The following is a 57,671-nucleotide window of genomic DNA, read 5'->3' on the forward strand; positions in this document are numbered from 1 at the left end:
TTGATACCAGCCGTTGCCGGTCACTCCGGCATACTGACGCATATTATAGCCCGCTTTCTTGATGAAGCCGTCCCCCAGCGAAGAATTATCACCGAACGAAGCACGGGTCGAGGTGACGGGGCTGTAGCAGTATAGCGGAAAATCTCCCGTACGCTGAAAAAATGGCCGCCGGAATACGTCCAGCCCAGCAAAGTTTCTCAGCAAATCGAGCGCTTCGGTCAAATAAGCCATACCTGTGGTCCAATAATGCGGCCCTTCGGCCCAACCGCCGTCTTCCCCTCCCCAAGGGGAGAACAGCGTGTAGTAATACTCCACCGTATAATCGAGCCACTCTCTCACATCCGCCTCATCGTCTAATAAGGCGATGCAGCAAGGAACCAGCACAGACGAAAGAGAGCGAACGGCATGGCTGTCATAAGGCACATGATGGATTTTGGAGCGTTCCATCACATGAACAGCAACCTGGCGGGTGCGGCGCAGGAGCTGGCTCCTCACAAGTCCGCGCTCATCCTCCGACAGCTCTTCATAGAGCCAGTCGTACCCCCAGGCGAGCGCACCGGCGATGCGGAAGGCGGCCTCGTCGTTATAATCACGGCTAGTTGGGCCATTGGGATCCCAAGATGTGGCATGCAGCAGCCAGCGTTTGGCCTGATCAGCCAGGCGTTCGTCCTTCAGAACGACAGCGGCGATACTCAGATGCCGGATTGCATACAGCACCTCCTGGCAATCCAGATAGCTCTGTCGCCACAGCGCAGCCGTCCGCTGATTGCCCGGGTATGGCTTCGGCTCCGCGATCAAATCCCGGCTGACCCAGGGTAGAACTGACCGTTCGTAAAATTCCGACCAGCCAGCTCCCACTGCGTCATGCTCTATTCTTTCACGGAAAGCTTCCAACTGATCGGCCTGAAGCCATAACCTGGGATGTGCAGTCTGAGCCTGTACATATCGGTCGACCCGTGAAGCCAGGGGGGTCTCCGGTAGCCCGGCAGGAATCTCGAACCTCCTTACCTGGCTCCAGTCCGACAGTTCGCCCGTGCTCTCTATCAGTGCATAACGCCAATAATAGTCCCCTGGCGACAGCACCGCATCAGGGGTAAAAAAATTATAAGAAACCGGTCCATACGATTGAGTGTGCTCCCGGCTGAAATCCGGTGTAGTGGAGATCTCCAGCATATATTTATCCTCTTCCAGCTTGGCTGGAATCCATGTGAACCGCGGCGGATTCTCATAGAGCTTCGTCTCTTCGTCGGGCTGGTATTGAACCGTCAAATCTCCACTTAAAGGCTGGTACAACGCATTCGTGGTGCTCATAAGAAAGCATGCCTCCATCCTCTTATTTTGATAGATTTTGAAAATTAATCTTGTACGGATGAAAGGCAGCCGGGTGAAGTGTTCTTACGATCGCTGTTGTTCACAGATTTCTTGATTTAATAGAATCCAACAAGGTAGACATCCATTCACAAAGGCGAACGATACGCTTCTTCAGAATCATTTCACCCTTTTGCCTGTACCCGCTCTGTCATTAGTTCACATCTAGCGCATGAATAATCCACCATTAACCTCGATCGTCTCTCCTGTCAGGTAATCGGATAGGGATGAAGCCAGATACAAGGCTGTATCTGCCACATCCTGGGGCGTTCCTTCCCGGCCAAGCGGGATTTTCGCCACGGTTGCCTCTCTTCCCTGATCGGAAGTATGTGTAGCATGAAAAGCAGTCCGTCCAATAAATCCTGGCGAGATGCAATTTACATGAATGCCGTGCGGAGCAAGCTCTTTAGCCAGGCCTTTGGCATAAGCAATAACCGCAGCTTTACTCGCCGCATAGATCGATGCTCCGGGGCCACCCCCGTCATGCGCTGCTACCGAGGCTAAATGAATGATTTTGCCAGCACCCTTGGCTTGCATCCCCGGAATCACAAGTTTGCTCATGAACACACAGGATTTGAAATTCACATCCATGACGCGAGTATAGTGCTCCTCAGTCATCTCGCAATTAGATAATCGATTGATTAAATCTCCGGCATTGTTCACCAAAATATCTACCGTTCCGCCGAGACGCTCCTGCACCTCCTTAATCATCGAAGTCATATCCTCGAGCTTCGTCACATCGGCATAACATGCTACTGCGCGGCCGCCGGCTTGAATGATCTCTGCGGCTACCGCCTCCGCTTCTTCTCTGCCTTTGCGATAATGCACGGCGACGGCCGCTCCAGACGCAGCCAACGTCTCAGCAATCTGCCGCCCGATCCCAGCGCTGGCGCCAGTGACCAAGGCTATTTTCCCTTGCAACTGAATCGTCATCCCGTTCCCTCCTCATATCTGCAAACGATGCTGCCATCAGATGGCAGCGACATTATAATCTTCGTTCCCTGACCAACAATACTATCGATTGATAAGCCATATGTCTCGCCATACACCATTTGAATCCGACGATGTACATTCATCAGCCCCAGTCCGCCTTGATGATACGTCGTCTGCGGATCAGCTTCGGCCAACTGATTTAAGCGCAGCTTCTCCCTGACCGCATGCAGCTTATCCTCAGACATACCTGCCCCGTTATCGGCTACGGCCAGAATAAAGCGGCCTTCTTCCATATATCCATGAATCCCGATGTGGTGATCATTTTGAATTCCGTTCGGAAAAGCGTGCTGGAACATATTTTCGATCAGCGGCTGCAAGGTGAGACGCACCATTCTATGAAGCAGCAGATCCGGCGGTATATCCACCTCCAGCTCAAATTGTCTCTGCGTACGATACTGCAAAATCTTCATATAATTCAGCACATGCTTAAGTTCATCAACAACCGTAATCTCCGTCAGACTCGTCTGAATAGCATAACGCAGCATCGACGCCATCGCCTCGACCATATCCATAATCTCCTCGGAGTCCTGTACAATCGCATAGCATTTAATCGTCTCCAGCGTGTTGTAGAGAAAATGGGGGTTAATCTGCAGCTGCAGCGCCTGGAATTCTGCCTTATGCTGTTCCAAGGCGATCCTTTGCACATTCAGTTCAGCTTTCTGGGATTTCAGCTCGGCTTCATAGACCTGCTCAATCATCTCCGACAGCCGGGTTAGCATTTTGTTATAGTTCTGGATCAAATAACCGAATTCATCCTCGCGGTCGCCCGGATCGATCATTTGCCATTCGCCCTTTTCCATCAAACGCATATTCCGTACCAGCTTCTTCAGCGGCTGCACCAGTGACTTGCCAAAACGACCGGCAATCCACAGCGCAACGAGCAGGGTAACTGCCCCAGCAATAACGGTCGTGTAGCGAATATTCATAATCGGCTGGCGAAGCTCGCTGACTGGAACAGATATGACCATACGCCAATCGGCGGCCTGCAACTGCTTCGAGACGTACATCCGTTTCTTTCCGCCAATCCGCTCGGTAAAGGTGTCATCTCCGGCCAGCAGTTTATCTTTAATCGCTTCGTCCATATATTCGCTGGCCTCTGCCTGATGCGGTTTGTCGACGAAGTTCCCCTTCGCATCAATAATGAAGGAATAGCCCTGCTCCCCCAGATCCATCTGTCCCCATAGCTTGGAGATCTCCCGTGTATTCAGCTTCATGCCGAGAATTCCTCTTGGCTTATGCGATACGATGCCGCGCACCCGCCGAACAAATGTAATGTACTGCTCATCCTCCGGGGCAACAGAAGCCGAATTGATGAGCGCCCCCATACCGTTTTCCGGGAGATTTTGTTCTATCAACTCATAATAGGATTTATAATCCTTCACTTCACTCTGGATCATATCTTTCGTCGTGATCGCTTTGCCATCCTGATTAATGATATAGATCAGATCGATTTGCGGATAAACTATAAAGGCCGAATCGAAAACCTCGCTCTGGATTTTCTGCGACAGCTCGTAATACTGATAGCCATCGTCCGGGTCCATCTCCATGAACTTCAGGACATCGCTACTCGACAGAATCGTCTTGCTGGCATTATCGAAGGTTTGCAAATATAGATCCGTATGATAGGCCGCATGAGTAATCATTTGTGACAAATACCGTTCGAGCTGACGGTCCAGAAGCTTGGAGGATTGGAAATAGGTAATGGTGCCGACCACCGACAAAGAGATGACGATCAGAATCATGAAATATCCGAAAATACGGTTGGAAATGCTTCTGCGAAAAAAACGTGGCATCAGATTCCCAGCTTCTGACGGTATTCCGAAGGCGAGATGCCTTCGTATTTTTTGAAGGTCTTGGTGAAGTTGGAGTGATCGGCATACCCAACCGCATAGGAAATATCCGTAATTCGATACCGTTCTTCGCCCAGCATCCGCTTGGCATGCTCCATACGACGTTTCGTCCGGTACTGCACAAAGGTCTCGCCGGTCATCTGTTTGAACATGACGCTAAAATAATTCGGATGAAGCCCGAGTAGCTCAGCAGCCTCCTCCAGCGAAATTTCACTGCCCAGATTTTGTTCGATATATTTCTTCACTTCTTCTATGGGGTCCTTCAGCTTTCCCTTCCGCCGTTTCTGCAGAAAGCACAAGGTTTCTCGGATTCCATCGGCAAAATAGCGGTAAACGGTGGAGAACAACATGCCTTGCTCAGGTTTGAACGGAGGCAACAGAATATTCACATCCCGGGCCTTCAGCTTCTTCTCCAGCAGGACGTGGAGCTCTGCCAGCATCTTCGTTCGCTCCGTATCCGGCCATTGATAAGAGCCCATTTCCTGTTCCCGGATCCGCAGAAGCTCCTCCACCCGTTCCTGGTTCAAATAATAGACCGCTTGCTCCATCTCCTGGATCCATTCATCGGCTTTGGCGACAGACAGATAGGAGGAAGCGGTCTTGACAGCTTCCGCTCGCTGTACAAGCTTGCGCAGCGTATCCTGTAAATCTCGCTTACTGATTGGTTTAAGTAAATATTCCTTCACCCCGTAACTGATGCAGGTCTGCGCGTACGTGAAATCGCCGTAGCCCGAGACGACCACCGTCTGAATCGGTACATTCATCTCCTCAATCCGTGCGCACAATGCCAGACCATCCATCACCGGCATCCGGATATCGGTAAACACAAAATCGGGGAGCCCCTCCTGAATCGCGGCAAGTGCTTCCTCGCCATTCGCGGCCTGGCGGATCGAGGCGATGTCTATGCCGGACTGCTGCAAAAATACCGTCAATCCTTTTAGAATCATAGGTTCGTCGTCCACAATGAGAATTCGGTACATGCTTGAGAGTAGCTCCTTTCGATTTCGTATTTTGATTAGCAACTAGCCAATAACCGTCCACGAGGCAATCCAGATTATTTTCTCGGCAGGAATGCCCCCTCTTTGGACTGGTAACGATCATTCGCTTCCTTGAGGACTTCATTTCCCCCTTTGGACTTCCATTCCTCAATGACTTTAGGCCAATTCTCGATCGGCTCCTGGCCGTACACCATCTTCACCATATGGGTAATGAACAATGGCGGAGGCGTATCAGACAACGGCGTAATATCCGGGTTCTTCTTCAACGCCTCTAGCCGCGGATCGAATTCGATCCCGTCCCGGCCCTCATTAGCCAGCGTATTGTCGAACACGCTCATCAGATTTCTGCCTTCCTCTGTTAAGCTTAATGAACCTTTATTGTAGGTGGTATCCTGAACCATCCACAGAAATGCCTGGCGATAACGCTCTTCGTCAACTGCCTGAACATCGGTTGGCTGTTTGTAATCTATTTTGTCTCCATCCTTCGTGTAATCCTCTCCTTCAACTCCGAAGGTGAAGAACTGCTCGGCTTCATCCGATACCATCCAATCGAAGAACTGAATGATCTTCTCCGGATGCTCATATTTCGCATTAATAAAGTAGGAACGGGCCACATCGCCATAGAGATAATATCCGCCCTTGCCGTCAGGTCCAACCGGAGAAGGAATGATGGCAAGCTCAGCCTCCGGTACACTCTCCTTCAGCTGCGTCTGCCACTGGATCAGCTCATTGGCATTCATTGACCAGATGCCCGCTTTGCCGGACAAGATCGTATTCTTGAATGTCGTCGGGTTGATCGTGGCGAACTCCTTATTGATCAGCCCTTCATCAAACATCGTTTTATAAGTAGACAGCGCTTTCATCATATTGTCTGCGTCAAGGAATTTCGGCTGTACCTGGCCATCTACCTCCTCGAACTGACTCAGATACGGAAACACATCATAAGCTCCGAAAAACGTATCGGCATATTTAAAATCCTGCCGTCCCATATACGGGTTCTCAACCCCTAATTCCTTGAAGGCGCGAAGCACATTCAAATAATCGTCCACCGTCTTCGGTACAGGCAGTCCCGTCTTATCGAGCAGATCCTTACGGATCCACGTAGCGCGGCGGGAAGGATTTCCCAGCCACTCCGGGATACCATAGATTTTACCTTGATAGCTCATCCGATTCCATGCTTCTTGTGGAATTTTCTTGAGCAGATTCGGACCATATTGCTTCAGAAGATCGTCCAACGGCATGAATACCCCCGCCTCCACAGAGCCGGCCATTTCTTTGCCGGTCGTGCCGCCCTGGCCCTGCACTACGTCCGGAATATCATTGGTGGCGAACATTTGTGCCATCTTTTGCTCATACTCCTTATGCGGCACGAGGCGGATGTCCATATCGGTATTAGTTAGCTCCTCCAGCCGTCTAACCCATTTATCCGCATTGATGTCCGGAGATTGCTCTACATATCCGAAATTAAGCGTCCGCAGCGATATCGAGAATTTCGTTACCGCGTCCCCCGATTCTGCCTGTTGCTCGGCAGCTCCTGGAGCCTTCTCCTTCACTTCGTCTTTTCCCCCGCATCCTGCCAATAAGCTGATGGCGAACATACAGGTTAACATCAAGCTTGCCCACTTCTTCAAACCGATCCCCTCTTTCCCGATAATTGAATTTACATTTGCGGGTAGCTTCATTTTTGTAAGAAGATTGTATCCTTAAAAATTAGAAAGCGTGAGGTTGCTACTTCATGTTCACCTGTCATTTTTTAAGATTATAGAAAATGAGAGTTTATAAAGTCCAGGACAAATCAAGCTTTTACCGCCCCTATTGTAAGCCCTTTCACAAAATGCCTTTGTAAAAATGGGTAGATCATAATGATCGGCAGCGTCGCGATAATGATCGTTGCCATCTTAATTCCTTCAGGCGAGGTATGGGCCAGATCGCTGAATTGCGAAGCTCCCGGATCAATGCTGATGTCATCCGTCTCGAACATCCGCTTCAGCTTGACCTGGAGCGGCCACCATTTTGGCTGATCAATATAATAGAGCGCCCCCATATAGGCATTCCAATGGCTGACGGCATAGAAGATGCCAAGTGAAGCCATTACCGGCTTAGATAACGGCGTCACCATGCGGATCATGATACCCAACTCACCACAGCCGTCGATTCTTGCGGAATCGATAATTTCCGGCGGTAGCTGCTTGAAGAACGAATGCATGACGAAAAAATTAAATGCGCTGATCGCGCCGGGAATAATTAATGCCCACGGCGTATTCATTAAATGTAGATTTTTGATCAGCAGAAAATTCGGAATCAGCGGTGCGCTAAATATCATCGTCAGCAGAACCATGAGCACGATAACCCTTCGGCCCACATATTCCTGCCGCGATACCGGATATGCCAGCGTCGCTGTGGCGATCAGATTAATCATCGTTCCAACTAAGGTCACGAACACGGATACTCCAAATGCCCGCCAGATTGAGACATCGTTGAACACATATTCGTAATTGATCAGGGTGAACTCTACTGGCCAGAAGCTGACCTTCCCCTCAGTAATGGCACTAGATGAGCTGAACGACTGTGCGATGACATTCAGGAACGGCAGAAACATCATCAGCCCGATCAGGGTCAAGAACAGGATATTCAATATATTGAATACTTTATAGCTTGTCGACGATTTCGGATACACTCTGTTCTCCCTCCCCATCAGTACAGGCTCTCGCCCGTCGTTTTCCGGCTGAAGAAATTCCCGGTCATTACCAGAGCCAGACCAACAAGCGACTTGAATATTCCAACCGCTGTCGTATAGCTATACTGCTGCGATAGAAGCCCCGCTCTGTAAATATAAGTATCTAGAATTTCACCATTTTCGGTATTCAGCGCATTCAGGAACACCCACACCCGTTCAAAACCGAAATCGAGGAATTTCCCGATATGAAGCAGAAATAGAATCATGATCGTCGGCAGCAGTGCCGGCAGGGTAATTCTTAGCGTCTGCTTCCAGCGGTTAGCCCCATCGATTTGCGCTGCTTCATACAGTTCGGGATTGATGCCCGCCAAGGCTGCTAAATATAGAATGGTGCCATAACCGGTGTCGCGCCAAACTCCGGATCCGATAAGTACACCACGGATATAAGCATTATCCCCGAGAAAATATAGAGGATCGAGGCCAAACCAGCCTAACAGCTGATTTAAAATCCCCGTTGTCGGCGATAAAATCGCTACCGACATACCGGCAATGACCACCCAGGAGAGAAAATGCGGCATATATACCACGGTTTGTACAACCCGTTTGAACATCACCAGCCGCAGTTCATTAAGCAGGAGCGCCAAAATAATCGGTGCGGGAAAAGCAAAAACTAGATCGTACAGCCCGATCAGCACCGTATTTTTCAAAATCCGCAAAAAATCATAATGCCTGAACATTTCAGCAAAATGAGCGAACCCCACCCACTCGCTGCCGCCGAAGCCTTTGAAAATGTTATATTCCTGGAATGCAATGATCGAGCCGCCCAGCGGAATATATTTAAAGATCAGAAAATAAAAGATGCTGGGGATGGAAATCAGATATAGCGCCCTATACTTCCATATCAGGCGCCATATGCTGCCTTCCTTGCCTGGCCTAGGCGCCATGCCAACGGGTAGCCGTGCTGCCGTGTCCACTTTGTTATGCATCACTAGTCTTCTTTGCCTCCTTCCTAGCTTTTCTTAATAGTACTGCCGAGAAGGCCGACGCTGCATGGTGTCATATACTGTAGTCTGGTGATTTTTTAAGGTGTTTCTACTCCCATGCAGATCATCAATTCAAAGAAAAAAGCCGCAGAGGCCGATTGGCCCTGCAGCGCAGAGGTTGATCATTGGTGAACCAGACGAACACTACTCTAACGAAACACCATATCGCTATTTCCCCTAAATTGAGCCGATGAAAATTTTAACGAAACTGGGTATCGTTATTTAGGTGAATTTGGGGATTCGAGACTGGATTCCTCTTAAATAACGATCTGTAGTTTCGTTAGATCTAAATTGCTGCTGTTTTGGGGGAATTAGCGTTCTGTAGTTTCGTTAGATTCAATTGCCGCTGGTTTTGACGGGTCAACCGGATACCTCGCCTATATCCTGCCGATGTACGGACTGAAGCTCTACAGGCCACAAAATCCGCTGCATAGCCAGACTAATAATACCGATGATGAGGACGACCAACCCTAACCAGAAAAACACACTGCTGACTCCTATGCTACGAATCAATATCCCCCCGATTAAGGGCGCACCGATCATCAATGTGCTGGTGGACATATTTTGAATACCAAAGATCCGGCCTGTCATGCCCTCAGGTGTTTCTTTCTGCAGCAGATAATTATAAGTTACAATACTAAGCCCGTTACCGATACCTATCATAAGGCCCAGGATGATACTCCATATCTCATGCGAGCCTGCCGTCAGCAGTCCCATACTTCCAAAGGCACCCCCAATAAGTACGGCCCCTCCTCCGATGCCAATCCCGTAAGTCACTTTACCGAGCCGGTTCAGCAGCAGAATGGTAATAAATGCTCCGACTCCGGTAGCCGCCAGCATCCAACCCATCAAGGATTCGTTATGGGGAGCAATCTCCCGATACAATGTCGGAAATTGAAAATCAACCATCAGAATGATCAGCAAGACGAGCATATTAACGATAAAACTACTATATAAAGCACGGCTCTTGATGAGCGCTGCCCAGCCCTGCTTCCATAGCGGAATGAATCCGAGCTTATCCCCCTCTGTTTCCTCAGCTTCCTCGTGCTTCCAAGCCTGCTCATTCTGATCGATATGCCGCAGTGTGAACAGCAGGAGGCAAGAGATTAAGCGCGTTACAGCATTCACCAGAATACATAATTGCGGTGAGATCATCGTCAAGGCTACCGCACCAAGAAGAGGGCCGACAATTTTAGAGAACTGATTAACAAGCCCATTGTATGAAGTCGCCTTGAGCAATTGATCCTCTCTGACAACCTGGCGTGTTAACGCCTGATGCGCAGGAACACGGAATACACCCATGGTAGCCCGAAGCGCAAGCAAAGGTAACAACCAGTACATACCGGGGGCAAATAGTAACGCTATGGTAAGTAGTGTCTCGGCTGCATCGGCAAGCATCATTAGATTGACTTTCTTCCACCGGTCAGCTATAACACCGGCAAATGAACCGAATAGAATCCCGGGAAGAGCGATCATGACCGGGATCAAAGCGATCATGAGTGGATCAGCACGCCAGCGAAATGCTACCAAAATCTCAATGGCAAAAGCATCGAACCAATCGCCAAAGGATGAAATGGCATAAGCCGAATACATTTTCGTAAAAATCCGATTGCGCCAGACAGAGGTCTGGGGCCCTGTTGAGGTAGAGACAGATGTAGACATGTATATTCCTCCGCTATTAAGAATTAAATCCACTCTAATGGAGAAATATCAGAGGAATATCAGACAGGACCCAAAATTCGTTCGATCATCTGTTCGATAGGTCGCTTATATACTGCGAGTTTATAGGTCCTTTCCAATTCATCATACCGGGCTTGGAACATCTTGAGCAGTTTTGGATCCGTATATGTCGTCTGTAAAAAATGAAGCATGCCTACGACCAATCCGATGAGTAACGGTATATTATGCGCTGTCTCAGCCGCCTTCAGACCATACTCCAAGGATGATAAGGCCTCTTGGCGCTGATCCTGAAGAAGTAACAATCTGCCCTTTATATTGTAGTAAGCGCCGATTTCCCGCAAATAGGGTGTCTGGCCCAACATCTCTTCAATATGTATAGAACAACATTCTGCCTCGGCAATATGTCCTGCGAGCAGATGAATCTGCATCTCCGTTGTTGCAATATGAATTTTGAAAATATCCAAGTCGCCATTTTCTTTTTCCACAGCGCGATACGCTTCCTGCACACGCAGCAGATCCTCTTCAACCCGTCCGTTTTTGGCATATAGACCAAGAATATTTAATATTTTCAGTTCCCGATGCATCTCAAACGGCAATAGCTCCAGTTCAATGGTCCGTTCATAGTAATCCAGGGATTTTTCCGGTTCGATGTAAAAAGCGCAATAAAAAATCAGCAGCCAATATAGTTTGCCACGGTCTTCAATGTCACTCTCCAGGAACCAGTCCAGATCGGCCCGTACAAACTTCAGGAACATTTGATGCTTGGATTCGATACTCACGCCAAGCATCTCTTGCTGATTGACAAGGGCCTGCATCGATTGGCTCTGTCCCAGCCTAAGGTAGGTATCGAGCAGTTCTCCGACCTGTTGCTTAACCCCGCTATCCGTCATTGAAGGTATCGCAAGTCCTGACGATTCTTCAAGGGTAAGGCTGTATCCAAGCCCTCGGACTGTGCGGAGGTGCACTTTCCCGCTCCATGCCTTCAGTTTTTTACGGAGCCGATATACATGATCATCCACGGTACGTTCCCCCGGATATTCCATCGGCCACACTTGATCGAGCAACTGCTCCCGATTGAAGACCTGGCCGCGATTCTGGTACAGAAACTGCAGCAGCGCGTACTCTTTTGCAAGCAGATGGATGTTCTCCCCTTGAAAGCTGACGGAATAATCCCGAGGTTCAAATTCAAGCGCGGTCATATATCTCCTCCTCCCTAACTCTGATATAGAGGTTCGTCTCATATTCTTCTTAATCCTATTAAAGCACGTTTAAGAAACGCCCCTCAACCTGTGGAGAGGAATTATTACATCCGACAATGGCAAAAAAACCGCTCGCACTTCAAGTGCAAGCGGCATTCCATATTACGACATGCATTCTGAGATCCATTCACAATTATATTACGTTATTCCGGTATGTTATCTACATTCGGATCAGGCGTGTATCCACTCTGATAACCGTTATATTTCACATCGGTGACCATCCCCGCCGAAGCATGATGCAGATCATGGCAGTGGAACATCCACTCCCCTGGGTTATCCGCCTCGAAGGCAACTACATATTTCTCGCCCGGCTTCACATTAAGGGTATCCTTGATCACGGGCGCTCCTTCAAGCGGTTGTCCATTTTTGCTCAGTACTTGGAAGAAGTGGCCATGTAAATGCATCGGATGATCGTCTTTCGAGGAATGGTTGATAAAAGTGACTTTGACCTTCTCTCCTCTATCGACCCGGATCGGATCGGTATCGGGAAATACTTTGCCATTAATGGTATAGACCATCTCGCCGCCCTTCATCGCCGTGTTCAAGTTCAGTAGAACTTCCTGATCGAAGGATTGATCAAGAGAGAAGCGAGTCTCTGCCTGTTTGCCGTACTTAAGCAGATCGAATTGAGGCAATTCCTCTGGAGCATTAGATGCGTCTGTCTGCTTATTCTCTGAACCCTCATAAGCGATGACTGCTCTCATATTCTCTACCCGAGCTTCATTTCCATGCTCCTCCAGCAGCCAGTTCCCCGGATTCTTCGCTATAAATTCAAGATCATATCTCTCACCCGGAGCAACAGCAATCCCTTGATCGGTAATCACAGCTGGGCTGTTCACAGGTTGTCCATCAGAGGAGACGATCTTGAACTCATGGCCATGCAGGTGCATCGTATGTGTCAGATAACCGGCATTGATCAAGCGAATTCGAACCTTCTCACCCTGTTTGACTGTCAGTTTATCAATCGCGTCACCGGTCTTGCCGTTGATGGTATAGAGGTCATACATGCTCATGTCATGTCCCATTCCACTCATATCCCCCATATCCATATGACTGTGATCCATTCCTTCCATATCACCCATATCCATGCTTCCATGATTCATGCCTTCCATCCCGCCGTTCTGCGCGTTGTTTGTATGGCTCCCCATATCCATGCTGTCAGCGCTCATCCACTCATCCAGTACAAGTGTATAGTCACGGTCGTAATCCTCATCCGCCCCCTCTACAATGAACGATCCATAGAGTCCCTTATCCAATTGATTAACGCTATCTTGATGGGAATGGTACCAATACGTACCTGGAATTGTAGCCTTGAATTCATAGGTGAAGGTTTTACCGGGTACAACTGCATCCTGTGTAACCCCAGGGATTCCGTCCATTCCATTCGGAACCGGATAACCATGCCAGTGAATAGAGACGGGTTCCTCGAGTTCATTCTGCAATTTAATCTTGACGGTGTCGCCAACCTTAACACGAATTTGTGGACCTGGCACGGAATTGTTGAATGTCCATACCGGAAGGGTCTTGTCTGCGGATACCCGCAGGTTGCTCGCTTTTGCCGCAATTGTATATTCCTTGCCATCAGCAACTGGCGTTTCTCTAGTTAGAGTTAACGGGATTGACGGGCTGGCCACAGGCTTGCTGGCGGTCTCCGTACCCTCGGACTTGGCACAGCCCACCACCACGGTGCTAATCGCTCCAATCGCCAACCAGATTTTCAATTTATTTTTCATCCTTCCAACCCTCCACTTTAGATATCCTGATAAATGTTACTTTACCCAGAAAATGTGTGGAAATGATGGAGGATGCTTATTTTTTAATTACTTTTATTTAAATTATTTCAATTTGCAGTTCATCACTCTTGCACCGTCATAATAAGCCCGCCCTCATTGTCGCCGGAAAGCTCATACTCCTTACTCCCCGGAAGTTCAACCGTCTTGTTATGAGACTCCGGATAATAGGTTATCGTATACTTCTTCCCATCGACCTCGGCAGATATCCTTCCTTCCTCCTGCAAGAAGCTGATATACTCCTCCAATACAAAGTCCTTCTCATGCATAATAGCGCTATGAGGTAGTCCAACATACCGAATATGCCACGGCTCGTATGCGATACCGGTAATATCGATCTTGTCCTTCGGGTAGCGTAAAATGAATCCGTATTTCCAAGCGTTCTTCTCGATCCATCGTCCCTCAGGGGCCTCGGACATCTTCGATTGAGTCGATCCTACATCCAGTGATAATCCTAAATTATGCTCACTATTCCCCGCGGGCAGAGCAAACTCCGAACCCATCTCTTCATATAATACGTCCTGCTGCTCGAAATCGCGATAGCCGCTGCTGATCAGAAAATGGTTAACTCCATCCTTAGACGCAGCCGAGACCATATCCATAAACCTCTTTGCCACTTCTTCGGACAGACGAATGTTGCGATCATACACCCCGTATCCCTGCATCAGGTCAGGGTAATCGAATAAATTAACAATATCTGTTCTGACACTCTCCTGTCTTACTGCGAATTGTCTGTTAACCAGAAGCAGATTTCCTTGGTATATTTGGCTTCTTTCAACTTTCATTTTACTCGTGGTCTGATGCTGGGACGAATCAGACTTATAAGTTTGTCTAAGACTTTGGATCTTCACATTATCTTTCAAGACTGGCTCTATTTTAATGAGTAGATAGCATAACCCTAGCATGAACAGTACGACAAATACCCTTTTCTTCATTCTCTAGCTTCCTCCTTGAAATCTGCTTGCCCATTAAGAATAGAGGAAACTTATAAAATAAAGATTAGGGTATTCTTTAAATATTTCTTAAATTATCCGCATTATCCGTAGTTATTCAGTAGCTTTACTCTCTTGTGGCAAGCGTACCTCAAACACGGTTCTAGTCAAGCTGCTCTCCGCAGTAATCGTACCCTGATGCTGTTCCACGATATTTTTGGCGATAAACAGGCCAAGTCCTTTGCTATCCTCTTGGTGTGAGCGCGCTTTATCTCCATTAAAAAACATGTCAAAGAGATGCGGCATATCATCGGCGGGGATAATATCACCATAATTTACGATTTGCACGACGATCGTATCTCCGCCCTCCATGTAACCGTTAATATCTACGAATTGACCATCCGTTCCGTATCGGCTCGCATTGGTCAGGAGATTCTCAAATACGCGAGCCAATAAATCTCCATCACCGATCATAGCAAGCTGAGTAGTCATATCTAGGCGAACCGTTAAATCATTCTTCTCAAAGACGGGATACAATTCCTCACTCAGCTGAATCAGCAGTTCATTAATATTGATCGGCGTCTTCTTGAGCTTCAGCACCCCATAGTTCATCCGCGTGATTTCAAACAGCTCGTCAATCAACTTCTCCAGACGTTGGGATTTGGTAAAAGCAATCGATAAGTAATGCCTGACCTGCTCTTTTGTTAACTGCTCTTCCTTCAAGATTAAATCGAGATAACCCAGAACCGATGTGAGCGGCGTGCGCAAATCATGCGCCAAATTGACGACCAGTTGATCCTTACTGCTCTCTGTGAAATCTCCTCTCTCAACGGCTTGTCTTAGCTGCTCACTGGCCAAATTAATGTCCTCCGCAATAGCTCCGAATTCATCATGGGACGGAATCTGGACCCTCCGTTTGAAATCTCCACGGGCAAGATGATTGATCCCCTCGGAAATTTGTCTGAAGTAGATCGAATATGGCCTTGAGAGCAGATAAAAAAACAGGATGGAAAGCGGTATAAACAGGATCAGGAAAAAGTTCACATCACCGATGCTCCGGATCAATTTACGATAATAGGCCATGGAATCCTCAAGCCGTACGTTATTGCGGTAATAAATTTGCAGAATCTTATAAACGGTATAAGTGATAGCTCCAGACATCCCCATACTGGCTGCAAACAACATCAGCATCTTTGAACGGAAACTGCGTTTGATTCTAGCCATTGAACGAATACCCTACCCCCCATACCGTTTTGATCCACTTATCTTTTTGTTTATCCTCCCCCAGCTTCTTACGGAGGGTACGGATATGAACCATAACTGTGTTGCTGCCCTCATAATAAGCCTCGCCCCACACCTGTTCAAAAATATTTTCCACGCTGAATACCTTCTTCGGGTGGCTGGCCAGTAAATACAAAATATCAAATTCCTTCGGCGTGACGACGATATCCTCGCCATATAGGGTTATAGTTCGGCGGTCGACAGAGATCACTAACCCACCGAATTCAAGCACCGCAGATTGCTCTACCCTGGGCTGGTTCAGCTTCGTGTATCTGCGCAGCTGTGCGTTAACACGGGCCACCAACTCGATCGGTGTGAACGGCTTCGTCATATAATCATCGGCTCCGATTACCAGACCATGCACCTTATCGAAATCGGATGTTTTCGCACTTAAAAAGATGATCGGCATGTTGTATTGTTCGCGTACCTGGCGCGTTACCTCATAGCCGTCCAGCTTCGGCATCATAATATCCAATATGAGAAGATCGACCGGCTGCGACTGAATGACCTGCATCGCTTCCAGTCCGTTATAGGCTGTGATGACATGGTAACCTTCCTTCTCCAGATGGATCGAGATCAGATCAGCGATCTCCACTTCGTCATCGGCAACCAGAATCGATATACGTTCCACTATTCCACTCCCTCATTAAGTTACATCTACATCTCTCACTATTCTCTATGATTTCTCAGGCTTATTCAAGATAAGTGGCTGGTGAGGTGCATTTACGCGGAGCATTTTACGCGGATACCTTCGTCTATATCTGAAATAATCACTTCTGGAAGCGAACATCTGAAGTACGTTGAATATGATGTAACAATAGCGCCTATTTACAACACCGCAAAGGTGGAGAAGAAATGAATTGGATCATTGCAGTCCTATGTATCGCTCTGGGGGCCATGTCCGCTCTCTTTCCGGGATCGGCCTGGTACCTGTCTTACGGATGGAGGTATAGGGATCATGCTCCCAGCCAAGCTGCGCTTGTGACTCAGCGCATTGGCGGCATTTTGCTGTCTCTGATCGGCCTCGCCATGATCACAGTCAGCTGCTCCTCCTAACCTGTCCGCCTCCTATATAATTTGGCATTCCATGCTGTATTGGTTAAACTGACAATAAGATGAAAATATAGGAGGCGCGATCATGAGCATATACGATTATGAGGTACGAACCATTTCCGGCGAAATCACAACCCTGGAGCCTTATCGGGGAAAGGTGCTGTTGATCGTCAATACGGCAAGCGGCTGCGGCCTGACACCCCATTACCGGGGGCTGCAGGAGCTATACACGGAATACGCTGAAAGCGGCTTTGCCGTTCTGGGATTTCCCTGCAATCAATTTGCTGGACAAGAACCCGGTACAGAGGAGGAAATTAAATCCTTCTGCGAGACCAATTATCAGGTGACCTTCCCGTTATTCAGCAAGATTGATGTAAAAGGCGAGCATGTACATCCCCTCTATCAATACCTTGTGGAGCATACGCCCGAGCCTTACCGTACTGGAGACATCGAATGGAATTTCGTAAAATTCTTGATCGACCGTAGCGGCAATATAATGAAGCAGTACAGTGCCCGCACCGAGCCTGAGGCGATCCGACCTGATATAGAGCAACTGCTGGAGCAATAAGCTGAGCTTCCCCCTTGATCTTCCCGCTGCATAGGATTATAATAAATAATGCTTAATGCGGGTGTAGTTCAATGGTAGAATGCCAGCTTCCCAAGCTTGAGGCGAGGGTTCGATTCCCTTCACCCGCTCCATATTTATACAAGATTCGACCTCTGGAATTGTCCAGAGGTCTTTTGGTTATTTTTACAATTATTCCCTAATATAAAGGTTGAAGTAAATAACGGACCGATGTACAATAGATAGCATGCTTTCTAATCATACTATCCTATAGAAAGGCTTTGATGATGTGAATAAGTTGATTGAGCGGCTCCCAGAGAAATGGAGAGGCTGGCTTCCCTTGTTGCTCATGCTGATTTTTCCAGTGCTCGGCGCTCTGTACAAACTTGTAAATCGCCCGAAGGCGCAGGTCTACTATCTTGGCACCTCATTCGATCAGGCGACGCCATTCATTAAGTATTTCGCGCTTCCGTATGGAATCTGGATATTTTTTATTTATGTATGTATTGTTTATTTCTTCTTCAAGGACCGTAAGTCATATTACCGATCTTTACTGCTATACACGGTTTCGGCCTTATCTTGTTACGTCATCTACTTAATGTTTCAGACTACGGTACCCCGGCCAACAGTAACCGGAAATGACCCGTTCAGTCTAATTGTAAAATATATATATAATCGCGACCTGCCGTTCAACTGCTTCCCAAGCATTCACTGTTTCTCCAGCTATATGGTGATGCGGTTGATCTGGACCAGTCCGGCCCGCAACCGTGTAAATACGCTTCTCATCAGCAGCATGTCCTTAATAATTATCGCTTCAACATTACTTATCAAGCAGCATGTCATTGCCGATGCGATCGCAGGCATCGCCCTTGTTGAATTCTACATCTTGGTATTGTTCCGGCTGCCAAGCCTATACCGCAGCCGTTCTAACAAAGGTAAGGTGCATCAGCGCGGTTTCAATGCCTAAGACGGTATAGAAGAAGCTCTCCATCTGTTGGAGAGCTTCTTGTTTTTTATATGATATTAAATAAAATAGCCCGCTACAGCTCCAACGACTCCACCGTTATCCCCCAAAGATGCCGCAACTACTTCAATCTCCTCTGCTCTCTCCCTAAAAACGGGGAGCAATTGCTGCGATAACTGATTACGGACAGGATTCAGCAGGAAGTCTCCTTGCCTGGTAATGGCACCTCCGATGACGATTCCTTCCGGATTAAAGATATGGACCATATTCGCCAGCCCTGCCGCAATATACCCCGTATACTGCTTCAGAACGTGAATGGCCGCTTCGTTCCCGCTCTGCGCGAAGGCGAATGCCATTTCCGGCTTATGGACTTCCGCCAATTCTAGTCCAGCTTCCTTCACCAATCTCATCAAGCCTGTCGCAGAAGCATACTGTTCCCAGCAGCCTGTTCTTCCACAATTACATGGATACCCATCAAGGTTAATAACATGATGTCCTATCTCTCCAGCAAACCCGTCGCGCCCTGGATATGGCCGGTGATCGATAATCAGACAGCCTCCTATTCCTGTACCCAAGGTAATACAAATGAAATCCTTCCAGCGTCTTCCTGATCCTACCCAAGCTTCCCCAAAAGCCATCGCATTCGCATCATTATCAACCAGTACGGACAAGCCTGTTTGGGATTGCAGCCGTTCGCCAAGCTCCATTCCGGACCACCCCGGTAAATTGGCTGTGGCCCCCATAACAATACCAGTCCGACTATTGACTTGCCCTGCCGTTCCAATGCCAACACCCGCTACCTTCCAACCTTTGCTCCCCGAATACCGCTCCATTTCCGTCGTAATTTCGGCTATTCGGCTTAATAATGCCTCCCCGCCTTCATAAGCCTTCGTCGGAAGAATAGAGTGATGGATAACCTCACCCTTGGCGTTTACAATTCCTGATTTAATGTTTGTACCGCCAATATCCAAACCGATGGCCACTTCTTCAGAATGCCGCATCCATTCAGACCTCCATCTCTATCGATTCATCATGCATTCTTGATAGGTATTAATCTCTCCGTGCATAATATATCTATGAGTTAGATATAAAGACGATTATTATCGTAAAGCATCGTTAAATTTCTTTGTAATTAATTGTGGCCTAGTAATAGCCCCACCAATGACAACCGCATACGCTCCCGCTTGGAGACACTCTGATGCCTGCTCAGGACTATGAATCTTTCCCTCAGCTAACACAGGAATACTGACTTTCCGGTTGAGATCTGCAACTAATTGAATATCCGGCTCTTCACTCTGCGGGCTATAGTCCGTATAACCAGACAAAGTGGTAGAGATGAGATCGAACCCTAATTTTTCTGCCTCTTCTCCTTCCGCAACGGTGGATACGTCTGCCATTAATAAAACCTGATGCTTCTCCCTGATCTTATTCACGATATCCGCTAGATTCACCCCTCCTGGTCTGGTACGCAAGGTTGCATCCATAGCTACAATATCTGCTCCGGCCGCGATTACACCTTCAATCTCTTGCAGCGTAGGGGTTATGTAAACGTCAGAACCGCTATATTCTTTCTTCCATAGGCCGATCAGAGGTAAATGGCTTACCTTCTTGATGGCCCTGATATCCTGTGGCGTATTCGCTCTAATTCCTACCGCGTTGCCCATTTCAGCCGCTATTGCAAAACGTGCCATATAGTCGCTACCATAGAAAGGCTCACCCTCAAGGGCCTGACAGGACACAATAAGCCCCCCCTTAAGAGATTGAATGATGGAATGCAGCATAGTACAACTCTCCTTATATCGATTTTTTCTTTATCTTGGATCCCAATGCTTCATTAATTTTAGGATATAATCTCCTTTTGCAAAATAAATAAAGGTTATTTTCTTCAATTATAGTTGTGTACCCCTGCTTTGTAAACACCTATTCACCTATCAACCTTCTCTAATTAAGACAAAACCACCTCCATATAGGTGAAGGATCCCAAAAGGGCAAACATGTGGGAATGCGAAATTAAAAATATAGGAATCCTGGAACTAGCGTGATCGTACTTATCAAACGGTCAAAAATGACCGTTAGACCAAGAAAAAAACAACTGGGCTCTTCTAACGGACACTTTTGACCATTAGAAGAAAAAAATGCAGTTTTCCACGATATTCCTCCTTTGTAATGGACATAATTGTCCGCTACAAGGGCAGCGTACCAATAGATTAACGCTAACGGTCAATAATGTCCGAGTGATCCGGTCAAAACATGGGGTTGTCCATCAGGCTACTCGCGCTCCGGCGCGAGACTCCGTTCGCCCCCACTTGCTGACGCAGTTAGGCTCACTTCGACGAACCCCCAAGGGGTTCTCATCCCAAAGGACGCAAAAAAGCCCAGTTCAAAGAACTGGACTCTCATCTACGTCCCAGAAGGGATTCGAACCCCTGACCGACGGCTTAGAAGGCCGTTGCTCTATCCTGCTGAGCTACTGGGACAAAAAAAGAATGCGATATTTATTATATCGCATCTGGCTTATTTTTCAAGAGGTTTTATTTGACGATAAATTACATTTTATGGGATGCGGAGTCGGAAGAGAACTTCTCATGCAAGCTCTCGGCAATCCCTATATATCCAAGCAATAGCTGTTTGAACTGCTCCCGCTGTACTGCGGGCTGGGGCCATCCCTCATCCCCGAACTGATCCTCAGCAATGACGCCATATGCTTGATGCAGGTCATTATTGAACCAATCGGTTTCCATCCTAGCATCACTCCGTAGCATTCTTATGATCTCATACTGTTCACTGCCATTCTCAGCAGAACGAGACACATACACCAGCAGCTCAGGGTCATCCACCGCACCTGGACTTACTGCAATTTCCGCACATTCAACTCCACCTACTTCTGTTAACCGGATAACCTTCGCATCTTTTATATAATACATTTCACACTTATCCTCTCGGCTCCTTAGTTCTCATATCCTATACGACTCAGCAGCTGCCTAGTCTCCTCCGTACCAAGTCGGTAAATCTCGCGGTATAAGTTGTCCAGCACGCTCTGATAGCTGCTATTGACCGTATCCTCTGGGCTGTCCGGCCATGGATAGGTATAAGCGAGGAAGGTACTCTCTTCCTTCTCACCGAGCAACTCCAGCATATGACTGATCGCATCAACCTCCTCCGGGGCCGCATGGATCTCCCATTCATAAGAGGTTGCCTGCGGATCATCAAGTACCGAACGTCCATGCACGGACACATAATACGTTTTTTTCTCCATTTATTCCGCTCCCTTCAAGCCTGGTCATCTATTTTAGTCATAGTTTTCCGTAAGGGACAGACATTTTATGCCTCCTTCCGGCATAATGTGTTATTACTTTTCGCCCGGTTTGACGAACGGGAACGGAAGCCATCATAGAGAGGAGAAACCACATATGTGCGGAATTACCGGCTTTATCGAATGGAACCGGGATCTGAGCGGAGAGCTGGATCTGGTTCTATCCATGACCTCCTGCCTTGAGGCAAGGGGCCCCGATGCACAAGGCACATGGATTTCCGGCCCCTGCGCCTTCGGTCATCGCCGACTAAGTGTCATGGACCCGGAGAACGGGGCTCAGCCGATGACCATTCAAGAGGAACAAGCCGTCTATACCATTGTATATAACGGAGAGATTTACAACGCTCCTGAGCTTAAAGAAGAATTACGGCAACGAGGACGCTATTTCAGAACCAACTGCGACACCGAAGTTCTGCTCCAGGCTTATATCGAATGGGGGCCTGATGCTGTAGAGCGCCTTAACGGAATATTTGCTTTTGCCATATGGGATAGTGTTCGCGAGCATATATTATTTGCCCGGGATCGACTCGGTGTGAAGCCTCTCTTCTATAGCGAAGCAGGGGAAACTCTGGTGTTCGGGTCCGAACCGAAAGCCTTGCTCCAGCACCCGAAAGTAGAAGCTTTGGTCGGCCCCGAAGGACTAGCGGAAATATTCGTTATCGGACCGGCCCGAACGCCTGGACACGGGGTTTACCGCAACATCAAGGAACTGCTGCCCGGACATGTTATGATCTTCAACCGTTCGGGACTGCGACGCTTCTCGTATTGGAAGCTTGAAGCACAGGCCCATGAGCACAGCATAGAGGAGACCGCGGCCCATGTCCGCACGCTGCTGCAGGACACGATGGATAGACAGCTCATCTCTGATGTTCCAGTTTGCACTCTTCTCTCCGGGGGACTCGACTCCAGCGCCCTGACTGCGTTGGCCGTCGATTATTACCGTAGAAGCGGCCAAGGACAGATGCATACGTACTCGGTGGATTACGAAGGGAATGACCAATATTTCAAGGCTCACAGCTTTCAGCCCGGAGCGGACGCCCCCTGGATTAGGCGAATGGTAGAAGAGCTTGGAACCGAGCACCATTGGATTACCTTTGATACTCCAGAGCTGGTTGACGCTCTAACGGACTCTACTCTGGCCCGCGATCTGCCTGGCATGGCCGACGTCGATGCCTCGCTGCTGTTATTTTGCAGGGAGATCAAAAAAGGAGCGACCGTCGCGATTTCCGGCGAAGCTGCCGACGAGGTATTCGGCGGATACCCTTGGTTCCATCGCAAGGAATTGCTAGAGTCTGGTACCTTCCCCTGGTCAGTAGCCACCGATCTTCGTTCAAGTCTGTTGTCCCCTGAAATTAGAGACTGGATTCGCCCCGAGCAGTATGTAGCGGATAGATACAGCCAAGCCGTAGCGGAAGCCCCCCATTTATACGGGGAAAATGAAGATCAAGCACGCATGAGACTGATGTCATATCTCAACATTACCCGTTTCATGCCCACGCTGCTGGACCGCAAGGATCGGATGAGCATGGGGGCCGGACTCGAGGTACGAGTCCCCTTCTGCGATCATCGCCTCGTCCAATATGTCTGGAATATCCCATGGGAGATTAAGACCGTTGGCGGGCGCGAGAAAGGCATTCTACGCAAAGCGCTTGAGGGCATTCTTCCTGAGGACGTCCTCTACCGTAAAAAGAGTCCCTATCCGAAGACACATCATCCCGACTATTTAGCTAGAGTAAAAGGACAGTTGCTCGACATTCTCGATAATCCAGCATCTCCGATTCTTCCTCTAATTGATGCGGATAAAATTCGCACCATCGCCGCATCGCCAGAAGCGTCCAGCAACCTGCCCTGGTTCGGCCAACTGATGTCCGGACCTCAGCTATTCGCCTATCTGACACAGGTGAATTTCTGGCTATCCCATTACCGTGTCTCTATCCGTTAATGAAGGATGAGAATTCAAGAGGGACTGTCCCCGGCCGAGTTCATGATGAACTTAGCCGGACGACAGTCCCTCTACTCTTTATGAATAACTCAACTAATTCGATAAGCCAAGTGACCGAAGCATTCTCATGACTGTTACGGCCATTTGTGCTTTCGTCACATTCGTGCTTGGTGACAAGGAGGTTGCGGAGACTCCCTTCATAATGTTCTGCTCTACCATCAGTGCCATAGAGCTCTGTGCATAAGCTGCGATTTCTTGGCTATCCTTAAATCCTGCCAGCACAGAGGTATCAGCTGTGCTACTCTTGCCAGCGTATTTCATCGCATTGGCCAGCATCACCGCCAGTTCCTGACGAGTAATCGCCGCATTTGGATCAAAGCGGTCTGCGGATCTCCCCTGGACCAGGCCTACCTGCTTCGCTACTGTAATTTCCTCAGCGTATAAGGAATCCAGACTTACGTCAGCGTAAGGCGCTGTACTGTTCTCCTGTGGAATAAGTCCCAGCCCTCTGACGATCATGGCGATTACTTCGGCACGTGTAATACTGCGTTTCGCCCCGAACTGGTCAGTGGAATCGCCAGAAGCGATCATCTTTGTGACAGCCGATGAAATATCCTGAGCCGCCCACTCCAGATGATCCTTGAAGCGGGAACCTCCATTATCGATCAGAGTGTAAATACCGTTAGCATTTAATTTCAGCTCGGTTGTAATCAAATCGGCATTCTTCCCGAACAAGGCCGGTACGGCATGCAGATGATCCTTGCCCGGAATATAGCCTACCCCTGCTATGCGTCCGGTATTAACGCCCGCTGCATTGAAGCTCACTTTGCCACTCACATAAATATTACCGAAGGAGAGCGGTTCGGTTGTCTTGCCATCAGCAGATATCTTCTCGAGCTTGAGCTCGAAAGGCTGCCCATAGGTTTTCTTACCAGCCAGTAGTGCTTGCAATGCTCCCTCTAACGAAGGATCAATCGCACCCAACGTCAGCTTAACCATAGTCCCAGTAGGGAACATTGACACAGGGAAGCTGAATTCCATGCCGTTCAAGACAACGGTTAGACTAGAATTATCGAGTTCGGCAAGGGCCGCGATGACCTCTTGCGGCAACGTAATTTCCGCCTGCTTCAATCCTTCCTCAATGATGAGCTTGAAGGAAGTCGTCTGTGCATTTTTAATGGATTTCAGCGTATCTGTGACGGGAAGGGTGACGATCGCTTTCTCGCCTTCCTTAACGACCTTCAACGGTAACGTTCCCTTGTTTTTAGATTCTGGTTGAGGTGCAGATGTAGTTCCTCCCCCAGAACTGGAGCCGCCGCTCGATGGAGAGGACGGTCCGGAAGGTGAGCCTGAATCTGTATCTGCGTCTGTCTTCACATTAAGACTCTCGGAAGCTGCGGAAACTCTATTGAACTTCTCGCCATCCCGATCGATCGCCAGAACATGAATTTGATAATTAGTAGCAGGTGTCAACGTCCCTAACGTATAGCTCGTTGTGTCGGAGTAGCCAATGAATTGGTTGTCTACATAAATCTCATAAGCATTTGCCCCTTCTACAGCATCCCATTTCACCTGCACAGACTTAGGAGATTTAGACACTATCGTTAGCTGTCTTGGTGCTGCAAGCCCCTGCGCATTTACCCTACCATCAATTGGCAGGGCACTGTTCAACACTGCAATCAGCTTCTTGTCTCGGTCCCCGCTAATCTCCCAGTTCATCGTTCCGGCGATATCGAGCGTTTTTACCAAAGAGGCGGTATAAAGAACAGAATTCTCATCATTGTAGGTAATAAAAATTTGCTTCTCCGGATTGTACAGATACGCCACCTTGGCCGCATCATTCCAATAACGGTCATAGCCGTTCTTATTTACGTAATTGCTGTCCAGATCTGAGTAATCGAATACTCCTGTTTCCCAGCTGCCGAAGGAGGTTGAAGGCTTGGCGCAAGTCTGATATTCACCGCCTGCAGGACAACCTTCCCAACCCTTCCCATAGAATGGAATGCCCACAACCAGCTTATAATTCGGCACGCCACCATTCAAGTGACCGAGCAGTCCGCCTCTTACGTTACTTCTAGATGCGTTTTCTGTAGACAGCTTCTTATCATAGTACAGTGGAGCATTGTGGTTCGCCAACGTATCCCAGCTGCCGCTGTAGTCGTATGTCATGATGTTAATGTAATCAAGATAAGCCGCTGAATTGGCAAAATCGGCATTGATGACAAAGTTATCGCCTTGTCCCGAGGCCATGGACAACAGATAATACTTCCCGTCCTCAGACCCTGCCGCATCCAGTGCCTCCCGCAGTGCTGACATCATCAAGGTGAAATTTTGCTTGTCTTCCGGCCTTCTGGAGTTCGATTCTTCCCCTCCTTCAACCGGATATTCCCAGTCGATATCAATTCCATCCAGCTGATATACTCTCAGGAATTCCACTACTGAATTGGCAAAAGAACGACGTGTAATTTCGTCTGCAGCCATATTGGAGAAATTTTTCGACCAGGACCAGCCTCCGACAGATGCCATCAGCTTCAGGTTCGGGTGCTCATCTCGGATGGCCCTGAATTTCGCGAAATTATCCAGGTCAACTTCGGTATCGCCTACGATAATCTCACCGTCGAAGACATAGTCCTTCTGCAGTGGAATATCTTCGTTCTGGCATTCAGCCCCCCCGGAGCCGAACTTCTTCCAGCAAAGATCTGCGAAAGCGTAGTTGATATGGGTCATCTTCGATACATCAACATCTTCCGGATAGTACTCTCTCTCGTATACGGACCATGCCATATAATAGCTCACTAACGTATAATCGCTGCCCGGGACGGCCGTTGTCACAGCGCTCATAGGAGATTCCCACAGCTTGTTCTTGGCCACTACGGCAAAAGAGTAGGACTTTCCTTCTACAAGACCGCTTGCTACATAGCGATTAACCTCACTGCTGCCCAGGAAGGTGCCATCCATATAGACATCATAAGCCGTTGCTCCCGGAACGGGGGCCCATCCTAAGGAGACGGTCTGACGAGTCGCCGTGATCACCTGCAGATCCTGCGGAGACTCCAGCGTACCCCAGGTGATCGTCACCGCATTGCTGTCAACAGACGGCGGGACCCCCGCTTTCTGAGCCCCGACAGTGAAGGTGAACTTGGTGCCTGCTTCAATCCGATCACCTAGCAAGTAGGTGACGGACGTTGCTGTATTCTCCCAGGTCCCCGTTTTCCAATCGCCGTTCACATACAGATCATAGCCAGTTGCCTCAGGGCTTACACCCCAATTCAAAGTTACGGCTTGCTCAGTAATATCGGTTATTTTTAAATAACTTGGCGGTGTCAAAGGAGGGTCCTTGTATTCACTCATATCGGCGGGTGTAGTAAATTCTAGAATATTGCTTTTGTACTCTTTCGAAGGCCTATCTTTATTCCAAGTAATGTACACTCGATATGTGGTCTCCGGTTCAAGACCTGTAATGGTCCTCGTCCATAGATTCCCCCACGTAATAGCCTTATCCGTATCAGCATTCCATATATCGATTTCATTATTATCATTATCGATGAAGTCCCACTTTAATACTGCTCGGTTATGGTACAACTCCTCTATCGCAAGATTCGTTGGTCCCGACTTTACTTCGGAATCTGAATCACTGCTTAATACTGTGGCAGCATCAATAGCTTCATTCTCAGGTTGGGTAGGTTCTACAGCTGGCTCTGAAGGTCCTTGCTCTTCGGGCTGGACAATTTCAATTACTGGATCTGTAGGTTCTTGCTCGGCAGCATATACTTGCGAGGAATCAAGCAATGGCCCAAAGGCCATGAGGAGGGCTAGAAGAACAATAGCAGCCCTAACAAACTTTTTACGGAAACGAAAAAGCAATCTGGTCACCCCTCTAACTAAATTTCGAAAATAAGTGCTTGTTCAAGTAAAAGTGTTATTCTTGGAAGTATTGTAGAGTCTAGTCTACAGGAGCCTTGAAAGAATAATGTCTTTGCCTGCTGCACGCGATCTCATTCGTATCATCATTTTCAAAATCCAGTCCATTGAAAGCGGTTACCCAAAGTGATATATTAATCCATCGCCCCTCCCTCTATGTAAATCTTACCTTGGGTTCATTGCCCCTTCTCTTTGTTCATGAAGATGATGAAGATAAGAGTACCTGAGAAGTGATATGAGTTATATTACATCATGGGACCTCAAGGATAAGAACGGAAGGGATAAATTTATATCATTTAGGGGTAAAAAATTATAAAATCGAGTTCTTGCGACAAACTTCATATCATTCATTAATAACACAACAAATATTGCAGCTAGAAGAAAGAACCTTCCCAAGAAATATAAAAAGGCTTGATCCGAAAGAAGGTATTCTCTCGAATCAAGCCTTATCGAAAATTCATATTATTAACGTGAACGCTGTTCCAGCTTCTCAGTCAGTTGTCTTAGTGCCGCACCGCGATGGCTGATCGCCTGCTTTTCCTCGATGCTCAATTCCGCCATCGTCTTCTCGTACTCAGGCAGATAGAATAGCGGATCATAGCCGAAGCCCCCCGAGCCTGCACGCTCCGCCGTAATCCAGCCGTCTACCGAGCCTTCCGCCTCAATAAATTGACCGGTAGCCGGATCGTATAGGGCCAGATGGCAGACGAACCTCGCTGTGCTGAGCAGCGGCTGATCGGTATCCTCACCCTGTTGGATGCGTTCCAGCGCCTTCAGCAGCTTCTCATTATTGGCTTCATCCGAAGCCGCTTCCCCGGCATAGCGGGCAGAATAGACGCCTGGTTCTCCGTCCAATTGATCCACACACAGGCCAGAGTCATCTGCAAGCACAGGCTGCCCAAGCCGGTCGCCTACCTCCTTGGCCTTCTTGCGCGCATTATCCGCGAACGTCTCTCCATCCTCAATGACCTCTGGCACATCGGGGAAGTCGTACATACTCTTCACCGGCTTGTTCAGGAATCCAAGCGCATGCGCAAATTCACGAACCTTGCCCTGATTTCGGGTCGCTACAATAATTACATTACCGTCCAAGCTCACTATGCTTGTCCTCCAGTCTCATCTCCGCGAATTTTGAGGGCAATGGGCCCTAGGACTTCTTGCTGTTGCAGTATCATCTCACTGATCCCCTGCTCCGCGAGAGCCAACATCTGGTCAAGCTCCTGCCGCGAGAATGGATTCTCTTCTCCGGTTCCCTGTACTTCAACGAACTGACCTTTTCCAGTCATAACCACATTCATATCGACCTTGGCTTTGGAATCCTCTTCATATTCGAGATCCAGTACTATATTCTCTCCGACAATCCCGACGCTGACAGCAGCCAAGAAGTCCTTAATCGGGAACGTAGGCAGATTATGCTTCTGCACAAGCTTATTAATAGCAAATGCCATCGCGACAAACGCACCAGTAATTGATGCGGTCCGCGTACCGCCATCCGCTTGAATTACATCACAGTCAATCGTAACGGAGCGCTCCCCAAGCGCATGAAGATCGACGACCGAGCGCAGTGAACGACCGATCAGTCTCTGAATTTCCATCGTCCGGCCGCTAAGCTTGCCACGTGCTGATTCACGTTGATTCCGGGTCTGCGTCGCCCGCGGCAGCATCGAATACTCAGCTGTAATCCAGCCTTTGCCCTGTCCTTTCATGAACATGGGAACCTTCTCATCAACAGTCGCCGTGCAGATTACCTTCGTATCGCCAACTTCAATATACACAGAGCCCTCTGCATATTTATTTATGTTTACGGTCAATTTCATTGGCCGCCGCTCATTCACTTCACGTCCGTTAGGTCTCATCATAATTGCCTCCTACATTTTTCATGCTGTCTATTTGCTTCCCTATTCTACCAAAACATAAACATAAAAGCATCTTTTCGACTTCATTTTTGGAAAGCTCCCTTCCAGACCATTCTTTACCATATCCAATTATCCAGCGATTATCCGAAGCAGAACCATCTTCCCAAGATCAGATCCTAGACTGTTCTGCAAAAATAAAGGAGGGACCTATATGGCGCCCTCCTGAGCTTCAATTTTTTAACACGCACTTATAATGGTATATCGTTGATTACCTGTGGCCGCAGCACCGGCTGCCCATAGTCCTGATTGTCCGTTCCGAACACTTCCTTCTCCCCGTTGAACCAAATCCGGACCTTGTCCTGCGCTGAATTCTCCGATACCGTGAGAACCAGCGACTGCATCATTTGCGCAGGCAGCTTCTCCCCAGGATCGAACATATCATCCTCAATCGATACGGTCACTACCCCATTGTCTGAGCGTTCGACCCCGTCAAACATTGTATTTTGGGTCACTACATTCTCGAGTCCATCCCCCTTGAGCGGTCCTTTGATCAGTTCATCGACAGCAGAAGCAACAAGGTCGCTGCCATAAGGTACGAACCGTGTTACCGGTACGAAGTAAGCTGTCCCGTCCTGTGTTGCCGCGGAGAAAAAGATCGTTACCGGACTGGATTGCGACAGGTTGATCTCATTGTCTAGCTGCAGGTTGATTCCGATCGAGCGATTCAGCGGTCTGTCCAGCGGCATGCCGCCCACCGGCATTTCGTTCAGCTTGGCGCCATCCATCCATACCTGCACATTCTGAATCTCGGGATTGTCGATCAAGGTCCAGGTTAGCGCCTCGGCAATTTTCCGCTCATCCGCAGCGGGGTAATTGGCGAATTCTTTGCTGAACTCAACGACTGCCAGCTTCTCATCCGGCTTCAGAGTCACCGCCTTCACTTCTGTGCCCTTCGGAAGGACTCCCTTGAAGCCGGCGGGAAGCAGCTTGGCATAAGCGCCCTCGCTGACTAGTGCTTCCAGTGCTGCCATCGTCTTTCCCGTAGCATCCTCTCCCTGCGGCAAATGCAGTGAGATCGGGGCGAGCAGACCATGATCATTCTGTAAATACACCGTCGATACTGCTCCTCCTGCCGTAAGGCTTGTCTGACCGTTAACACCAGCTCCTTGCATCATTTGCGCTTCAATATCCGAAGGCGGAGGGTCGATCTGTGATGAGGGGCCTGTACCAAACATGCTGCAGCCTGATAACACGATCGGCAGGGCCAGTACGCTGACCATTACCGAATTTCGAATCTGGCGGTTCCATTTCATAACCTGGGTTCCTCCCTAACAATTTACTAAGGTTTGTATTACTATATATACGAGCCCTCCCTATGAAAAATAACTATATTTTTCGGGGAACTGGACATACTGCATCATGCAATTGTGTGATGGAACTATTAAGGAGTAGAGGTGATGGACTTGGAACAACCAAAAGCAAAAACGCCTTATAGTCTTAACAGTAAAAAAGTCGCTGACGCCACCAAAGCCTGGCTGCATAAACGCGGTGTCACGATGGAGGAGATTGCCGAATTGGTCTTATTCCTCCAACAGCAATACTATCCGAATCTAACGATGGAGGAATGTATCCATAATGTTGAGCAGGTGCTGACCAAGAGAGAGGTTCAGAACGCGGTGCTGACAGGCATTCAACTGGATATTCTTGCTGAACAGGGAGCCTTGATTCCCGAGCTCCAGGATATGATCTCCAATGATGAGGGGCTGTATGGAGTGGACGAGATACTAGCCTTCTCCATCGTCAACGTCTATGGCAGCATCGGCTTCACCAATTATGGCTATGTCGATAAGCTGAAGCCGGGGGTTCTAGAGCGGCTGAACGATAAATCCCTTGGTCCGGTCAATACCTTCCTGGACGATATCGTCGGCGCCATCGCCGCTTCCGCCAGCAGTCGTATTGCCCACCGCAAGCAAGCGGAACGAGAGCGTGATAATGGCGAGGAATTCATTGAAGAGGACCACAAATAAGAAAATAAGAGGCCGCTCGTGGAATCTGTTGATTTCACAAGCAGCCTCGTTTATTTTTCGGCAAATAAATATGTCTCACATGCCCCGTATGAATCATCACGCACACGATCAACGGGAATCTGTACAACATATCCTCGTCTTACCAGTTCAATCAGATGAGCAAGCGCCTCTGACATGGCGAATCGCATCTGATGGATCCCTAGCTCAGTTCCGAATAATGCGCTGCATACCGCAAATCCGCTCATAGGCTGCTTCGCCAGCATCGCCTGTACAGCATCAAGCCGTTCCTCATGATGTCTAATCAACATAACGGTCCGTTCGGTAAAGTGTGTAAACGGGCGGCGATGCCCTGGAAAAGCTAGAGCGACTTCATATTTTCCCAGCTTCCTTAGTGAACTTATGAATGACTCCAACGGCTGTGGGTCACTCCCAGGCATCAGGCTTACATTCGGAGAGATCTGCGGTAAAACTGCATCTCCGCACAGCATCAAGCCTCGCCGAACATCATAGAAGGACAGATGTCCCGGCGCATGCCCAGCACTCTCGATGGCCCGCCATCTCTGCCCGCCCATGATAAGCTCGTCCCCTTCATGAATATATGTAACTTCTGCAGATGGACTGACCTGAGGTATGAAGCTCTCCATATGTGTCGGGAGCTGCCTAATCCATTCTGATGGCATTCCATGAGCCTTATACAATTCCGGCAGAGCCTTATTCATTGTACTATCAGGCCCCCACATTCGCAGCGTCTCTTCATGCGCACGATGTGACATGTAGACAGGAGCCCTACTCCACTGCTGCAAATAACCGGCCAGTCCATAATGATCCGGATGGTGATGGGTTATTACGATCGAGCAGATATCCTGCGGCGCAAGCTTCAATTCCCGCTGAATAGCTTCCCATGCAGCTTCCCCCTCCTGAGTATGCGGTCCAGGATCAATGATCGTTACGCCCTCATCGCCATGGAGGACATAGCTGTTGACGTAGCGCAGCGGAGGAGCCATCGGAATGGGGATACGAGTGAGGCTGTAATCTCCCCATACTTCAATCTGTGAATTCATGATGATACATCCCCCACCATGATCATCCTAGGCGAGGCCAGCGGATCGAAGGAATCCTCATCATAGCTGCCATATATCTCCTTCAGCCCCAAGCCGGCTTCCTCCAGCATTGCCGTAAAGTCCTCCCGGGAATAGAGTTTGATTCTCTCCAAATAATGTCTGGGCTCTGTCCCTTTATCCACGGTACCTGTTTGATCGATAATCTCGATTCTTTTTTTGACGTATCCGTCCTCAATTACGCGACGCTCTTTAATAAGCTGGCCATCATAGGTTCGTTCCGATTCAGAAACCAGATGCGCCTTCGTATACTCGGGGTTCAGGAAATCTATAATAAATTGTCCTCCCGGCTTCAGCATTCTCCGCACTTCCTTTAACACCTTAATATTCTCGGAATCTTGATCGAAATAACCAAACGAAGTGAACAAGTTAACGACCGCGTCAAAGCCTCCTGATAACGGCAAATTCCGCATGTCTGCATGCATCCAGGTAACCCGTTGGTCAGGATCATTTCTCCTTGCTTCCCGTAGCAGAACCTCGGATAAATCAACGCCGGTCACTTCATATCCCGCTTCTTCAAGCGCCATAGCATGACGTCCCACTCCACAGCAGAGGTCCAGAATTTTGGCACCGATGGGTAGCCCAAGCCAAGAGATCATTTTATGTACTTCACGCTTTGCACCCTGAAAATCGCGATGCTTGTATACGAGCAAGTAATCCTCACCGAAGCTCTGTTCATACCATTCTGCCATTTCTGTCTTTTCTCCTCTCTAGCATCTCCATTCCAACACTGGTCTTTGTTTTCCCTCCATTGTACCGGATCTTGTCTAGAACTCAAGCGAGAGCTAGCCATTATAAGAGCCACATGATATGCAAAAAAAACAGAGGGGACATAATGAATATGCCCCTCTGATGATCTAATACTCTTACTTTGCGGCTGTGTTATCTGTGTCAGCTGTATCTGTGCTGTCGGCAAGCTTATTTGTAATTTTCGCCTTGCCACGTACTTCCTCTAGCCACGATGAAGACATTTGCGATACTTGTTGGGAGACTAGACCCTTGCGAATCTCATCCTTTTTCTCTTCAAGAGTAGCCGTATGCGCTTCTTTACGATCTGTCAACTTGATGACTTGGTATCCATTAGCAGTCTTGATCGGTGCGCTGATCTCATCCTTGGCTAATTTAAAAGCAGCCTCTTCAACAGCTTCTTCACCATTCTCGCCTTTACCGAAGAATCCGGTGTCACCTCCGCTATTCTTCGTAGCGGTATCCAACGATTTGCTCTTCGCCAGTTCAGCGAAATCTGCTCCACCGTTCAATTCCTTGATGATGCTCTTCGCTTCATCCTCTGTTTCTACAAGAATAACCGATAGACGGACTTCCTCCGGCGTATTGAAGGATTCCTTGTACTGATCAAATGTTTCTTTGACTTGTTCGTCCGTAACATTAATTTTCGGCTCGAGCAGCTTCGTCAGCTTGAGCTGCATATCAAGACGCTCTTTAAACTCATCTAGTGTCATACCGGAAGAAGCTAGCGCTTGATTGAATGCATCTTCTGAACCGAAGGACTCTTTGTAAGTTTCAATTTCTTTATCAATATCAGTAGCGTTAATCTGAATGTTAGCCTTCTTCGCTTCCTGGTTCACCAGTTCACGGTTAATGAGGTTGTCGAGCGCTGCTTCTCCACCTCCAGAAGAGGCCAATTCATCAAACAGGGTATCTTTGGAAATTTCAACTCCATTGACGGTAGCGATCGCTTCAGCCTTTTTGCTGGCAAATGGCGGCTTAATGAGGACGATGATCAGCAATACGGCAAGCACCAGCGATACGATTGGCCAGACCTTGGATCCTGAATTCCCGCCACTCGCAGGTTCTTGGGACGGATTCCAGCTGTAATGCTCGGCAGGCTTCACCTCATCACTGTCACTAGCTAGCTCTTCCTTCACTTCATTTTCTTCCGCCGCTTTACCTTCGTTCTCAGCTTGCGGTTGTTCTTCTATATCTGTCTGATTATTCTCTGTAGTCTCTGCCGAAGCATTAGACTCTGTTGTATAGTTTGCTTCCTCGCTATCAGGAACAGCTTGTCCGGCCGGATCCTCGTGACCATTCTCCGGTTCGCCTGCCGTGTCCTCCTGCTTGCCTGTTAGCTCAAGATCTTTCTCTTTGTCTTCCATTCAGCTTGTGACTCCCTTCTTCAATTGGAAACTCTTTCACTTCTATGACTTTAACAGATTTGTCCGTTTTTAACCTTAAAGAATTATAAAATATTGTTTTTTTGTTTGCTTTTTGTGAACAATCAATAAGTAAGACAGAGCTATCATTTCTGTTCTGGCTCAAAAAGTAGTAAAATGGTAAGGAAAACATGTTCGGGAGGAACTGACAAAATGGATTATCAAAATTATTTCCAAAATAACCGCCAGATTCATCTGGATGAACTGACGGAACTGTTGAAAATTCCTAGCATCTCGGCACTGTCTGACCATAAAGGTGATGTACAGAAGGCGGCTGAATGGATTGCGGCCTCGCTCCGTCAAGCGGGAATGGAGAATGTAGAGGTTAACCCTACGGCTGGACATCCTATCGTAACTGGCGAATATTTGCATGCCCCAGGAAAACCAACTGTACTCGTATACGGGCACTATGACGTGCAACCTGTAGACCCGCTCAATCTGTGGGATACGCCGCCATTCGAACCTTCGATCCGTGACGGCAAGCTATACGCCCGCGGCGCTACAGATGACAAAGGACAAATGTTCCTACATATCAAAGCTGTAGAAGCGATCCTGAAGCAAGAGAAAGAGCTTCCTGTAAATATTAAATTCTGCATCGAAGGTGAAGAAGAGGTTGGCAGCCCGAATCTACCTATTTTCCTAGAGAAAAATCAGGATAAACTGGCGGCAGACGTCGTTGTCATCTCCGATACTTCACTGCTTGAGCCTGGCAAGCCAGCGATCTGCACTGGACTTCGTGGCCTTTGCTCCCTGGAAGTTAGCGTGCATACAGCAAATACGGATCTGCACTCCGGTACATTTGGCGGCGGGGTTCCTAATGCGCTGCATGCGCTCGTGGATTTGCTCGCTTCTCTGCATGATGACAAAGGACGCGTAGCTGTGGAAGGCTTCTATAAAGGCACGCCTGAGTTGCCTGCTGAATTAAGAGAGGAAATCTCCAAGCGTGGATTGGATGAGAGCAAACTTGCAGCGAGCCTTGGCCTGGAGACACTGTATGGTGAAGAAGGCTACAGTTTCGCAGAACGTACCGGCGTCCGTCCAACCTTGGAACTGAACGGTGTATATGGCGGTTTCCAAGGTGAAGGCAGCAAGACCGTTATTCCGAAGGAAGCTCATGCCAAGATTACTTGCCGTCTAGTTGGCGATCAGGATCCGCAGGATATTCTCGATAAGATTGATGCTCACCTGCAGCAGCGCGTACAACCTGGCGCCAAGCTGGTCGTGAAGCAAATGGAGAAAGCTCACGCCTTCAACATCGATCCTGAAATTCCAATGCTGCAAAAGGCTGCCGACGCTTATGAGAAGGTGTATGGGGTGCGCGCTTTGTTCACCAAGGACGGTGGCTCGATCCCGATCGTAGAGACCTTGTCCCGTGTTCTTGAAGCTCCAGCCGTCATGATGGGCTTCGGACTTCCTGACGAGAACCTGCATGCGCCGAACGAGCACTTCAACCTTGAAAATTTCGACAAAGGTCTGCTGACCATCGTTGAATATCTCAAATCCCTGTAATAAAGATAAATAATACTATGAGCGTATAACTACTCAACGCTGTTACCAAGGAAGCTGTCGATATGGACAGCTTCTTTGTTTCGCAAAGCCTCCAATATAAGCTGATATAAGCTGAATTGATTTTGAGTTCATTTTGCGTGCTGCATCGTATATAGTAATAATCCAATCGATTACTTCTGATCGATGAGGTTACAATATAGATAACACGAACATGCATTTTATCAAGAATAAGAGGTGTCTATTGGATGTGGCATTCGAAATCACAGGAAGAAGTGCTTAAGGAGCTGCAAATTGATCCGGCGGTTGGGCTTTCAGAGGAAGAAGTACGCGCGAGGCTGGAGCAGCACGGGCCGAACAAACTAAAGGGCAAGCCGAAAAAAAGCATGATCGCTCTGTTTCTGGCCCAGTTAAAGGATATGCTCATTTACGTGCTCTTGGGTGCAGCGGTAGTTACCCTTATCGTAGGGGAATATGTGGATGCAATCATTATTCTGGCTGTTGTTCTGCTCAATGCACTGATCGGCGTATTCCAGGAGCATAAGGCGGAGAAGGCTATTGAGGCACTTCAGCAAATGACTACGCCCAAGTCGCTCGTTCGCCGTCAAGGAGAGGTGAAGGAGATCAATTCCGAGGACATCGTTCCCGGGGACATTGTTATACTGGATGCGGGTCGATACATACCGGCTGATCTCAGACTGCTCGAGAGCGCCAACTTGCAGATTGAGGAATCCGCTTTGACCGGGGAGTCCGTGCCTTCGGATAAAGATGCTGATTCTCTGCACGAAGATCCTAAAACTCCGATTGGGGATATGTCCAACATGGCCTTCATGTCTACCCTCGTGACCTATGGAAGGGGGGAAGGCATTGCCGTAGCTACGGGGATGAACACAGAAATGGGGAAAATTGCGACAATTCTGGATGAGGACATCCATGATCTGACCCCGTTGCAGAAGAAGCTCGAAGAGCTCGGCAAGACACTTGGCTTCATCGCCATAGGCATCTGTGTTCTGATCTTTGTTATTGGTCTTATTCAGAAGCGGGATATATTTGAGTTATTCCTGACGGCCATCAGCTTGGCTGTGGCAGCGATTCCGGAAGGCCTTCCGGCGATTGTTGCGATTGTTCTCGCACTAGGCGTGACCAGAATGTCCAGAATCAATGCTATCGTGAAGAAGCTTCCTGCTGTGGAGACGCTGGGCTCCGTCAATATTATTTGTTCTGACAAAACAGGTACACTGACCCAAAACAAAATGACGGTCGTGAAGTACTACACCGCTACTCCTCTAGGTGACGAACCTCCGGTGGAGTTAATTAAATCATTCGTGCTCTGCTCCGATGCCACGCATGAGAATGGGGAAAGCACGGGAGATCCGACCGAGGTTGCCCTCGTCATTTACGGCGAACAGAATAATATTATGAAGAAATCGTTGGAGGCCGAGTACAAAAGAGTCTCGGAAAAGCCTTTCGACTCCGACCGTAAGCTCATGTCCACATTAAACAAGACAAGAACGGGCTACCGCGTTCATACAAAAGGGGCCATCGATCAATTGCTGAATATTTCAACCTCTGCCATTGTAGGCGGGGAAGTTGTTCCCTTAACCAAGGAACTGAAGCAGCAATATTTGAAGGCGGCCGAGGGAATGTCGGATGATGCCTTGAGAGTGCTAGGCGCAGCATTCAAAGACACCGAGCAGCTTCTATCGCCAGATGAGATGGAGCAGGATTTAACGATTCTGGGCTTCGTCGGCATGATTGACCCGCCGAGACTTGAAGTGAAGGATTCCATTCGAGAAGCGAAGTCAGCCGGGATTACTGCTGTGATGATTACGGGCGACCATCGGAACACAGCTGTAGCCATCGCCAAGGAGCTCGGCATTGCCGATTCAATTGGCCAGAGCATGACGGGTGCAGAAATTGACGAGCTCTCCGACGAGGTTTTTGCGCAAAAAATCAAGAACATTCGAGTATTTGCCCGCGTCTCGCCTGAGCACAAAGTGAAGATCGTGAAAGCGTACAAAGCGCAAGGAAATACGGTATCGATGACCGGTGATGGGGTAAATGATGCTCCTTCCTTAAAGAACGCTGACATCGGCGTAGCCATGGGAATCACAGGCACCGACGTGTCGAAGGGCGCCAGCGACATGATCCTAACCGATGATAATTTCACCACCATTGTGCATGCGATTCGAGAAGGACGAAATATCTACTCGAACATCCGTAAGACCGTCACCTTCCTCTTGTCCTGTAATTTCGGCGAGGTTGTTGCGATCCTGGCATCAATCTTGTTCTTCTGGCCACTGCCGCTATTGGCTACCCAGATTCTCTGGGTCAACCTGGTAACAGATACGCTGCCGGCTATTGCGCTAGGTGTGGATCCGGGGGAAAAGGATGTGATGAAGCGGAAGCCGAGAGATCCCAAGGAAAGCTTTTTCGCCGGTGGTGCCGCATTCCGGGCCATCCTTGGCGGTGTTCTGATCGGATCCTTAACTTTAGTTGCCTTTTACCTGGGATTAAGAGAGCATGGCTTTAGCCTGAACTCGGCGAATATCTCCGAAGAGGCGATGACGTATGCTCGGACGATGGCCTTCGTCGTTCTTGCCGCATCGCAGCTGTTTTACTCTTTTTCCAAACGAAGCGACACCAAATCGATTTTCCAGGTCGGCTTGTTCTCTAACAAGCTTCTGGTCGGCGCGGTTATTGCGGGTCTGGTTCTCCAGTTTGCTTCGATCAGCATTCCATTCCTGGCGGCGGCATTCAAAGTACACAACCTATCCCTCGTAGATTGGGGAGTAGTCATTGGCTTAGCCTTGATCCCGCTCATCATTAACGAGGTTATCAAGATGTTCATACGAATGGGGCGCGGCACTCTCATCAGATAAGCGATATTACGTACGATTTGCTTAAGTACTATAAAACTAAGATAAAACAAACAAAAAACCTCCCCTTTCTTCCCGCTATCGGAGGAAAAAGAAGGTCCATGTTCTCTGCGCCCTTGGTAAAACCGTCAGATTTTTAGCTCCCCAAGCTTGATCAGCTCAACAACCGCCTGCGCGCGACCCTTGACATTAAGCTTTTGCATGACATTGGAAATATGGTTCCGGACGGTCTTCTCGCTGATGAATAATTGGCCGGCAATGTCGCGGGTCGTTTTATCCTGCACGAGGAGTTCGAAAACTTCCCGTTCACGATGAGTTAACAGAAATTTGCTGTTTCGATCGCTACTTTTCAAAATGCGTCACCCCTCCTTGCTCGGGTTTTATGGTTTACAAGGTTAAGGGATACAGTCAACACCATTTTATGAAGAGATCGGATTATTGGTGCCGTAAGGAAGTAAAATAGGCGCTTTATTTCCAGATCGTGTCTATTCTATAGTTCAACTCAGGTCCTTGCTGATCTTCTGCTCTTCATTATCTGGCAGCTCACTAGTCGCAAGCGTACAGACTCACCTGGAACCGACTCTGACTCGTAATTTGGACAAATAAAAAACCGCTCTTTGACGACTCAGTCAAAGGCGGTTTTTTATTTACATGAAAATTACTTCATTTTGCATACAGGTACATCAGAATGTCCAGCAGCTCCTAGCTTCTCAACAACCTGGATCAGAACCTCCAGCTCATGGGGCTCCAACTCTTGAAGATAGCTTCGAACCACTTCTCTCGACTTCCTTCCTGCCTCTGCGAATACCTTGGCACCTTTGTCGGTTACCGACAGAAGCACCGATCTGCGGTCCTGCTCATCATGACGGCGTTGAACATATCCGCTCTGCACGAGACGGTCAACCATAACAGTAATCGCACTAGGCTTAACTTCCAGCGCGTCAGCCAAATAACTTACATTGCACGGATCAGTTCGGGCAATCAGAGCAAGCATATGGAACTGAGGTCCTGTTAATCCAAGCTCCCGGTGCTGCATAATTTCGGTCTGCATCTTCTTGAAAGTCCTGGACCATGCAGTCATTAGCCGCTCTACATATTCATCAAGATTCGAATCCAATGTTACTCCCCCTCTTCGAATCGTAATGCCTGCTTCAAGTGTATTATGGGAGCGTCGAAAATACAAGGAAAGTGTCATAATTTCCGGCCTGGTGTGCTATAATCGCTTGATTTTATCGGTAAAATAAACTATGATGAAGTCGAAATAATTTTCATACATTTAATAAAAATCACAAAAATAATTTTCATGATCAAAGAGGGTGATTCCAATGCTCACTCCAATCTTGCATGCGCTCTCCAGTAATCTGGACAATTTACCTCCCCAAGAGCGCAGGCTTGGAGAATATATTTTGCAGGCCCCTTCCTCCGTAATTCATCTCGGTATTACCGAACTCGCTTACGCTTGCAGTATTAGCCCGTCAACCGTAACGCGGTTTTGTAAAACATTCCATTTCAAGGGGTTTCCCGATTTCAAAATGAAGTTGGCTGGCGAACTCGGTCAGAAGACGGTGGCCAATCAATATCAGGATTTGAAGGCTGGCAATGACTTGCAGGAAATCGTCAAAGCGATCGAAGCCAATCATCTGGCCTCCATTACGGATACGACGAGGCTGCTCGATATGAATGAGCTTGAGCGGGCTGTGCAAATACTGTGCAGAGCAAAGAGAATCGATCTGTATGGTGTTGCAACATCGTCCATCATCGCCCAGGATTTCTACCAGAAGTTAATCCGGATTGGCAAGAACTGCACCGCCTTCTCTGATTCGCATATGCAGATCACTTCTGCTTCCACACTAGGGGAGGATGATGTCGCACTGGCTATCTCCTATTCGGGAGAGACTCCTGAGACCATCGATGCGCTCAGATGCGCTAAGGATAGCGGAGCCATCACAGTCTCACTGACCCAATACGGAAATAATCAACTCGCTTCTCTTGCCGACATATCCTTATTCTCTTCTTCATTGGAGAAAGGTATGCGGCGCGGCGATATGGCATCCCGCATCGCCCAGCTGCACGTCATCGATATTCTGTTCACAGGCATGGTAAGTATGGAATTTGAAGATTTCATTCCCAAGCTGGAAAATTCTTATCAGAATGTTCAAACCTATAGGAAACGACAAGGAGGTTATTAATAATGATAAATATTATTAAAGTTAACAATGAGCAGCAGTTTAATGAGACAGGCGCAGGGATCATCGCGAGCCTGGTACAAACCAACCCGAGGGTCAAGCTTGGTTTGGCTACAGGTAGCACGCCAGTGGGCGTGTACCAGAGATTGATCGAGCTGTACAAGGAAGGCGTTGTAAGCTTCAAGCTGGCTAGCAGCTACAATCTGGACGAATATATTGGGCTACCTGAAGATCATCCGGAGAGCTACAGACGCTTCATGAACGAGAAGCTGTTCAACCATATTGATATGCCGTTGGAGAACACTCACGTTCCTTCCGGCAATTCCAGCAATGCACAGCAAGCTGCGGACGAATACAACCGTCTGCTGGACGAAGCAGGCCAGGTTGACCTGCAATTGCTTGGCCTTGGTCATAACGGTCATATCGGATTCAATGAACCTGATGAAGATCTGCAAGGTCAGACGCATATCGTAACCTTAGATGAGCGTACACGCCAGGCTAACGCACGTTTCTTCGATTCCATCGATGATGTTCCGACACATGCCATAACTATGGGCATCGGCTCGATTCTTAAGGCGAAGCAAATTTTGTTGATGGCTAAAGGGAAAGATAAGGCGGAAATCGTCGCCAAAGCACTTAAAGGACCGATTACAACGAAATGTCCAGCCTCGTTCTTGCAAACACATCCTAATGTGGTAGTTATTCTAGACCAAGAAGCAGGGAGTCTTGTATAATGAGCAACTATAATTTTCAAATTGTGAATGGTAACATCGTTACTCCTAAAGGCATCATCGAGGACGGAGCTGTTACCGTAGAGAACGGAGTTATTACCTATGTCGGCTCGACTGCGGGCATCCCTCAGGATTCGGCTGAATTGGAAACCGTAGATGCAGCAGGAAAATACATCCTGCCTGGATTTATTGATGTCCACGTACATGGCGGCATGCTGGAGGATTTCTCTAAGCCGAGTAAAGCCGGTATTGACGCCATTACCAAGTTACATGCGAGCCAAGGGACAACTACAATGCTAGCCACGACGATGACTATGCCGAAGGACGTTCTAGATGAAGTACTGGCTGAAGTACAGAGCTATATGGAGAATGATATGCCGTACGCTCAGCTCGGCGGTGTCCATCTGGAAGGACCATTCATCAGCCCGAAATGGCCTGGTGCCCAGAACCCAGCCCATATTGTCCCACCAAATAAAGATTGGATCGAGCAATGGGAAGAGCAATATCCTGGATTGATCAAGCAAGTCACGTTCGCACCGGAGCGCGAAGGCTCACATGAGCTCATCCGTTTCTTGCGCAAGAAAGGAATTGCCGCTGCCGCAGGTCATACGGACGCAACCTATGAAGACATTATGTCTGCTCAAGCTGTCGGCTTGAACCACTCGGTTCATATGTTCAATGCAATGACTCCGCTTCATCATCGAAAACCAGGTACAGCAGGAGCAATTCTGAGCACCCCGGCGATCAGCGCAGAGATTATCGCTGACGGTATTCATGTACACAAAGCTGCCATTAAATTGCTGGCCAGTGTGAAGACAGATCACAATCTACTGCTGATTACCGATGCAATGTCAGCAGCTGGATTAGGGAATGGCGATTACATGCTGGGCGACCTGCCAGTAGTCGTTAAGGATAATGTATGTACTCTGAAGGAGAGCGAAGGAACGCTTGCCGGCAGTACGCTTACGATGATCCGCGGCTTCCGTTATCTTGTACAGGAGGTTGGTCTGTCCATCGAAAGAGCTTCTGAAGCGGCTAGTGGAAACCCGGCAAAATTACTTCGTATAGACCATATCACCGGCTCCATCGAGACAGGCAAACAAGCTGACCTGCTGCTGGTAGACAATGATCTCGAACTGCAGCAAATCTGGATCAAAGGCCGTCAATTTCAGGATTAACCAAAAGTAAATTAGAGGTTCCTTATACACTATAGGGAACCTCTAATTTACGTTGATCACATGAAATTTAGCGATGCATATGAGTGCGGTAGCCGTCGGTGGATACCCCGCTTGGCGTATACCCGCTAGGACCCGTCATGGTTCCTGCACGTCCCGGAAAGACCCGCTCCACCATCCGTTCAAAATCACGTACATAACCATTCAGGGTTGCTCCGTCACGCGATTTGGTTGTATATCCCCCCACACCGGTTACAAAATCAGGGTCCGAAGAGATATAGACATTCTTAATATGAGGCGCTGTTTTCTTAATTTTGTTCGTAATTTCATTCTTAACATGCTGCGGAACATGATCCCTTACAGTTCCCGTCCCATTTGTGCTGAACGGACTTAATGAGTTGTTCCTTATACCATTATGGGTACCGCTGGACATGAAATTATAAGTTCCATAAGTACCAGCCATACCGGTGTTTCCACGGATACCATAGGTTCCATCCCATCCATCTGTTCCATTTCTAAAGGTTCCATTGAGCCCGTCTGTATTAACCCCATGCAATCCATTCGTTCCATAAATGCCATTCATCCCGTAGGCCCCGGTTCCTCTTGTACCATTTAGACCTGTACCCGTTGTACCAGTCAGACCTGTTCCTCTTGTACCATTTAACCCTGTACCCGTTGTTCCAGTCAGACCTGTTCCCCTTGTAACTCCTGAAGGACTTAATGGAGCACCTAATCCTTTGGCGGAGATTCCAGAGCTACGGTTGACCCCATGACGATTGTGCAGAGTTACCGCGACATAGGCATCACGATCCGACACTAATACATGTGCGGTCTGAACATCGGATAGTCCGGATATTTTGTTGCTTAATATTGGGCTGGATTTTAGAGAATGAACGCGGTGTGTCGTTCCGTGTCCAGCACTGCGTGTGAACATCCGATTTCCCGGCTTAATGGAATTCACGTCATAACGGTGCTCGGTCTGGCGTAAGCCCTGCGTGCGGACATTGTTATTTTTCGTCGTTGTACCGCAACCAGTAATACTGACCATCCCAGCGATTAGAGCAGCGGAGAGCGATAAGCTAACGATTTTGCGCATGTAGTCATCCTCCAGCAATATAATTTTATGATGAACAGAACTTAGGATGCTCTCATCGCGAGTACGAAATTCAGGTAAACTTAACCGACTGCCTTGCCTAGCGCCAATAATTCCTCCCCCACATACGATACATATTATGCTGGTTTTAAGGGAGGATTATAACTTGAAGAAAGTAGTAGTGACAGGCGGAGCTGGCTTCATTGGCTCCCATCTGGTACAACGCTTGATTAACTTAGGGGACGAGGTGCATGTAATCGATGATCTTAGTACAGGTCATTTAGAGCATGTTCATCCAGAAGCGAAGCTGCATGTTCTGGATATACGTTCTTTGGATGCTGCAGATATGATCGCGACAATACGGCCCTCGCACGTGGTGCATTTGGCAGCTCAGGCCGATGTTCAACGCTCGGTTCTTGACCCAGCAGCAGATCTTGATATCAATGTTAATGGAACCTTGAACATCTTGAATGCTTGCCGGGAAGTCAAGGTTGGCAAACTTATATTTACATCGACGTCAGGGGTTTACGGCGAGAACAGTCGGGAGCTTCTTGTTGAATCTGATCCAGTTAAGCCGATTTCTTTCTATGGATTATCTAAATTAGCTGCAGAGCAATATATCGCCCTATTCGATCGCTTATTCGATCTTCCGTATACAATACTTCGGCTTGCTAATGTCTACGGACCCGGCCAGACTCCCAAGGGAGAAGGCGGAGTTATCGCTATCTTCATCGATAAATTAAAACAAGGGCTTCCACTCACTGTAAATGGAGATGGAGAGCAGACACGTGATTTCATCTACGTTGAGGACATCGTAAGTGCGATTATTGCAGCGGCTGAATGTGAATATCGTGGTATTATACATGCCAGTACAGCGAGGCGTACCTCTCTTAATGAAATGATCGACCTTCTTGGCACACTTCATCCTCGGCCTATACAAGTGACCCATCGCCCCGATAAACCTGGAGACATCAAGCATAGCTGCTTATCCAATACCAAGTCTGCCCAGCTTCTGCAATGGCAGCCATCTCATAGCTTACGGCAAGGACTGGAGAAAACTTACCTCAGCGCTATGATGACTCATCCCAACCATCCGGAAACTGGAGCCCTCTAAATCCAATAAAATAAGCCGATCCCTGATACCATTCATTCAGGGGTCGGCTTTCCGATTCTATATTGGAGTTGACAGATAATACGGTCCCGTCATAATCGCCCGGGATTCCTCAGACCGTACACTTAAATAGTAGATATGATTTGCTTGCGTGGCTGCTTCGGAATAGGTCTCGATCATCAGGCATTTCTCAAAGCAAGCCTCTTGCGACCAATACACCACAGGTCCATCCGGAGCATCTCTGTGAACGATAATCTCCATCTCTCCGGTGTCCCAATAAATCGGCTTTTCCCAACCTACTTCGATTTTGATCTGTATCCATTGACCTGTAACGATTCCCCTCACATCTATCGACGTCAATGCAACCTCCTGGGGTCCAATAATGAAAGGTTGGAACTCCCCCCTCGCGGCTCCTCTCTTCATCAAGCTCCCTCCCCATTTAAATGCTGTACAGCATATCGATAAAATTTTTGCAGTATTTATTAATTCCAAATTCTCTATAAATATGGTAATATGCAGCTTCCCGAATATAGTCTCTTCTGGCATGATTGTGTATCAAATCTCTAGCTTCTCTAACAGCCTGGCTAATATCGCCTTGAGAATAGCTCTTTCCGGTCACATCATGAATAATGGATGTGGCGACGCCATCCGAGTTCGTAGCCAGAACAGGGCATCTGCAGCTCATCGCTTCCAAGACGGATTGTGGTGCCCCCTCCACCTTAGAGGTCGAGATCAAGAAACCGCCGGACTCTCCGATTGTGGAGAAATAATACCTCATCTCGGAATTCGGCACATTCGAGAGTAGCCGAACTCTGCCATGCAAGTTCAGTTGATCTATTACTTGGAAAAATTGCTCGCGTTCTGATGGAATCGATAGGTTCATATCCTCGAACATCAGCATCTCTAAATCCGGATAATAATAAGATAACTGATGACCAATCACGAGAAATTCCCGCCAATTTTTATTGTCCTCCATCCTGCCGACCCAGGCAATAATCGGATGAAGCGGGCTATACACCGGCTGATAGGTAAAATAGTCGGAATCAAAGCAATTGTTGAAATTAAAATGGGGAATAGAAGGAAACAATTCCTTAAATAAAGCGGTTATATGCGGCGTTCTCGGATTCAACAGTGCAGAGGCATGAGCATTGATGATGGGAACAGCTTCGGTCAATTTCTGTCTCGCCGTCTCTTGTGATCCGTAGCCTTGAATTTCTAGAATGAATTTCCCGTTATAGCCCAACCAACGAAATCGCTCAAAGGATGTATGATCTGTGGTTACAATAATCGTCTGATAGTTTCCTCGGTCTAATATTTGCTTCGTCTCATAATCATCGCTTGTAATATAGATAGGAAAATCAGAAGGATTCTGCAGCCCTGCCCCCCAACTGTAATACAAGCAATCCGCTTGAACTCCATATCGCCTCAATGCCTGACAACGCTGCCGATTAACCGAATGCACACCCCCGCTCGGAACGTAAAATACAAACAAGACATTCAGTGTACCCACCTCCAAGCCTTAATTAATTCTGACCGCTTGCTCTTGAGTAAAGATAGCTACGGGCTGCACGCCATTCCAGGCTCTTACAGTCATTGCCGTTGTGTCATATTTATTGATGTTCGTTACCATGATCAACTGAAACGGTGAGAATTGGGTCGTAATTCGCGGAATAATCACATTAACCCCTTGAGCTAAGTGATATAACCCGCGATACAATAAGCCTTGGGGCGTATACACCGTAATTAGCATTTCGAATCCTTCGCTGCCCAGATTGCATAGCTCCAAATCAAAGGCTTGAATGAATCGAGAATCTATAGCGCCATGTTCAACCGAATTCAATCGTAAAATGGACATATCGTGCCCTCCAGCAATCTTAATGATTTCTATCATCCTATGCTTCCTAACTCAAAATGCACAGGTCATCCATCTATGTTGCTCTACCTATTTCTCCAGCCTTTATACATTGGTCCAAGCAATGAGGTATACGTAGCATTTAAAAGAATAAAGAAAAAATACTAGGAGGCATTCACATGCTGCTGCATGATATGAAAGGACGATACCAGGCTGTTTTCAGCCTAGGCGAGAACTGCCTTCCCGCGATTCAATTAGAAAGAAATGGACTTCGTCTTTATTCAGGCCCTCTGGATTGGCTGGCCATTTCGCAAATATCTGAGCGGCTAGCCAGCGCATATTGTTCATTCATACCGGAAGTACATTTGATGAAATTCTAACCTTGGATACCGTACTCTCCCAAGACGTTGTAAATGATAACCGATTGCTTCATGTCATCCACGCGCCTGTTCCGGGGATCATTGATAATTATTGCCCTCTGAGCAATGTATGCTCTCTGGTTCTACCAGGTCGGGAAATCTGGAAAGGCAACAATTCGCTATGCACGAAAATTTTAAGCGGAATTTTCATAGAGTCGTTAATACAGCGAAATAAAGCCAATGGGTGCACCTGCAAGCAATCAACCCATCGGCCTTTTCTATATTTTTACTGGAGTCCTTCGAAGCGAAGAGATAGAACCGCATGGTCCGGCAGCTTATATTCACGCGGAAGCAGAGCAAATACTCTGTTCCAGATTACATAGTCTACCTCTACTTCCGGATGAGAAGTCTCGACGGTAAAGATTCGATTGTATAGATCCGAGATGACCATAAAGCGATCGCTCATCATGAATCTCCTCCTTAGTGATGTGAATTCAAAGCCATATGATAAACCCCGAGCACACGGTTCATCATGACATCCATGGACCAGTGTGAATTCGCCCAATTCCTCGCTTCACTTGCTATATTCAACCGGAGTGGTTCATTGTCCAACAACAATTGTATATGCTGTGACAAGACCACCGGATCCTTAACGGGATGAATCAGCCCTGTCCTGCCATGCTCAGCCATCTCAGGCAGTCCACAGGCGTTAGAAAGACATACCGGAACCCCTGACAGTTGAGCCTCCATAACAGAGAAAGGCTGATTGTCCTGAATACAGGAATGGACGAAAATGTCCGAAAGAGCCAATAGCCCTGGTACATCGTCCCGCTCTCCGAGGAATAAGCAATCATTCTGAAGCGATAAACCTCGCACCTGGTGCTCAAGTTCCTCCCTTTTTTCACCCCCTCCGACAATCCAGCATACCCAATCATCGCGGATGCTTCTTAATATGCCAAGTGCAGATATTAGAATATCAATTCCTTTGACGAAGGATAACCGTGCCGGGCAGATAATCACCTTCTTCCCCGCTGGCTTCGTGATGGTTGTACCCTGGCTCGCCTTATTCCAGAAGGCCCCGGCATCAATTCCATATTGAATCACCTCAATATTCGGATTGGATACACCTAGCTCATACACCAGCAAGTTCTTCATCCAATGATTCGCCGTGATTGTAGGCGTTCCCGACAGAGCGCCATAATGTTCAATTGATTCGAAATATCTCCATGCCGGGTCTTTCTCTGTAACGCCGACTTGGGGATTCATCTGAAAGTGACGCTTCAGTTCGGCCGATACCGACCCATGAAGATGTGCGACAAGCGGCTTATGGCGTGGTTTTACCCGGCTAAGCGCCCGTGCTGCGAATATATCCTGCGTATCGATAATGTCATATTGATTGAGATCTATAAAAGCAGCTGCCAACTCTAAATAGTAACGATCCATCTCATAAAAGGTGATTAAAGGGTCTGCGAATAATGCCGGTGCGCTGTCTGGATTCAGCTTAGAACTCAGCAGCGGGCGGAGCAGGTCTTTCGACAGTCCCCAACCGCGATTCGGCATGTAGAACATAGAATAATCCGGACTATTCCCCAGGAGGTCTACTTCGTGCCCTCTGGCTTCAAGCCACTCCTTAAGCTGGGTCATATATTTCCATACTCCGCCAACATGAGGAATCAGCCAGTATGTGGCCAACAATATCTTCATATTCTCTCCTTCCCAGATGAGAAATCCGTTCCTTGCCGGACCTCTCCTGTAGCTCATTATGTTCTAAGCAAGAGTGTTTCGAAAAAACTTGATAATACAATATATTGAAAAGCTGGACAGCAAGACACGACATTTGAACCCCTGCCCAAAAAAACAGTCAACCATTAGGCCAGCTGTGATCATATGTAAATATAAAAAGACGGCCCCGCATTCCATCTATGAATGCGGGCCGTCTGTCTGCTTGCTCTTAGTGTACTGATTATTACATCACTCGACGCCTATAGTTTCTTAATCGGAATAGGCTGCGGCAATCATGCTTTCCGGGCCGACCCGGGTCGGGAATACTAATAATCCAGCCGGGGAACTGATTAATGCTTGATATACAAGGAAACCAGCCGGAGGATGGAAGTCTGCTCCATCAAATGTAATTACCGTGTTGGAAAGAGCAGTTACGATTGGCAAATCTGTAGTTACACTGTAGATTGTTGTAGGAACACCAGCAACAACACGCTGTACTGATATAGTAACCGGGGTAATAACAGCTGCTACGGCTACAGAGACAGTAGCAGTAACCGTGAACTGCACCTCCAAGTTTGGTCCCGCAGTTGTTGCATTAAGTCCTAACGTAGCGAAGACAGTTGGTGTGCTTGTCACAGGTACCGAAATGGAGCCTGTCGCTGAAGAGTTCACAGAAACCTGACTATCTAGTAATCTGTTTGGCATTGGGATTTCCCTCCTTTCTGATACTATTCTATGCCGAGAGAACTTTTTGGTATGGACACACTTTCCATATGCAATAAAAAGGCATTTGCTAGGAGGGAAAACTCAACTATGAAATAACTCTATCTAACGCCCCTCATTTCTATGAATCAGCTTCAGCAAGGCCGCTTTCGTTCGTTCTTGAATCTGGTTATATTCCTTCGACACAGCTTCTATATGGCGGCGAGTCCCCATTTCATCATGCCAGCGGTACATTGTCAACGACTGATTCAAGAACGGGAAGTAAATTCCTGCTTGAATAGCGCGTAGCCAGAACTCTATATCATGCGTATAGCGAAGAGACTCATCAAACAGTCCAATCTGTTGAAATAATCCCCTACGCATCATGACGGTACAACCGTTCACTGGATTAGCATTCAGGAAGGTACGATAGAATACCTTCAAATCGCTGTACGTATTATTGGGAACAACATGAGCATGCGTAATTCTCCCCAGATCGTCGATATAATGAAAATTCGTGTGTGAGATAAGGGCTTTATGCTGGATCATGAACTGAACCTGGTTTTTGATCTTATCAGGGGTGAATAGATCATCAGAGCTAAGCCAGGCAATGTAGTCACCTGAAGCATGCCGAATTCCATGGTTAAGTGCTGTAGCCGTCCCCCCATTTGCTTTGCCCAAATAATGCACTCGATTCAAATAAGGGGCCACCCGTTCCTGATGCCTGGTTGACCCGTCGTCTACAACGATAACTTCAATATTGGAATACGTTTGGTTCAAGGCACTCTCAATCGCTTGATTAACATAAGAACAGTTATAGAAAGGTATTACAATTGTAACCAGAGGGTTCATCGAATCTCCCCTTCCGTAATGCGCAAATATTCAATAATATCTCTAAGCGATTTTGAAAGCGGGATCCGTGGATACCAGCCGAGACTTTCTACCTCCGCTGCTCGCTCTGAGAAGCTGAACCCCTCCGAGGACCGATCATCTCCCCATATCAGCGGGACATTCTGATCTGCAACATCCAGCATTTTATCTGTAATCTCTTCCAAGCTCCGTTCAATTCCTGAACATACCTGATAGACTTCTCCAAATGAGCCGAACATCATTAAGTACCCGTAAGCACGAACGGCATCCCGTACATCCAGGAAATCGCGGCGGTCAGCCCGGGAAGAGATGCGAAAAGGGCCGGGCTGTCTGCCCAATTCGCACTGTACAATATATCTGCCTAAAAATGTGCAGAAGCCTGTGGACGCACCGGGACCGATTAAATTCGACGGCTCTGCCAGAATCACTTTCTGATCGAACAATTTTCTCCAAGACAGGGCCACCGCTTTCTGCAGACTCTTGCTTAGACCATAAGGATGGTTCACTTTGTCAAGAACCGTCAGATCTGCCGAGGTTCTTGAGCCAACGACCAGGATGATGCATTCCGGTTTAGCACGCATCGCATCCAGCAGGTACAGCGTAGGCATTAAATTGGATTGCATATAGACCATCGGCTTATCCCATGACTCGGAGACCGAATTCATCCCACCAAGATGGAGAATATAATCGGGAGCGATTCTCTTTACAAGGTCACATACACGGGAATGATCCAATAGATCGCAAGAATAATACTGGATACCATCCATCTTGATCACTCGATTCATATCGCGTACAAGGGCTGTAACTTGCATCCCAAGCGTAGAGAAATATTCGCAGGCATGTCTGCCTGTAAAGCCAGAAGCACCGGTAATGAGGATTACTTGGCCTCGGAGAACTTCTGTCTCATCCATATCTCCATCTCCTTCAGCATATCGCGATAATGAGGAACCTCATATTTCCAATCCGTTCGGGTAGATACGATGCTCCGATCCAATACTGGAGTATCGCTGGGTACAATCTTTACTCCGGTTACATTCCAGATTTCCTGCATGAGGAGAAGCAGCTCGTATTTACTGATCTTCTCCGGATAAGCCAGATGCACCAGGCCGGATACAGGAGAGTCCAACAAAGAATCGATCGCTTTGGCCAATTCCAGAGTGGTTACGCCATTCCATAGCACATTGACATATCCCTGAACGGTTCCCCTCTTCTGCATGAACCAATGCATCAAGCCAATTCCAGAATCTCGAATTTCAGGACCTATAATAGAAGTGCGGATGGTAATATGACCTGGAGCCCGCACTTCCCCTAGAGCCTTTGTTAAGGCATAGACACTGACTCCATCCGGCTCATCATCTTCCCGGTAACCTCCTCGTGAACCCAAGAATACACAGTCCGAACTAATATGAATTAATCTTGCGTCTAGTCTGTCAGCCATCCGCTGCAGGCGATGCGGGAGAAAACCGTTGATGTGATAAGCATTTATTTTGTCATTCTCTGCGAACTGATTCAGGACCCCTACGGCGTTAATAATAACCTGGGGACGAACTGCTTCAAGTACATTCTCTGTCTTAAGGCAGTCTGTTACATCGAGTAGCAGACCGCCTTCATCCGATTTATCCCGTGTCGTATAGAATACGGTATGTCTCCCTTGTCGCCGGAAATATTCTATAATAAGATGTCCGGCCATACCCTGGCCGCCCAGAACGAGCAGCTTCATGAGAGAAAACCTCCACGCTTCAATATATCTTTGATCTCATCCTTATTCATCAAATGCTGATCTGAACTGAAGCTGCTGAAGGTTACTGGCTTGCAGTCCTTATAGCGCTCCTTCAATTCAGGCATATTAATCGTCGGCAGGATGACCAGGTATTGGTCATCATACACGATGGTATTTATACTTTCGAAGTCGCTCATCAATATCTCATGGATTTTCTCACCAGGACGTATTCCGCTCTCCACCATTCCTACCCCTGGGACTCCCGAATCTTCAATGAGCACCTCGGCCAGATCTACGATTCGGCAGGTCGGCATCGTCATTACAAAGATCTCTCCGCCTATGCTTTCCACAGAAGCCTTGAACAAGAGGCTTATCGCATCGCGCAGCGTCAGGAAGAAGCGTGTCATGTTAAAATCCGTAATAAAGACCTTCTTCTTCTTTTCGATCTGATCTTTGAACAGATGGACTACACTTCCGTTCGTTCCCAGTACATTGCCACCCCGAACAGTAACAAATCGGGTCTTGCTATGCAGCAAATTTGCGTAAACGATCAGCTTTTCTCCGATCGCCTTGGTCATTCCATAGAAATTGGATGGGTTCGCCGCTTTATCCGTGGATATATTGATGACTTTGCTGACACCGTTATCTATTGCCGCTTCGATCACATTTTGCGTACCGATGACATTCGTCTTGAGCGCTTCATATGGCTGGTCTTCACATACCGGAACATGCTTGAGTGCGGCTAGATGGAACACATAGTCCACTCCTTGGCACGCTGCCTTGAGCGCCTCTTTATCGCGGACATCTCCGATGCAGAAGCTTAGCCTCGGATCCTCAAATTTACGGTTCATCGCCACCTGAGATGATTCGTTCCGCGAATATATAATGACCTCTTTGGGCTGCTGAGGCAGCAATTGGGTGATCAATTCATATCCCCATGAACCGGTGCCCCCAGTCACCAATATACGCTTATTCTCAAACATGCCATTTCCCTCCAAACATAAATTTGACTACTCTCTCTGCAACCTGGTCCGCCATATATTCCTTGGGACACTCCCAATCCCGATCCATCTCAGTCATCAACTGTACTGCTGCAGATATTCTCTCGGCATGGAGACCCGATACGATGTTGCTGCCGCAATCCACGGTCTCCGGGCGCTCTGTAGATCTTCGCAATGTCACCGTCGGTACATGCATGATGCAGCATTCCTCCTGTACTGTACCGCTGTCAGTGAGGGCACACAACGCATGACGTTCCAGCATGACGAAGTCGAAGAAGCCGAAAGGCTCATGGAACTCAATTAACGGGTTCAGCTTGAGCTTGAGATCGCTCGTCATACGCGACCTAGTCCTCGGATGAAGACTGCAAATCAATCGATGGCCGAATTTTTCAGCTACCATATTGAGTCCATTCATAATTTCCAGCAGATGTTTAGGATGATCTACATTCTCGGCACGGTGGGTCGTAACTAGGAAATATTCACGTGACTTCAGCGACAAGCGCTCCAGAATATTGCTCGCGGAAATGTCCTCTTTGTAATGCTCAATAACCTCAAAAATCGGATTTCCGGTCGTGACAATCCGATATCCGGGAATTCCTTCGGCAATCAAGTGCTGCTTGCTCTGTTCTGTATAAGGCATATTAATAGAGGAAATAGCATCAATCACTTTCCGGTTCTTCTCTTCTGGTACCTCCAGATCGAAGCATCTGTTCCCCGCCTCCATATGGATGACCGGGTAACCCATTCGTTCGGCCAGAATAGCGCACAGAGCACTATTCGTATCTCCTAGCAGCAGCACCCGGTCCGGCTTCTCCGTGTCCAGAATTTCTTCCATTTGTGAGAACATAGCGGCCAATTGCTCACCGAGTGTCGCTTGCCGATCCTGAAGGACATAATCCGGTTGTCTTAACCGCAGTTCCTGGAAGAAGATTCCGCTCAGGCTCTTGGTAAAGTTCTGTCCCGTATGCACTAGAATGTGCTTATCTGCATACCGATCCAATAACGGAATAACTAGGCTTAATCTGATAATTTCCGGACGCGTACCTAAAATCGTCATGATTCTCACATTCTCAACTCCTTCGTATATAGCTAAGGGACAACTTGTATATAGGGGTATGGGAACGATCGATGATGCACCTAATTTTGACCGGATTTTCTAATGCCCCTGCGCCGACGGGAAGACTTTCGCCGAGTTGACCGCTGTGATGATCTCTTTGCTGTTTTACGTCTAGATCGTGATTTCGCCCCGGCTTTCCTCTTTCTTCTTCTACCGGAGACTGAACGGTGCTTATATCCTACCTTGCCCTGTGTCCGACCCACCGAAGGGCTAACTGCTGATTCCACTGGGGCAACGGCACTCTGAGGTACTGTCGAGGTAGGAACGGAAGAGAAAGGTAGAGGAATTGGATTTCTGCTCAACCCCTGTATCCGGCCGATTATTTCCTGCACTCGTTCGTCGTGTGCTCCCCTTCCGAAGACGGCTACAGCCCCATACTGATTATTCCTTCCGACTTGCTCCGCCAGATCCGGTGTCTCAAGCAGTTGCCTTGCCTTGTGAACTAACTCGGCCTCATTCCCAGGAGGCGCCAGAAAGCAACCACTTCCGACAGAGGTTAGAATCTCTTCCAGCCCGCCCGAGGCATATGCCACAACCGGCTTGCCGAAGATCATCGCCTCCATCGCTGTCAGTCCGAAGCCCTCTCTTATTAACCCAGGAATAATGACGATATCCATAGCGCAGTATGCTGCCTCAATGTTCTGCTCATGATCTACAAAGAGAAATCTGTTCTTTATTCCAGAGTAAGTAACAAGATGTCTGAGCTTACGGAAGAACTCCTTGTCGAGCTCTCCGCCGATAATGACAAATCTCGTCTCAGGATGCGCTGCTCCTATCAAGGTTGCCGCCCTGATGAAATGATCAGCCCCCTTCTCTGGCGTCAAGAATGAAGAGATATAACCAATCAGTTTCTCATTCGCTGATATTCCCCACTTCATGCGCTTTTGCCATCTCCAGCTCTGCCATTCGGACGAGTTGAGATCATCTTGATTCCACGAGGGGTAGAGCAGCGCCAGCTTATCCTCAATCCGATAAGGAAGAAATGGAGTCATGGCCGAATTGGAGATACAGATAATCAAATCGCTGTACTGATCAATCGTATTGATGGCATGCTGGATATAAGCGGTATCTATGATGACCTCAGTAATATGCCAGATCACAGGAATGGCTAACGACTTAGCTGCAATTGCCGGCATTGCATTTACGCATGTATTCACAAAGACATAATCTGGTCGCTCATCTTGTAGAAGGGTAATCGCCACCCTGCAGCCAGGAGACTGGATATATGCCTGAATATCCTGGATCAATCCCTCATAGGGAGTAAATATTCCATACATCAGCGGAAATTCATGGATTATAGTGCGAATCCCCGCTTCATTAGCCAACTGGGTCAGTCTCCCTTCCCCTGGCATAACGATCGTACAGTCGAAATAAGAAGAGAAAGTTCGTGCCAGAAAGAGCAGCAGCTTTTCTGCCCCTGTAATGTTCCGAGAGTTACACACATGCGAGAAGAGCATCAGCTTTTTTTTATCTGACATTATCAACTTCCCCCGTATCCCTCTATCCTTCCTTCTCCGGAAGGTGATAGCCGGCATGCATTGCCATTTGATGAAACGTTGAATATCTCTATTCGAAAATATAGCCGAGCAGTTCATTCAGCCGGTGGCTGTACGTATGATCACGGAAAGTTCTTTCGAGAGCCCGCAATGCAATCTGCTGCCGCTCCTTCTCATGGGACAAGTAATAATTCACTTTATCCATTAGCTCAGCGGAATTTGAGAATGTCTCAATTTCTACGCCTGGCTTGTAGAAGGACGATAGATCCTCACGACTGTCTACAAGCTGCAGCGTTCCACATGCTGAAATCTCAAAGGTACGCGGGTTGGGTGAGTGCGCTGCGATCTTGGCCGAATTGTTGTTCACTGTCTCATCAAACGGTGAACGATGCAGATTAATCACAATTTTAGTCCCGCTGTAGACTTCCGCTGTCTCCATCGGCCCCATCCATTTACCAATCTCAATCCGATCAGGATATTGCTCATATTCCGGCAGTCGGTCCCACCATATTCCGTTAATCCTTAATCCCTTCTCCATCAGCCCACCAATGACCGGACGCAGAAACTCTACGCGATTCCAGTAGGCCGAACCAATGAAGCTGATCTGTCGGCGAATCGCAGAGAGGGTTAATGTCGGACGATAATGACTTACATATGCGGCAAACGGTAAATAGTAGACATTGCGGCATCCCAGACCGCGGTAGACATCAATGCAGTTCCGCTCCAATGTAAAGACATAATCATAATGGGGAGCGATCTTCAACGTCATGTCGCTATAATAAGGATCATCCGTCAACCAGATTGCTGTTCTAATCCCTAACGCCCGGACCGCGTCGATCTGTTCAACCGGCAGGTCCATTCCGTCAAGCGCTAGTACTAGATCGGGCCGATGTTTTACCGCTAGTTCCCGGATCTCTGGCTGTCTACTTTCAGTTGTAATTACATCTGCGGTTAAAGTCTTCAAGGTCTCAACAACCGCTTCATCTATCGGCATATACGGGAACCCTTTACCAGAGCTTACATAGAGAACTTTAATCTTTCGGACCGGAAAGAATGGCCTGGTTCTCTCTACAATGACCTTCGCGTGCCCCCGCATGTATCCTTCAGCATATCCGTCTCTGAGCCCGTCTTCCCATCCTTTGCGCCCGGAGTCGTCTGAAGGATCCCTTGGAAATGGCCGAGCGGAATGCTTCCCTTGTTGTAACACGAACTGTCACTCCTTCTTCAATGGAAATTTAGAGTACGAACTCAAACAATTGACGGACCCGATGGACAAACGTATGGTATTGCCGTGTCGTCCATAGAGAGCGCCAGGCAATAGCTAGACGTTCTTGTTCATGCTGAAGATAA

At 47.9% G+C, this 57,671-nt stretch carries 53 protein-coding genes and 2 tRNA genes (2 of these 55 cut by a window edge); 13 read left to right on the forward strand and 42 right to left on the reverse strand.

Features of this window, described 5'->3' with window-relative positions; all coding sequences use genetic code 11:
* From ABD014_RS14960 to ABD014_RS15020, 13 genes are all read right to left on the reverse strand, one after another.
* On the reverse strand, nt 1-1,311 hold the 5' portion of the coding sequence (locus ABD014_RS14960) for a DUF4962 domain-containing protein (RefSeq protein ID WP_343862451.1). 996 nt of this gene lie to the left of the window's left edge; the window shows 1,311 of its 2,307 coding nt (coding positions 1-1,311); the start codon lies at nt 1,309-1,311; the stop codon falls past the left edge of the window.
* Between the two features lie 222 nt (nt 1,312-1,533).
* Entirely contained in the window at nt 1,534-2,301 is a 768-nt protein-coding gene (locus ABD014_RS14965; RefSeq protein ID WP_343862454.1) for an SDR family NAD(P)-dependent oxidoreductase, read from the reverse strand.
* On the reverse strand, nt 2,298-4,154 hold the full coding sequence (locus ABD014_RS14970) for a sensor histidine kinase (RefSeq protein ID WP_343862456.1): 1,857 nt from the start codon (nt 4,152-4,154) through the stop codon (nt 2,298-2,300). The genes ABD014_RS14965 and ABD014_RS14970 overlap by 4 nt, the downstream gene beginning before the upstream one ends.
* Nucleotides 4,154-5,191 (reverse strand): response regulator, encoded by a 1,038-nt coding sequence (locus ABD014_RS14975; RefSeq protein ID WP_343862458.1) that lies wholly within the window; start codon nt 5,189-5,191, stop codon nt 4,154-4,156. Before ABD014_RS14975 ends, ABD014_RS14970 begins: the two co-directional genes overlap by 1 nt.
* Nucleotides 5,192-5,265: 74 nt before the next feature.
* Nucleotides 5,266-6,840, reverse strand: a complete 1,575-nt coding sequence (locus ABD014_RS14980) for an extracellular solute-binding protein (protein ID WP_379340659.1) — start codon at nt 6,838-6,840, stop codon at nt 5,266-5,268.
* A gap of 164 nt (nt 6,841-7,004) precedes the next feature.
* The gene (locus ABD014_RS14985) at nt 7,005-7,886 is read right to left on the reverse strand and encodes a carbohydrate ABC transporter permease (RefSeq protein WP_343862460.1); all 882 of its coding nucleotides are present in this window, start codon (nt 7,884-7,886) and stop codon (nt 7,005-7,007) included.
* A 17-nt stretch (nt 7,887-7,903) separates the two neighbouring features.
* Entirely contained in the window at nt 7,904-8,830 is a 927-nt protein-coding gene (locus tag ABD014_RS14990) for an ABC transporter permease (RefSeq protein WP_343862706.1), read from the reverse strand.
* A 459-nt stretch (nt 8,831-9,289) separates the two neighbouring features.
* Nucleotides 9,290-10,591: an MFS transporter gene (locus ABD014_RS14995; protein WP_343862463.1), complete on the reverse strand. Its 1,302-nt coding sequence runs from the start codon at nt 10,589-10,591 to the stop codon at nt 9,290-9,292.
* 59 nt (nt 10,592-10,650) lie between these two features.
* Nucleotides 10,651-11,808, reverse strand: a complete 1,158-nt coding sequence (locus ABD014_RS15000) for a winged helix-turn-helix domain-containing protein (RefSeq protein WP_343862465.1) — start codon at nt 11,806-11,808, stop codon at nt 10,651-10,653.
* A gap of 203 nt (nt 11,809-12,011) precedes the next feature.
* The gene (locus ABD014_RS15005; protein ID WP_343862468.1) at nt 12,012-13,601 is read right to left on the reverse strand and encodes a multicopper oxidase family protein; all 1,590 of its coding nucleotides are present in this window, start codon (nt 13,599-13,601) and stop codon (nt 12,012-12,014) included.
* A gap of 122 nt (nt 13,602-13,723) precedes the next feature.
* Nucleotides 13,724-14,593 carry a M15 family metallopeptidase gene (locus tag ABD014_RS15010; RefSeq protein ID WP_343862470.1) on the reverse strand — a complete coding sequence of 290 codons (870 nt, stop codon included), beginning with the start codon at nt 14,591-14,593 and terminating at the stop codon, nt 13,724-13,726.
* 111 nt (nt 14,594-14,704) lie between these two features.
* Nucleotides 14,705-15,814, reverse strand: coding sequence for a sensor histidine kinase (locus ABD014_RS15015; RefSeq protein WP_343862472.1), 1,110 nt, complete (start codon nt 15,812-15,814; stop codon nt 14,705-14,707).
* Nucleotides 15,807-16,502 carry a response regulator transcription factor gene (locus ABD014_RS15020; protein ID WP_343862474.1) on the reverse strand — a complete coding sequence of 232 codons (696 nt, stop codon included), beginning with the start codon at nt 16,500-16,502 and terminating at the stop codon, nt 15,807-15,809. The genes ABD014_RS15015 and ABD014_RS15020 overlap by 8 nt, the downstream gene beginning before the upstream one ends.
* A 224-nt stretch (nt 16,503-16,726) precedes the next feature.
* Here ABD014_RS15020 and ABD014_RS15025 point away from each other — a divergent pair, with 224 nt between their 5' ends.
* The 4 genes from ABD014_RS15025 to ABD014_RS15040 all read left to right on the forward strand — a co-directional run bounded on the left by ABD014_RS15025 (nt 16,727) and on the right by ABD014_RS15040 (nt 18,456).
* Nucleotides 16,727-16,927, forward strand: a complete 201-nt coding sequence (locus ABD014_RS15025; RefSeq protein ID WP_343862476.1) for a DUF6199 family natural product biosynthesis protein — start codon at nt 16,727-16,729, stop codon at nt 16,925-16,927.
* Between the two features lie 82 nt (nt 16,928-17,009).
* On the forward strand, nt 17,010-17,492 hold the full coding sequence (locus ABD014_RS15030) for a glutathione peroxidase (RefSeq protein WP_343862478.1): 483 nt from the start codon (nt 17,010-17,012) through the stop codon (nt 17,490-17,492).
* 57 nt (nt 17,493-17,549) lie between these two features.
* Nucleotides 17,550-17,623 (forward strand) — tRNA-Gly (locus tag ABD014_RS15035).
* Nucleotides 17,624-17,778: 155 nt separating this feature from the next.
* Nucleotides 17,779-18,456, forward strand: a complete 678-nt coding sequence (locus tag ABD014_RS15040) for a phosphatase PAP2 family protein (RefSeq protein ID WP_343862480.1) — start codon at nt 17,779-17,781, stop codon at nt 18,454-18,456.
* Between the two features lie 56 nt (nt 18,457-18,512).
* Here ABD014_RS15040 and ABD014_RS15045 read toward each other — a convergent pair whose 3' ends face one another.
* From ABD014_RS15045 to ABD014_RS15065, 5 genes are all read right to left on the reverse strand, one after another.
* Complete coding sequence (locus ABD014_RS15045) at nt 18,513-19,454, reverse strand: ROK family protein (protein ID WP_343862482.1); 942 nt, start codon at nt 19,452-19,454, stop codon at nt 18,513-18,515.
* A gap of 99 nt (nt 19,455-19,553) precedes the next feature.
* The gene (locus tag ABD014_RS15050; protein WP_343862485.1) at nt 19,554-20,234 is read right to left on the reverse strand and encodes an N-acetylmannosamine-6-phosphate 2-epimerase; all 681 of its coding nucleotides are present in this window, start codon (nt 20,232-20,234) and stop codon (nt 19,554-19,556) included.
* 622 nt (nt 20,235-20,856) lie between these two features.
* Nucleotides 20,857-20,930: transfer RNA gene (locus ABD014_RS15055), tRNA-Arg, on the reverse strand.
* A gap of 69 nt (nt 20,931-20,999) precedes the next feature.
* Nucleotides 21,000-21,377: a hypothetical protein gene (locus ABD014_RS15060; RefSeq protein ID WP_343862487.1), complete on the reverse strand. Its 378-nt coding sequence runs from the start codon at nt 21,375-21,377 to the stop codon at nt 21,000-21,002.
* 23 nt (nt 21,378-21,400) lie between these two features.
* On the reverse strand, nt 21,401-21,709 hold the full coding sequence (locus ABD014_RS15065) for a hypothetical protein (RefSeq protein WP_343862489.1): 309 nt from the start codon (nt 21,707-21,709) through the stop codon (nt 21,401-21,403).
* A 154-nt stretch (nt 21,710-21,863) separates the two neighbouring features.
* On the opposite strand from ABD014_RS15065, the gene asnB reads away from it, so the two are divergent.
* Nucleotides 21,864-23,708: an asparagine synthase (glutamine-hydrolyzing) gene (asnB, locus tag ABD014_RS15070; RefSeq protein ID WP_343862491.1), complete on the forward strand. Its 1,845-nt coding sequence runs from the start codon at nt 21,864-21,866 to the stop codon at nt 23,706-23,708.
* A 93-nt stretch (nt 23,709-23,801) separates the two neighbouring features.
* Here asnB and ABD014_RS15075 read toward each other — a convergent pair whose 3' ends face one another.
* The 4 genes from ABD014_RS15075 to ABD014_RS15090 all read right to left on the reverse strand — a co-directional run bounded on the left by ABD014_RS15075 (nt 23,802) and on the right by ABD014_RS15090 (nt 30,798).
* Entirely contained in the window at nt 23,802-27,572 is a 3,771-nt protein-coding gene (locus tag ABD014_RS15075) for a glycosyl hydrolase family 18 protein (protein ID WP_343862493.1), read from the reverse strand.
* A gap of 522 nt (nt 27,573-28,094) precedes the next feature.
* Complete coding sequence (locus ABD014_RS15080; protein WP_343862495.1) at nt 28,095-28,727, reverse strand: XTP/dITP diphosphatase; 633 nt, start codon at nt 28,725-28,727, stop codon at nt 28,095-28,097.
* On the reverse strand, nt 28,727-29,488 hold the full coding sequence (gene rph, locus ABD014_RS15085; protein ID WP_343862497.1) for a ribonuclease PH: 762 nt from the start codon (nt 29,486-29,488) through the stop codon (nt 28,727-28,729). Before rph ends, ABD014_RS15080 begins: the two co-directional genes overlap by 1 nt.
* A gap of 245 nt (nt 29,489-29,733) precedes the next feature.
* On the reverse strand, nt 29,734-30,798 hold the full coding sequence (locus ABD014_RS15090; RefSeq protein WP_343862499.1) for a GerMN domain-containing protein: 1,065 nt from the start codon (nt 30,796-30,798) through the stop codon (nt 29,734-29,736).
* A 144-nt stretch (nt 30,799-30,942) separates the two neighbouring features.
* Between ABD014_RS15090 and ABD014_RS15095 the strand changes: the two genes are divergently transcribed.
* A complete protein-coding gene (locus ABD014_RS15095; protein WP_343862501.1) occupies nt 30,943-31,512 on the forward strand; it encodes a phosphatidylglycerophosphatase A family protein in 570 nt (189 codons plus the stop codon).
* A 50-nt stretch (nt 31,513-31,562) separates the two neighbouring features.
* Here the strand turns inward: ABD014_RS15095 and ABD014_RS15100 are convergent, their stop codons facing one another.
* The 3 genes from ABD014_RS15100 to ABD014_RS15110 all read right to left on the reverse strand — a co-directional run bounded on the left by ABD014_RS15100 (nt 31,563) and on the right by ABD014_RS15110 (nt 34,744).
* On the reverse strand, nt 31,563-32,573 hold the full coding sequence (locus ABD014_RS15100; protein WP_343862504.1) for an MBL fold metallo-hydrolase: 1,011 nt from the start codon (nt 32,571-32,573) through the stop codon (nt 31,563-31,565).
* Nucleotides 32,570-33,322: a class I SAM-dependent methyltransferase gene (locus ABD014_RS15105; protein ID WP_343862506.1), complete on the reverse strand. Its 753-nt coding sequence runs from the start codon at nt 33,320-33,322 to the stop codon at nt 32,570-32,572. Before ABD014_RS15105 ends, ABD014_RS15100 begins: the two co-directional genes overlap by 4 nt.
* Nucleotides 33,323-33,496: 174 nt before the next feature.
* The gene (locus ABD014_RS15110) at nt 33,497-34,744 is read right to left on the reverse strand and encodes a peptidyl-prolyl cis-trans isomerase (protein WP_343862509.1); all 1,248 of its coding nucleotides are present in this window, start codon (nt 34,742-34,744) and stop codon (nt 33,497-33,499) included.
* Between the two features lie 210 nt (nt 34,745-34,954).
* Between ABD014_RS15110 and ABD014_RS15115 the strand changes: the two genes are divergently transcribed.
* Complete coding sequence (locus tag ABD014_RS15115) at nt 34,955-36,310, forward strand: dipeptidase (protein WP_343862512.1); 1,356 nt, start codon at nt 34,955-34,957, stop codon at nt 36,308-36,310.
* Nucleotides 36,311-36,555: 245 nt separating this feature from the next.
* Nucleotides 36,556-39,189 carry a cation-translocating P-type ATPase gene (locus ABD014_RS15120; protein WP_343862514.1) on the forward strand — a complete coding sequence of 878 codons (2,634 nt, stop codon included), beginning with the start codon at nt 36,556-36,558 and terminating at the stop codon, nt 39,187-39,189.
* Nucleotides 39,190-39,314: 125 nt separating this feature from the next.
* Here the strand turns inward: ABD014_RS15120 and ABD014_RS15125 are convergent, their stop codons facing one another.
* On the reverse strand, nt 39,315-39,539 hold the full coding sequence (locus ABD014_RS15125) for a helix-turn-helix domain-containing protein (RefSeq protein WP_009225122.1): 225 nt from the start codon (nt 39,537-39,539) through the stop codon (nt 39,315-39,317).
* 305 nt (nt 39,540-39,844) lie between these two features.
* Nucleotides 39,845-40,303: a MarR family winged helix-turn-helix transcriptional regulator gene (locus tag ABD014_RS15130; protein WP_343862534.1), complete on the reverse strand. Its 459-nt coding sequence runs from the start codon at nt 40,301-40,303 to the stop codon at nt 39,845-39,847.
* A gap of 208 nt (nt 40,304-40,511) precedes the next feature.
* Between ABD014_RS15130 and ABD014_RS15135 the strand changes: the two genes are divergently transcribed.
* From ABD014_RS15135 to nagA, 3 genes are read left to right on the forward strand one after another with little or no spacing between them, the layout of a single operon-like run.
* The gene (locus ABD014_RS15135; RefSeq protein WP_343862536.1) at nt 40,512-41,375 is read left to right on the forward strand and encodes a MurR/RpiR family transcriptional regulator; all 864 of its coding nucleotides are present in this window, start codon (nt 40,512-40,514) and stop codon (nt 41,373-41,375) included.
* 2 nt (nt 41,376-41,377) lie between these two features.
* Nucleotides 41,378-42,106 (forward strand): glucosamine-6-phosphate deaminase, encoded by a 729-nt coding sequence (nagB, locus tag ABD014_RS15140; RefSeq protein WP_343862538.1) that lies wholly within the window; start codon nt 41,378-41,380, stop codon nt 42,104-42,106.
* On the forward strand, nt 42,106-43,281 hold the full coding sequence (gene nagA, locus ABD014_RS15145; protein WP_343862540.1) for an N-acetylglucosamine-6-phosphate deacetylase: 1,176 nt from the start codon (nt 42,106-42,108) through the stop codon (nt 43,279-43,281). Before nagB ends, nagA begins: the two co-directional genes overlap by 1 nt.
* Before the next feature lie 67 nt (nt 43,282-43,348).
* Here nagA and ABD014_RS15150 read toward each other — a convergent pair whose 3' ends face one another.
* Nucleotides 43,349-44,374 carry a YhcN/YlaJ family sporulation lipoprotein gene (locus ABD014_RS15150; protein WP_343862542.1) on the reverse strand — a complete coding sequence of 342 codons (1,026 nt, stop codon included), beginning with the start codon at nt 44,372-44,374 and terminating at the stop codon, nt 43,349-43,351.
* Nucleotides 44,375-44,537: 163 nt separating this feature from the next.
* On the opposite strand from ABD014_RS15150, the gene ABD014_RS15155 reads away from it, so the two are divergent.
* Nucleotides 44,538-45,485, forward strand: coding sequence for an NAD-dependent epimerase/dehydratase family protein (locus ABD014_RS15155; RefSeq protein WP_343862544.1), 948 nt, complete (start codon nt 44,538-44,540; stop codon nt 45,483-45,485).
* 57 nt (nt 45,486-45,542) lie between these two features.
* On the opposite strand, the gene ABD014_RS15160 is transcribed toward ABD014_RS15155, so the two are convergent.
* The 3 genes from ABD014_RS15160 to ABD014_RS15170 form a co-directional block, all read right to left on the reverse strand.
* Nucleotides 45,543-45,905 carry a hypothetical protein gene (locus ABD014_RS15160; protein ID WP_343862546.1) on the reverse strand — a complete coding sequence of 121 codons (363 nt, stop codon included), beginning with the start codon at nt 45,903-45,905 and terminating at the stop codon, nt 45,543-45,545.
* A gap of 16 nt (nt 45,906-45,921) precedes the next feature.
* Nucleotides 45,922-46,881 (reverse strand): glycosyltransferase family 4 protein, encoded by a 960-nt coding sequence (locus ABD014_RS15165; RefSeq protein WP_343862548.1) that lies wholly within the window; start codon nt 46,879-46,881, stop codon nt 45,922-45,924.
* A 120-nt stretch (nt 46,882-47,001) separates the two neighbouring features.
* Nucleotides 47,002-47,337 carry a hypothetical protein gene (locus ABD014_RS15170; protein WP_343862550.1) on the reverse strand — a complete coding sequence of 112 codons (336 nt, stop codon included), beginning with the start codon at nt 47,335-47,337 and terminating at the stop codon, nt 47,002-47,004.
* 176 nt (nt 47,338-47,513) lie between these two features.
* Here ABD014_RS15170 and ABD014_RS15175 point away from each other — a divergent pair, with 176 nt between their 5' ends.
* Nucleotides 47,514-47,714, forward strand: coding sequence for a DUF1796 family putative cysteine peptidase (locus ABD014_RS15175; RefSeq protein WP_343862552.1), 201 nt, complete (start codon nt 47,514-47,516; stop codon nt 47,712-47,714).
* Between the two features lie 265 nt (nt 47,715-47,979).
* On the opposite strand, the gene ABD014_RS15180 is transcribed toward ABD014_RS15175, so the two are convergent.
* The 11 genes from ABD014_RS15180 to ABD014_RS15230 all read right to left on the reverse strand — a co-directional run.
* Nucleotides 47,980-48,162 carry a hypothetical protein gene (locus tag ABD014_RS15180; RefSeq protein WP_343862554.1) on the reverse strand — a complete coding sequence of 61 codons (183 nt, stop codon included), beginning with the start codon at nt 48,160-48,162 and terminating at the stop codon, nt 47,980-47,982.
* A gap of 11 nt (nt 48,163-48,173) precedes the next feature.
* Nucleotides 48,174-49,397: a glycosyltransferase family 4 protein gene (locus ABD014_RS15185; RefSeq protein ID WP_343862556.1), complete on the reverse strand. Its 1,224-nt coding sequence runs from the start codon at nt 49,395-49,397 to the stop codon at nt 48,174-48,176.
* Between the two features lie 288 nt (nt 49,398-49,685).
* Nucleotides 49,686-50,120 (reverse strand): hypothetical protein, encoded by a 435-nt coding sequence (locus ABD014_RS15190; protein WP_343862558.1) that lies wholly within the window; start codon nt 50,118-50,120, stop codon nt 49,686-49,688.
* A gap of 123 nt (nt 50,121-50,243) precedes the next feature.
* Nucleotides 50,244-50,969 (reverse strand): glycosyltransferase, encoded by a 726-nt coding sequence (locus ABD014_RS15195; RefSeq protein WP_343862560.1) that lies wholly within the window; start codon nt 50,967-50,969, stop codon nt 50,244-50,246.
* Nucleotides 50,966-51,898, reverse strand: coding sequence for an NAD-dependent epimerase/dehydratase family protein (locus ABD014_RS15200; RefSeq protein WP_343862562.1), 933 nt, complete (start codon nt 51,896-51,898; stop codon nt 50,966-50,968). Before ABD014_RS15200 ends, ABD014_RS15195 begins: the two co-directional genes overlap by 4 nt.
* Nucleotides 51,865-52,707, reverse strand: coding sequence for an SDR family oxidoreductase (locus tag ABD014_RS15205; protein WP_343862564.1), 843 nt, complete (start codon nt 52,705-52,707; stop codon nt 51,865-51,867). The genes ABD014_RS15200 and ABD014_RS15205 overlap by 34 nt, the downstream gene beginning before the upstream one ends.
* Nucleotides 52,704-53,690 (reverse strand): polysaccharide biosynthesis protein, encoded by a 987-nt coding sequence (locus ABD014_RS15210; RefSeq protein WP_343862567.1) that lies wholly within the window; start codon nt 53,688-53,690, stop codon nt 52,704-52,706. Before ABD014_RS15210 ends, ABD014_RS15205 begins: the two co-directional genes overlap by 4 nt.
* On the reverse strand, nt 53,683-54,774 hold the full coding sequence (wecB, locus tag ABD014_RS15215) for a non-hydrolyzing UDP-N-acetylglucosamine 2-epimerase (protein ID WP_343862569.1): 1,092 nt from the start codon (nt 54,772-54,774) through the stop codon (nt 53,683-53,685). Before wecB ends, ABD014_RS15210 begins: the two co-directional genes overlap by 8 nt.
* Before the next feature lie 71 nt (nt 54,775-54,845).
* Nucleotides 54,846-56,303: a glycosyltransferase family 4 protein gene (locus ABD014_RS15220; protein WP_343862571.1), complete on the reverse strand. Its 1,458-nt coding sequence runs from the start codon at nt 56,301-56,303 to the stop codon at nt 54,846-54,848.
* 88 nt (nt 56,304-56,391) lie between these two features.
* Nucleotides 56,392-57,528, reverse strand: a complete 1,137-nt coding sequence (locus ABD014_RS15225; RefSeq protein WP_343862573.1) for a CgeB family protein — start codon at nt 57,526-57,528, stop codon at nt 56,392-56,394.
* Nucleotides 57,529-57,556: 28 nt separating this feature from the next.
* A protein-coding gene (locus ABD014_RS15230) for a CgeB family protein (protein ID WP_343862575.1) crosses the window boundary here: on the reverse strand, nt 57,557-57,671 show its 3' portion. It continues 974 nt past the right edge of the window; the window shows 115 of its 1,089 coding nt (coding positions 975-1,089); its start codon lies off the right edge, out of view; it ends in the stop codon at nt 57,557-57,559.

The organism is Paenibacillus motobuensis (assembly GCF_039521865.1).
Classification (GTDB): domain Bacteria; phylum Bacillota; class Bacilli; order Paenibacillales; family Paenibacillaceae; genus Fontibacillus; species Fontibacillus motobuensis.

What these genes read in the sequence shown, in the direction of transcription:
- ABD014_RS15210 (WP_343862567.1), bottom strand. Translation starts at nt 53,690, where the DNA reads ATGTTTGAGAATAAGCGTATATTGGTGACTGGGGGCACCGGTTCATGG.
- rph (WP_343862497.1), bottom strand. Translation starts at nt 29,488, where the DNA reads ATGATGAGACCTAACGGACGTGAAGTGAATGAGCGGCGGCCAATGAAA.
- ABD014_RS15025 (WP_343862476.1), top strand. Translation starts at nt 16,727, where the DNA reads ATGAATTGGATCATTGCAGTCCTATGTATCGCTCTGGGGGCCATGTCC.
- ABD014_RS15115 (WP_343862512.1), top strand. Translation starts at nt 34,955, where the DNA reads ATGGATTATCAAAATTATTTCCAAAATAACCGCCAGATTCATCTGGAT.
- ABD014_RS15160 (WP_343862546.1), bottom strand. Translation starts at nt 45,905, where the DNA reads ATGAAGAGAGGAGCCGCGAGGGGGGAGTTCCAACCTTTCATTATTGGA.
- ABD014_RS15015 (WP_343862472.1), bottom strand. Translation starts at nt 15,814, where the DNA reads ATGGCTAGAATCAAACGCAGTTTCCGTTCAAAGATGCTGATGTTGTTT.
- ABD014_RS15100 (WP_343862504.1), bottom strand. Translation starts at nt 32,573, where the DNA reads ATGAATTCACAGATTGAAGTATGGGGAGATTACAGCCTCACTCGTATC.
- ABD014_RS15045 (WP_343862482.1), bottom strand. Translation starts at nt 19,454, where the DNA reads ATGCGGCATTCTGAAGAAGTGGCCATCGGTTTGGATATTGGCGGTACA.
- ABD014_RS15010 (WP_343862470.1), bottom strand. Translation starts at nt 14,593, where the DNA reads ATGAAGAAAAGGGTATTTGTCGTACTGTTCATGCTAGGGTTATGCTAT.
- ABD014_RS15190 (WP_343862558.1), bottom strand. Translation starts at nt 50,120, where the DNA reads ATGCCAAACAGATTACTAGATAGTCAGGTTTCTGTGAACTCTTCAGCG.
- ABD014_RS15150 (WP_343862542.1), bottom strand. Translation starts at nt 44,374, where the DNA reads ATGCGCAAAATCGTTAGCTTATCGCTCTCCGCTGCTCTAATCGCTGGG.
- ABD014_RS15050 (WP_343862485.1), bottom strand. Translation starts at nt 20,234, where the DNA reads ATGCTGCATTCCATCATTCAATCTCTTAAGGGGGGGCTTATTGTGTCC.
- ABD014_RS15065 (WP_343862489.1), bottom strand. Translation starts at nt 21,709, where the DNA reads ATGGAGAAAAAAACGTATTATGTGTCCGTGCATGGACGTTCGGTACTT.
- ABD014_RS15135 (WP_343862536.1), top strand. Translation starts at nt 40,512, where the DNA reads ATGCTCACTCCAATCTTGCATGCGCTCTCCAGTAATCTGGACAATTTA.
- ABD014_RS15200 (WP_343862562.1), bottom strand. Translation starts at nt 51,898, where the DNA reads ATGGATGAGACAGAAGTTCTCCGAGGCCAAGTAATCCTCATTACCGGT.
- nagA (WP_343862540.1), top strand. Translation starts at nt 42,106, where the DNA reads ATGAGCAACTATAATTTTCAAATTGTGAATGGTAACATCGTTACTCCT.
- ABD014_RS15105 (WP_343862506.1), bottom strand. Translation starts at nt 33,322, where the DNA reads ATGGCAGAATGGTATGAACAGAGCTTCGGTGAGGATTACTTGCTCGTA.
- ABD014_RS15030 (WP_343862478.1), top strand. Translation starts at nt 17,010, where the DNA reads ATGAGCATATACGATTATGAGGTACGAACCATTTCCGGCGAAATCACA.
- ABD014_RS14975 (WP_343862458.1), bottom strand. Translation starts at nt 5,191, where the DNA reads ATGTACCGAATTCTCATTGTGGACGACGAACCTATGATTCTAAAAGGA.
- ABD014_RS14995 (WP_343862463.1), bottom strand. Translation starts at nt 10,591, where the DNA reads ATGTCTACATCTGTCTCTACCTCAACAGGGCCCCAGACCTCTGTCTGG.
- ABD014_RS14970 (WP_343862456.1), bottom strand. Translation starts at nt 4,154, where the DNA reads ATGCCACGTTTTTTTCGCAGAAGCATTTCCAACCGTATTTTCGGATAT.
- ABD014_RS15175 (WP_343862552.1), top strand. Translation starts at nt 47,514, where the DNA reads ATGCTGCTGCATGATATGAAAGGACGATACCAGGCTGTTTTCAGCCTA.
- ABD014_RS15185 (WP_343862556.1), bottom strand. Translation starts at nt 49,397, where the DNA reads ATGAAGATATTGTTGGCCACATACTGGCTGATTCCTCATGTTGGCGGA.
- ABD014_RS14965 (WP_343862454.1), bottom strand. Translation starts at nt 2,301, where the DNA reads ATGACGATTCAGTTGCAAGGGAAAATAGCCTTGGTCACTGGCGCCAGC.
- ABD014_RS15005 (WP_343862468.1), bottom strand. Translation starts at nt 13,601, where the DNA reads ATGAAAAATAAATTGAAAATCTGGTTGGCGATTGGAGCGATTAGCACC.
- ABD014_RS15180 (WP_343862554.1), bottom strand. Translation starts at nt 48,162, where the DNA reads ATGATGAGCGATCGCTTTATGGTCATCTCGGATCTATACAATCGAATC.
- ABD014_RS14990 (WP_343862706.1), bottom strand. Translation starts at nt 8,830, where the DNA reads ATGGCGCCTAGGCCAGGCAAGGAAGGCAGCATATGGCGCCTGATATGG.
- ABD014_RS15060 (WP_343862487.1), bottom strand. Translation starts at nt 21,377, where the DNA reads ATGTATTATATAAAAGATGCGAAGGTTATCCGGTTAACAGAAGTAGGT.
- nagB (WP_343862538.1), top strand. Translation starts at nt 41,378, where the DNA reads ATGATAAATATTATTAAAGTTAACAATGAGCAGCAGTTTAATGAGACA.
- ABD014_RS15000 (WP_343862465.1), bottom strand. Translation starts at nt 11,808, where the DNA reads ATGACCGCGCTTGAATTTGAACCTCGGGATTATTCCGTCAGCTTTCAA.
- ABD014_RS15090 (WP_343862499.1), bottom strand. Translation starts at nt 30,798, where the DNA reads ATGAAATGGAACCGCCAGATTCGAAATTCGGTAATGGTCAGCGTACTG.
- ABD014_RS15120 (WP_343862514.1), top strand. Translation starts at nt 36,556, where the DNA reads ATGTGGCATTCGAAATCACAGGAAGAAGTGCTTAAGGAGCTGCAAATT.
- ABD014_RS15170 (WP_343862550.1), bottom strand. Translation starts at nt 47,337, where the DNA reads ATGTCCATTTTACGATTGAATTCGGTTGAACATGGCGCTATAGATTCT.
- ABD014_RS15205 (WP_343862564.1), bottom strand. Translation starts at nt 52,707, where the DNA reads ATGAAGCTGCTCGTTCTGGGCGGCCAGGGTATGGCCGGACATCTTATT.
- asnB (WP_343862491.1), top strand. Translation starts at nt 21,864, where the DNA reads ATGTGCGGAATTACCGGCTTTATCGAATGGAACCGGGATCTGAGCGGA.
- ABD014_RS15095 (WP_343862501.1), top strand. Translation starts at nt 30,943, where the DNA reads ATGGACTTGGAACAACCAAAAGCAAAAACGCCTTATAGTCTTAACAGT.
- ABD014_RS15195 (WP_343862560.1), bottom strand. Translation starts at nt 50,969, where the DNA reads ATGAACCCTCTGGTTACAATTGTAATACCTTTCTATAACTGTTCTTAT.
- ABD014_RS15110 (WP_343862509.1), bottom strand. Translation starts at nt 34,744, where the DNA reads ATGGAAGACAAAGAGAAAGATCTTGAGCTAACAGGCAAGCAGGAGGAC.
- ABD014_RS15220 (WP_343862571.1), bottom strand. Translation starts at nt 56,303, where the DNA reads ATGTCAGATAAAAAAAAGCTGATGCTCTTCTCGCATGTGTGTAACTCT.